The 55,027-nt window shown below is 55.9% G+C and carries 60 protein-coding genes (1 of these 60 cut by a window edge); 29 read left to right on the forward strand and 31 right to left on the reverse strand.

Translation table 11 applies throughout. From position 1 onward, the window contains the following. A partial coding sequence (locus Q1B13_RS15990; RefSeq protein ID WP_299082153.1) for a Gfo/Idh/MocA family oxidoreductase occupies positions 1-907 on the reverse strand: 907 nt, incomplete at its 3' end. Continuing rightward, entirely contained in the window at positions 904-1,992 is a 1,089-nt protein-coding gene (locus Q1B13_RS15995; RefSeq protein WP_299082155.1) for an isocitrate/isopropylmalate family dehydrogenase, read from the reverse strand. The genes Q1B13_RS15995 and Q1B13_RS15990, both read right to left, overlap by 4 nt. Positions 1,993-2,128: 136 nt before the next feature. On the opposite strand from Q1B13_RS15995, the gene Q1B13_RS16000 reads away from it, so the two are divergent. Genes Q1B13_RS16000 through otnC form a run of 7 tightly spaced genes read left to right on the forward strand, consistent with a single transcriptional unit; the run spans position 2,129 to position 8,401 of the window. Then, positions 2,129-3,136 (forward strand): tripartite tricarboxylate transporter substrate binding protein, encoded by a 1,008-nt coding sequence (locus tag Q1B13_RS16000; protein ID WP_299082157.1) that lies wholly within the window; start codon positions 2,129-2,131, stop codon positions 3,134-3,136. A 57-nt stretch (positions 3,137-3,193) separates the two neighbouring features. Further along, positions 3,194-3,943 (forward strand): hypothetical protein, encoded by a 750-nt coding sequence (locus Q1B13_RS16005; protein ID WP_299082159.1) that lies wholly within the window; start codon positions 3,194-3,196, stop codon positions 3,941-3,943. Between the two features lie 4 nt (positions 3,944-3,947). Beyond that, entirely contained in the window at positions 3,948-5,459 is a 1,512-nt protein-coding gene (locus tag Q1B13_RS16010) for a tripartite tricarboxylate transporter permease (RefSeq protein ID WP_299082160.1), read from the forward strand. Continuing rightward, positions 5,459-5,746, forward strand: a complete 288-nt coding sequence (locus tag Q1B13_RS16015) for a putative quinol monooxygenase (protein ID WP_299082162.1) — start codon at positions 5,459-5,461, stop codon at positions 5,744-5,746. Before Q1B13_RS16010 ends, Q1B13_RS16015 begins: the two co-directional genes overlap by 1 nt. Next, entirely contained in the window at positions 5,743-6,540 is a 798-nt protein-coding gene (locus Q1B13_RS16020) for an N-acyl homoserine lactonase family protein (RefSeq protein ID WP_299082165.1), read from the forward strand. The genes Q1B13_RS16015 and Q1B13_RS16020 overlap by 4 nt, the downstream gene beginning before the upstream one ends. Beyond that, on the forward strand, positions 6,537-7,766 hold the full coding sequence (otnK, locus tag Q1B13_RS16025; RefSeq protein WP_299082167.1) for a 3-oxo-tetronate kinase: 1,230 nt from the start codon (positions 6,537-6,539) through the stop codon (positions 7,764-7,766). Before Q1B13_RS16020 ends, otnK begins: the two co-directional genes overlap by 4 nt. Next, entirely contained in the window at positions 7,763-8,401 is a 639-nt protein-coding gene (gene otnC, locus Q1B13_RS16030) for a 3-oxo-tetronate 4-phosphate decarboxylase (protein WP_299082169.1), read from the forward strand. Before otnK ends, otnC begins: the two co-directional genes overlap by 4 nt. A gap of 183 nt (positions 8,402-8,584) precedes the next feature. Here the strand turns inward: otnC and Q1B13_RS16035 are convergent, their stop codons facing one another. From Q1B13_RS16035 to Q1B13_RS16045, 3 genes are all read right to left on the reverse strand, one after another. Beyond that, a complete protein-coding gene (locus tag Q1B13_RS16035) occupies positions 8,585-8,950 on the reverse strand; it encodes a siderophore-interacting protein (RefSeq protein ID WP_299799990.1) in 366 nt (121 codons plus the stop codon). An 88-nt stretch (positions 8,951-9,038) separates the two neighbouring features. Beyond that, positions 9,039-9,335: a siderophore-interacting protein gene (locus tag Q1B13_RS16040; protein WP_299082173.1), complete on the reverse strand. Its 297-nt coding sequence runs from the start codon at positions 9,333-9,335 to the stop codon at positions 9,039-9,041. Positions 9,336-9,946: 611 nt separating this feature from the next. Next, positions 9,947-10,777, reverse strand: a complete 831-nt coding sequence (locus tag Q1B13_RS16045; RefSeq protein WP_299082174.1) for an alpha/beta hydrolase — start codon at positions 10,775-10,777, stop codon at positions 9,947-9,949. A gap of 251 nt (positions 10,778-11,028) precedes the next feature. On the opposite strand from Q1B13_RS16045, the gene Q1B13_RS16050 reads away from it, so the two are divergent. Continuing rightward, positions 11,029-11,997 (forward strand): GlxA family transcriptional regulator, encoded by a 969-nt coding sequence (locus tag Q1B13_RS16050; protein ID WP_299082175.1) that lies wholly within the window; start codon positions 11,029-11,031, stop codon positions 11,995-11,997. A gap of 404 nt (positions 11,998-12,401) precedes the next feature. On the opposite strand, the gene Q1B13_RS16055 is transcribed toward Q1B13_RS16050, so the two are convergent. From Q1B13_RS16055 to Q1B13_RS16065, 3 genes are read right to left on the reverse strand one after another with little or no spacing between them, the layout of a single operon-like run. Next, the gene (locus Q1B13_RS16055) at positions 12,402-12,839 is read right to left on the reverse strand and encodes a VOC family protein (RefSeq protein WP_367180709.1); all 438 of its coding nucleotides are present in this window, start codon (positions 12,837-12,839) and stop codon (positions 12,402-12,404) included. Further along, positions 12,784-13,797: a zinc-binding alcohol dehydrogenase family protein gene (locus Q1B13_RS16060; RefSeq protein WP_299082178.1), complete on the reverse strand. Its 1,014-nt coding sequence runs from the start codon at positions 13,795-13,797 to the stop codon at positions 12,784-12,786. Before Q1B13_RS16060 ends, Q1B13_RS16055 begins: the two co-directional genes overlap by 56 nt. 26 nt (positions 13,798-13,823) lie before the next feature. After that, positions 13,824-14,114: a putative quinol monooxygenase gene (locus Q1B13_RS16065; protein WP_299082179.1), complete on the reverse strand. Its 291-nt coding sequence runs from the start codon at positions 14,112-14,114 to the stop codon at positions 13,824-13,826. Between the two features lie 102 nt (positions 14,115-14,216). On the opposite strand from Q1B13_RS16065, the gene Q1B13_RS16070 reads away from it, so the two are divergent. After that, the gene (locus Q1B13_RS16070) at positions 14,217-15,104 is read left to right on the forward strand and encodes a LysR family transcriptional regulator (RefSeq protein WP_299082180.1); all 888 of its coding nucleotides are present in this window, start codon (positions 14,217-14,219) and stop codon (positions 15,102-15,104) included. Positions 15,105-15,151: 47 nt separating this feature from the next. On the opposite strand, the gene Q1B13_RS16075 is transcribed toward Q1B13_RS16070, so the two are convergent. The 3 genes from Q1B13_RS16075 to Q1B13_RS16085 form a co-directional block, all read right to left on the reverse strand. Beyond that, positions 15,152-15,664, reverse strand: a complete 513-nt coding sequence (locus tag Q1B13_RS16075; protein WP_298936369.1) for a DUF6653 family protein — start codon at positions 15,662-15,664, stop codon at positions 15,152-15,154. 72 nt (positions 15,665-15,736) lie between these two features. Beyond that, positions 15,737-16,375 (reverse strand): bifunctional 2-polyprenyl-6-hydroxyphenol methylase/3-demethylubiquinol 3-O-methyltransferase UbiG, encoded by a 639-nt coding sequence (locus Q1B13_RS16080; RefSeq protein WP_299082181.1) that lies wholly within the window; start codon positions 16,373-16,375, stop codon positions 15,737-15,739. Continuing rightward, positions 16,362-17,798 carry an MFS transporter gene (locus Q1B13_RS16085; RefSeq protein ID WP_299082182.1) on the reverse strand — a complete coding sequence of 479 codons (1,437 nt, stop codon included), beginning with the start codon at positions 17,796-17,798 and terminating at the stop codon, positions 16,362-16,364. Before Q1B13_RS16085 ends, Q1B13_RS16080 begins: the two co-directional genes overlap by 14 nt. Positions 17,799-17,933: 135 nt before the next feature. Here Q1B13_RS16085 and Q1B13_RS16090 point away from each other — a divergent pair, with 135 nt between their 5' ends. Further along, positions 17,934-18,392: an Rrf2 family transcriptional regulator gene (locus Q1B13_RS16090; protein ID WP_299082183.1), complete on the forward strand. Its 459-nt coding sequence runs from the start codon at positions 17,934-17,936 to the stop codon at positions 18,390-18,392. Positions 18,393-18,404: 12 nt separating this feature from the next. Here the strand turns inward: Q1B13_RS16090 and Q1B13_RS16095 are convergent, their stop codons facing one another. Continuing rightward, positions 18,405-19,301, reverse strand: coding sequence for a LysR family transcriptional regulator (locus Q1B13_RS16095; RefSeq protein WP_299082184.1), 897 nt, complete (start codon positions 19,299-19,301; stop codon positions 18,405-18,407). A 93-nt stretch (positions 19,302-19,394) separates the two neighbouring features. Here Q1B13_RS16095 and Q1B13_RS16100 point away from each other — a divergent pair, with 93 nt between their 5' ends. Both Q1B13_RS16100 and Q1B13_RS16105 read left to right on the forward strand, forming a co-directional pair. Further along, on the forward strand, positions 19,395-20,132 hold the full coding sequence (locus Q1B13_RS16100; protein WP_299082186.1) for an SDR family oxidoreductase: 738 nt from the start codon (positions 19,395-19,397) through the stop codon (positions 20,130-20,132). 24 nt (positions 20,133-20,156) lie between these two features. Next, the gene (locus Q1B13_RS16105; RefSeq protein ID WP_299082188.1) at positions 20,157-20,369 is read left to right on the forward strand and encodes a 4-oxalocrotonate tautomerase family protein; all 213 of its coding nucleotides are present in this window, start codon (positions 20,157-20,159) and stop codon (positions 20,367-20,369) included. A gap of 65 nt (positions 20,370-20,434) precedes the next feature. Here the strand turns inward: Q1B13_RS16105 and Q1B13_RS16110 are convergent, their stop codons facing one another. Beyond that, complete coding sequence (locus Q1B13_RS16110) at positions 20,435-21,340, reverse strand: AraC family transcriptional regulator (protein ID WP_299082190.1); 906 nt, start codon at positions 21,338-21,340, stop codon at positions 20,435-20,437. Positions 21,341-21,435: 95 nt separating this feature from the next. Here Q1B13_RS16110 and Q1B13_RS16115 point away from each other — a divergent pair, with 95 nt between their 5' ends. Beyond that, a complete protein-coding gene (locus Q1B13_RS16115) occupies positions 21,436-22,185 on the forward strand; it encodes an SDR family oxidoreductase (RefSeq protein WP_299082192.1) in 750 nt (249 codons plus the stop codon). A gap of 62 nt (positions 22,186-22,247) precedes the next feature. Here the strand turns inward: Q1B13_RS16115 and Q1B13_RS16120 are convergent, their stop codons facing one another. Then, on the reverse strand, positions 22,248-22,637 hold the full coding sequence (locus tag Q1B13_RS16120) for a DUF983 domain-containing protein (protein WP_299082193.1): 390 nt from the start codon (positions 22,635-22,637) through the stop codon (positions 22,248-22,250). Positions 22,638-22,827: 190 nt separating this feature from the next. On the opposite strand from Q1B13_RS16120, the gene Q1B13_RS16125 reads away from it, so the two are divergent. The 4 genes from Q1B13_RS16125 (at position 22,828) to Q1B13_RS16140 (ending at position 25,657) form a co-directional block, all read left to right on the forward strand. Beyond that, a complete protein-coding gene (locus Q1B13_RS16125) occupies positions 22,828-24,177 on the forward strand; it encodes a PLP-dependent aminotransferase family protein (RefSeq protein WP_299082194.1) in 1,350 nt (449 codons plus the stop codon). Between the two features lie 83 nt (positions 24,178-24,260). Continuing rightward, complete coding sequence (locus Q1B13_RS16130) at positions 24,261-24,467, forward strand: ParD-like family protein (protein WP_299082195.1); 207 nt, start codon at positions 24,261-24,263, stop codon at positions 24,465-24,467. Between the two features lies 1 nt (position 24,468). Beyond that, on the forward strand, positions 24,469-25,248 hold the full coding sequence (gene map, locus Q1B13_RS16135) for a type I methionyl aminopeptidase (protein ID WP_299082196.1): 780 nt from the start codon (positions 24,469-24,471) through the stop codon (positions 25,246-25,248). Positions 25,249-25,267: 19 nt separating this feature from the next. Continuing rightward, positions 25,268-25,657 (forward strand): SgcJ/EcaC family oxidoreductase, encoded by a 390-nt coding sequence (locus tag Q1B13_RS16140; protein ID WP_299082197.1) that lies wholly within the window; start codon positions 25,268-25,270, stop codon positions 25,655-25,657. A gap of 16 nt (positions 25,658-25,673) precedes the next feature. On the opposite strand, the gene Q1B13_RS16145 is transcribed toward Q1B13_RS16140, so the two are convergent. Further along, the gene (locus Q1B13_RS16145; RefSeq protein ID WP_298936383.1) at positions 25,674-26,291 is read right to left on the reverse strand and encodes a TetR/AcrR family transcriptional regulator; all 618 of its coding nucleotides are present in this window, start codon (positions 26,289-26,291) and stop codon (positions 25,674-25,676) included. Positions 26,292-26,397: 106 nt separating this feature from the next. Here Q1B13_RS16145 and Q1B13_RS16150 point away from each other — a divergent pair, with 106 nt between their 5' ends. The 4 genes from Q1B13_RS16150 (at position 26,398) to Q1B13_RS16165 (ending at position 28,607) form a co-directional block, all read left to right on the forward strand. Then, positions 26,398-26,859, forward strand: coding sequence for a DMT family transporter (locus Q1B13_RS16150; RefSeq protein WP_298936385.1), 462 nt, complete (start codon positions 26,398-26,400; stop codon positions 26,857-26,859). A gap of 63 nt (positions 26,860-26,922) precedes the next feature. Beyond that, a complete protein-coding gene (locus Q1B13_RS16155) occupies positions 26,923-27,378 on the forward strand; it encodes a nuclear transport factor 2 family protein (protein WP_299082198.1) in 456 nt (151 codons plus the stop codon). Then, on the forward strand, positions 27,371-28,210 hold the full coding sequence (locus Q1B13_RS16160; RefSeq protein ID WP_299082199.1) for an ergot alkaloid biosynthesis protein: 840 nt from the start codon (positions 27,371-27,373) through the stop codon (positions 28,208-28,210). The genes Q1B13_RS16155 and Q1B13_RS16160 overlap by 8 nt, the downstream gene beginning before the upstream one ends. A gap of 94 nt (positions 28,211-28,304) precedes the next feature. Continuing rightward, positions 28,305-28,607, forward strand: a complete 303-nt coding sequence (locus Q1B13_RS16165; protein WP_299800001.1) for a hypothetical protein — start codon at positions 28,305-28,307, stop codon at positions 28,605-28,607. Positions 28,608-28,942: 335 nt separating this feature from the next. On the opposite strand, the gene Q1B13_RS16170 is transcribed toward Q1B13_RS16165, so the two are convergent. From Q1B13_RS16170 to Q1B13_RS16190, 5 genes are all read right to left on the reverse strand, one after another. Next, positions 28,943-30,049 carry an AbrB family transcriptional regulator gene (locus Q1B13_RS16170; RefSeq protein WP_299082200.1) on the reverse strand — a complete coding sequence of 369 codons (1,107 nt, stop codon included), beginning with the start codon at positions 30,047-30,049 and terminating at the stop codon, positions 28,943-28,945. Further along, complete coding sequence (rraA, locus tag Q1B13_RS16175; protein WP_299082201.1) at positions 29,995-30,468, reverse strand: ribonuclease E activity regulator RraA; 474 nt, start codon at positions 30,466-30,468, stop codon at positions 29,995-29,997. The genes Q1B13_RS16170 and rraA overlap by 55 nt, the downstream gene beginning before the upstream one ends. Continuing rightward, entirely contained in the window at positions 30,465-30,746 is a 282-nt protein-coding gene (locus Q1B13_RS16180) for a class II aldolase/adducin family protein (protein ID WP_299082202.1), read from the reverse strand. The genes rraA and Q1B13_RS16180 overlap by 4 nt, the downstream gene beginning before the upstream one ends. A 12-nt stretch (positions 30,747-30,758) precedes the next feature. Then, positions 30,759-33,176: a DNA topoisomerase (ATP-hydrolyzing) subunit B gene (gene gyrB / locus Q1B13_RS16185; RefSeq protein ID WP_299082203.1), complete on the reverse strand. Its 2,418-nt coding sequence runs from the start codon at positions 33,174-33,176 to the stop codon at positions 30,759-30,761. A gap of 125 nt (positions 33,177-33,301) precedes the next feature. Further along, complete coding sequence (locus Q1B13_RS16190; RefSeq protein WP_299082204.1) at positions 33,302-33,874, reverse strand: TetR/AcrR family transcriptional regulator; 573 nt, start codon at positions 33,872-33,874, stop codon at positions 33,302-33,304. Positions 33,875-33,974: 100 nt separating this feature from the next. On the opposite strand from Q1B13_RS16190, the gene Q1B13_RS16195 reads away from it, so the two are divergent. After that, the gene (locus tag Q1B13_RS16195; protein ID WP_299082205.1) at positions 33,975-34,541 is read left to right on the forward strand and encodes a carboxymuconolactone decarboxylase family protein; all 567 of its coding nucleotides are present in this window, start codon (positions 33,975-33,977) and stop codon (positions 34,539-34,541) included. Here Q1B13_RS16195 and recF read toward each other — a convergent pair. The 6 genes from recF to mutM form a co-directional block, all read right to left on the reverse strand. Further along, complete coding sequence (gene recF / locus Q1B13_RS16200) at positions 34,538-35,635, reverse strand: DNA replication/repair protein RecF (RefSeq protein ID WP_299082206.1); 1,098 nt, start codon at positions 35,633-35,635, stop codon at positions 34,538-34,540. The genes Q1B13_RS16195 and recF overlap by 4 nt on opposite strands. A gap of 59 nt (positions 35,636-35,694) precedes the next feature. Continuing rightward, complete coding sequence (gene dnaN / locus Q1B13_RS16205) at positions 35,695-36,816, reverse strand: DNA polymerase III subunit beta (protein ID WP_299082207.1); 1,122 nt, start codon at positions 36,814-36,816, stop codon at positions 35,695-35,697. A gap of 228 nt (positions 36,817-37,044) precedes the next feature. Next, positions 37,045-38,430 (reverse strand): chromosomal replication initiator protein DnaA, encoded by a 1,386-nt coding sequence (gene dnaA / locus Q1B13_RS16210; protein ID WP_299082210.1) that lies wholly within the window; start codon positions 38,428-38,430, stop codon positions 37,045-37,047. 552 nt (positions 38,431-38,982) lie between these two features. Beyond that, positions 38,983-39,246, reverse strand: a complete 264-nt coding sequence (gene rpsT, locus Q1B13_RS16215) for a 30S ribosomal protein S20 (RefSeq protein ID WP_170575014.1) — start codon at positions 39,244-39,246, stop codon at positions 38,983-38,985. A 518-nt stretch (positions 39,247-39,764) separates the two neighbouring features. After that, entirely contained in the window at positions 39,765-40,541 is a 777-nt protein-coding gene (locus tag Q1B13_RS16220) for an enoyl-CoA hydratase (RefSeq protein WP_298936524.1), read from the reverse strand. Positions 40,542-40,607: 66 nt separating this feature from the next. After that, entirely contained in the window at positions 40,608-41,459 is an 852-nt protein-coding gene (mutM, locus tag Q1B13_RS16225; RefSeq protein WP_298936401.1) for a bifunctional DNA-formamidopyrimidine glycosylase/DNA-(apurinic or apyrimidinic site) lyase, read from the reverse strand. Positions 41,460-41,545: 86 nt separating this feature from the next. Between mutM and ubiE the strand changes: the two genes are divergently transcribed. Both ubiE and ubiB read left to right on the forward strand, forming a co-directional pair. Further along, a complete protein-coding gene (ubiE, locus tag Q1B13_RS16230) occupies positions 41,546-42,298 on the forward strand; it encodes a bifunctional demethylmenaquinone methyltransferase/2-methoxy-6-polyprenyl-1,4-benzoquinol methylase UbiE (protein ID WP_299082212.1) in 753 nt (250 codons plus the stop codon). Between the two features lie 3 nt (positions 42,299-42,301). Further along, on the forward strand, positions 42,302-43,831 hold the full coding sequence (ubiB, locus tag Q1B13_RS16235; protein WP_299082214.1) for a 2-polyprenylphenol 6-hydroxylase: 1,530 nt from the start codon (positions 42,302-42,304) through the stop codon (positions 43,829-43,831). Between the two features lie 99 nt (positions 43,832-43,930). On the opposite strand, the gene Q1B13_RS16240 is transcribed toward ubiB, so the two are convergent. Then, complete coding sequence (locus Q1B13_RS16240; protein WP_299082216.1) at positions 43,931-45,106, reverse strand: acetyl-CoA C-acyltransferase family protein; 1,176 nt, start codon at positions 45,104-45,106, stop codon at positions 43,931-43,933. A gap of 117 nt (positions 45,107-45,223) precedes the next feature. Here Q1B13_RS16240 and Q1B13_RS16245 point away from each other — a divergent pair, with 117 nt between their 5' ends. The 5 genes from Q1B13_RS16245 to Q1B13_RS16265 all read left to right on the forward strand — a co-directional run bounded on the left by Q1B13_RS16245 (position 45,224) and on the right by Q1B13_RS16265 (position 49,906). Then, complete coding sequence (locus Q1B13_RS16245) at positions 45,224-45,787, forward strand: XRE family transcriptional regulator (RefSeq protein ID WP_299082218.1); 564 nt, start codon at positions 45,224-45,226, stop codon at positions 45,785-45,787. Positions 45,788-45,896: 109 nt separating this feature from the next. Continuing rightward, positions 45,897-47,081 (forward strand): glycine C-acetyltransferase, encoded by a 1,185-nt coding sequence (locus Q1B13_RS16250; protein ID WP_299082220.1) that lies wholly within the window; start codon positions 45,897-45,899, stop codon positions 47,079-47,081. 14 nt (positions 47,082-47,095) lie between these two features. Continuing rightward, positions 47,096-48,124 (forward strand): L-threonine 3-dehydrogenase, encoded by a 1,029-nt coding sequence (tdh, locus tag Q1B13_RS16255; protein ID WP_299082406.1) that lies wholly within the window; start codon positions 47,096-47,098, stop codon positions 48,122-48,124. A 63-nt stretch (positions 48,125-48,187) separates the two neighbouring features. Further along, complete coding sequence (locus tag Q1B13_RS16260; RefSeq protein WP_299082222.1) at positions 48,188-49,075, forward strand: tryptophan 2,3-dioxygenase family protein; 888 nt, start codon at positions 48,188-48,190, stop codon at positions 49,073-49,075. 3 nt (positions 49,076-49,078) lie between these two features. Next, complete coding sequence (locus Q1B13_RS16265) at positions 49,079-49,906, forward strand: alpha/beta hydrolase (RefSeq protein ID WP_299082224.1); 828 nt, start codon at positions 49,079-49,081, stop codon at positions 49,904-49,906. Between the two features lie 61 nt (positions 49,907-49,967). Here the strand turns inward: Q1B13_RS16265 and infB are convergent, their stop codons facing one another. The 4 genes in view from infB to rimP are tightly spaced (at most 22 nt apart) and all read right to left on the reverse strand, a layout consistent with a single transcriptional unit that may run on beyond the window. After that, the gene (infB, locus tag Q1B13_RS16270) at positions 49,968-52,451 is read right to left on the reverse strand and encodes a translation initiation factor IF-2 (RefSeq protein WP_298936409.1); all 2,484 of its coding nucleotides are present in this window, start codon (positions 52,449-52,451) and stop codon (positions 49,968-49,970) included. A gap of 8 nt (positions 52,452-52,459) precedes the next feature. Further along, complete coding sequence (locus Q1B13_RS16275; RefSeq protein ID WP_299082226.1) at positions 52,460-53,083, reverse strand: RNA-binding protein; 624 nt, start codon at positions 53,081-53,083, stop codon at positions 52,460-52,462. Positions 53,084-53,105: 22 nt separating this feature from the next. Further along, positions 53,106-54,725 (reverse strand): transcription termination factor NusA, encoded by a 1,620-nt coding sequence (nusA, locus tag Q1B13_RS16280; RefSeq protein WP_298936411.1) that lies wholly within the window; start codon positions 54,723-54,725, stop codon positions 53,106-53,108. Then, positions 54,725-55,027, reverse strand: partial view of a ribosome maturation factor RimP gene (gene rimP / locus Q1B13_RS16285; protein WP_299082228.1) — the 3' portion only. 288 nt of this gene lie beyond the right edge of the window; the window shows 303 of its 591 coding nt (coding positions 289-591); its start codon lies off the right edge, out of view; its stop codon occupies positions 54,725-54,727. Before rimP ends, nusA begins: the two co-directional genes overlap by 1 nt.

Consider the following 55,027-nt stretch of genomic DNA (forward strand, 5'->3'; position numbering starts at 1 on the left):
AAATGACATGACTTTGCAAGGCATGGACGCAATCACCACCAAATCCATCATGCGTGCTTGGTGGTAGAATTTGCTGCTTTTCCTGTTTTCCAAAGCCGCGCCGTTCGACCGACCCATCACCGTAAAGGGTCAAGACCCCCTCGGTCCCCTCGATCAGCGCCTCGCCCATGGTTTGGCGCAGATTTTCTGCGCTGTGGTCCAGGCATCTGTTGCCATCGAACATGGCTTTAACCCCATTGGGATGGTCCAGCAGAATGTAGCCAGCGTCTTCACCTGCAAGCACAGGATTAACCTTGCGCAGATCCGCATAGACCGCGCTTGGTGAGCCAAACAAAAACCTGAAAGTGTCGACAAAATGAACGGCGGTTTCGTGCACCAGAAAGCGCGGCAACTCCTGAAAATAGGGTTGCCGGTCCAGATAGGCCCGCGGTCCCTGCCCGTCACCAGGCCGTAGCCGGAATGTGGCCTGCAATGGGGTGCCGATTTGGCCTTGCGCCATGGCGGTCTTGATGGCGCGGTACCAGGGTTGAAAGCGAAAGTTCTCATGAATGACGATGGTTGCGTTAGCAGCATCAGCCTGAGCGATGACGTCTTCTGCCTCATCGAGAGACCGGCAAAAGGGTTTTTGGCATATAATCCATTTGAGGCCACAGCGCAGCGCTGTACGGATCGCGTCGGCCTGGGCTATCGGCGGCAAGATAATGTCCAGCAAATCCGGTCTCTCGGTCTTCAGCATCCGGGCGAGATCCTGATAGGCGGGCAGGCCGGTGGCCCTGGCCTTATCGATGTCGCGGTTGCAAGAGGCCACAGGGACCGCACGGGGCATGCGCGACCAGCCTTCATAATGGAACTGGCTAAAGTAACCAGCACCGACACAGGCAACCTTTATGTCTTGTTTGCTACTCATGTCGGCAGCGTGTCCATGACAGCTTTGGCGGCCTCCTGCGTTCCCGCGGTGCCGCCAAGGTCTCGGGTCAGGTTGTCGCCATCCGCCGTTACCGTCTCAACCGCTTCGCGCAGGCGTTCACCATCGCTGGACAGCGCTGGATTGTCATGGGTCATACCCAGCCACTCCAGCATCATTGCGGCCGATAGAATCATCGCAAAAGGGTTGGCTGTGCCTTGCCCGGCGATGTCCGGAGCGGACCCGTGGCAAGGTTGGAACACAGCGTGATTCAGACCGATATCTGCAGACGGTGCCAGTCCTAATCCGCCCATGAGACCCGCGCCCAGATCAGACAGGATATCGCCAAACATATTCTCGGTCACCAGAACATCGAACTCCCAAGGCTTTTGCACCATCCAAAGAGCGGTCGCATCAACATAAGAGTGGTCCGCGGTAAGGTGGGGGTGGTGCGCCGCCTCGGCGTCAAAGATCGACCGAAAGAAGGCGAAGGCGCGAAAGACATTAGCTTTGTCGACACAGGTGACCCGACCGGGACCACGGCCGGACGCCTTTCGGCTCTGGGCCAGTTGAAACGCAAAGCGGAACAGCTTTTCTGACACGTCGCGGGTGATCAGCAACGTCTCGCGAGCCTCGTTTTCGCAAACCTCGCCGGTGCCTTGCGAATAGAACAGGCCTTCGGTGCTCTCGCGGATCAGAACAAAGTCGATCTCTCTTTTGTCTGGCAAGGCCAAGGGCGTGGCTTGTCCGGGGCTCACTTTCACCGGGCGCACTCCCGCAAACAGACCTAGCCGTTTTCTCAGATCAATTTGGGGCGAAATCTCGGTTCCGTCGGGATAGCGCACATCTGGCAATCCCATTGCCGACAGCAGAATCGCATCGGCGCCGCGTGCAATGTCCAGCGATGTTGTCGGGAAGGAGTCGCCGGTGGCCGCGTAATGGGCAGCCCCGGCGGGCGCATCGGTGAAAGTCAGGCTGTAACCGGCATTTCGCTCTGAAAGCGAGCGCAGGATTTCAAGCGTGGGTGCCATGATTTCCGGGCCAATTCCATCTCCGTGGAAAACCGCAACTTCGTAACCTTTGTTCATCTGAACCCGTTTCCTTCATGTTTCGCATTCATAGCGCGATCGCAGCGTTTACCACAGTCCGTTGACAATGCATTGTTTAACGTATACGCAAATAAATGCAATAATAAACGCACAGTTGTTTTGGGAGGACTTGGAAATGAGATTGAGACTTGGGCGGCTTGCGGCCGCAGCCGTGATGGCGACGGGCATTGCAGCGACTGCCAGCGCGCAGGACTATCCCTATCGTGACATCACTACAGCGGTGGTCTGGGGGGCCGGTGGTGGCACCGACACGATAAACCGCATGATCATGGCAGAGATGGAAAAGCATCTGCCGGTCTCGATCAACGTGATCAACCAAACCGGCGGTGTCGCAGGATCGAATGGGATGGTCTATGTGATGAACCAGCCGGATGACGGTTACACTCTGGTCGGCCTGTCAGAATCCAACGTTACAGCGGCAGTGCAAGGTGGTTGGGACAAGAAATTCGACTTCTGGTACCCGTTCATCGTTGGCGGATCACCCGATCTGATCTCGGTGCCCGCCGACAGCCCCTACAATTCGCTTGAGGAACTTGTTGATGCCGCAAAAGCCGCGCCCGGCACCATTCCCGCAGCCGCGTCTGGGGCCGGATCCATTCACCACCTGAACTTGCTGGCGATAGAAAAAGGCTCGGGCGCTGAATTCAAATTCGTACCTTACAAGGGGTCTGCCCCCGGGCAGGAAGCTGCCATCGCGGGCGAGGTCGCGCTGGTCGTGACATCCCTTGCAGAACAAGCGCCCCTGATTGAGGGTGGGCAGCTAAAACCACTGGCAATGTTGACACCTGAAGATGCGCAGATCGGTGGAGCAACCGTACCGTCGGCATTTGGTGTCTATGACGGTCTGGACCAGTATCTGCCGCTGAAACAGGCGATCGGATTTGCTGTACACAGCTCGGCCGGGGATGATGTGAAGGCCGCTTTGGGTGAGGCGTTCGAACAGGCGATTGCCTCGGACACCGTTGCGGAATGGGCGGCTGCAAACAACTATGATGTTGGCGGTCAGCACGGGGCCGAAGCGCAAGAATTGTTCGCCAATCTTGAGGCCACGTTTGCCTATACCCTGCAGGATCTGGGGGCTGCCACCGTCGATCCCGCCTCTCTGGGTATTGAAAAGCCCTAAGACAGCACTTTTGGAAGGGGCGCGCGCGATCGCGCCCTTTTCTTCAGGAGGCCGGACATGGACAAAATCGACGAAACACAGGTCATGCGGGCGCGCGATTTCTGGGCATCGGTTGTGATAATCGCCGTGTCGCTATTCTTTTTGTGGAAAACCTCAGAAATTCCCCTTTGGGGTGGAAACCGGGCAGGGGTCAGCGGCACGGATTGGTACAATTCAGCCGCGATTGTTCCGCTGTTCATTTTTGGCGGATTGCTGGTTTTGTCGCTGGTGCTGCTGGTCATTTCGATCCGATCCGGCGGTGCGCAAAATGCACTCAGCGGAGTCGGGATCGGCTGGGACAGGGCCGAGGTGTTTCGCAGCTCGACAATAGGGCTTATGCTATTGGCTTATGTAGTTGGGCTGGTGCCCAGAGTGGATTTCATCCTGTCCTCGGGCCTGATGATCACTGCGCTGACCTTTGGATTCTATGGCGGGCACGCTCAGCGCGCCTTGATCGCCTGCCTCGCAGTCGCAGCCGCCGGGCTATTCGCATTTGTCCGCTTTCCGGCTCAGGCAGACTGGAATGCGCATGGCGACGATTGGGTCACTTTGATTTTGTGGATTATCCTGACTTTGTTGGTTCTCATCAAGGCCGGGTCCGAACGTGTTTTAAGGTATGTTCCGTCTATAGCGATTCTGGCGCCGCTTATCCTTGTGTGTGCCATGGCGTTTGGGTTTCGCCAGAACGTTCCCGCGCGTGGTGGTCTGATCTTCAAGCAAATCGAATACCACTATTACGTGACACTTCGTCCGTTGTGGAAAGATTGACTGAATGGATTTCATCTTTTCGCAGCTGGCTGGATTTGGATCCGCTCTTGTGAGTTTGACCGCAGACCCGCTGACCTATCTGTATCTGATTGCGTCAGTGTTTCTGGGCATAACTTTCGGGGCGCTGCCAGGATTGACGGCAACGCTGGCCGTTACGATCCTGACTGGGTTTTTCGGCAACAAAATCCCGTTGGACTATTCGCTGATCGCCTTGCTTGGGGCTTATGTTGGGGCAATCTATGGCGGGTCATACCCATCCATTCTGCTGAACATCCCTGGTACTGCGGCGAGCGCGGCCACTGCCATGGATGGCTACCCATTGGCCAAGGCAGGGCGCGGCGGCGAAGCACTGGGGCTTACGACAACCGCCAGCTTTATTGGCACAGTGATCGGTACGCTTACACTGCTGATATTTGTCTGGGCGTTGCTATTGGTGTCAAAAAACATCGCTAGTCCGGAAAAAGCGCTGTTGGCGCTGTTCGGTATCCTGTTGTCGGGCACGCTGATGAGCGAGGATCTGGTTATCAAGGGCTGGATCGCCGGGTTGATCGGGCTTGCCATGTCCATGGTTGGGCTCGATCCGCTGTTGTCAGAACCCCGCTACACATTTGGCTGGTCTTACCTGCTGAGCGGGTTTCAGGTTGTTCCTGTGTTGATGGGTGCCTTTGCCATTCCGCAAATCATCGATGGGTTGCGCCATGTCGAGGCAGGAAAGATTCTGGCCCTGAAAGGGCGTATCCTGCCAAACCTTCGATCCATCCGGCGCTATCTGCCCACGATTGGCCGATCTGGTGTGATCGGAACCGGCGTTGGCGCACTTCCAGGAGTGGGCGAGGATGTCGCCGGCTGGGTAAGCTATGGCGTAGGAAAAACCGTCTCGGCTGAAGGTGACAAATTCGGCCGTGGATCTTTGGAAGGTCTGCTATGTTCCGAGACGGCAAACAACGCCTGTATCGGCGGCGCGTTGATCCCGCTTTTGGTTCTGGGCATCCCCGGCTCCCCGCCCGCCGCCGCCTTGATGGGGGCGTTCAAGATCAACAACGTCATCCCGGGCCCGGCCATTGACCCCGAGATCATTCTGCGGGTGGTTGCAATCCTTGTGATGGCCTCGCTAACGATGTTCCTGATGGGGCTGTTCACAGCGCGCATCTTCATCAAGATTCTGGCCATTCCGCAAACCGTCTTTCTGCCGGTCGTAATGGTTTTGACGACGATTGGATCTTTTAGTGTCGGGGGAGGCATAAATGACCTGTACCTGATGCTGGGTGTCGGGGCCGTGGCCTATTTCATGAACATGATGAAATACCCCATCGCGCCGCTGGTGATCGGCGTCATTCTGGGGGGGCTGTTTGATGAAACTTTCCGCCGCTCACTGTTCCTGTCGGACGGGGATTTGTCCGTCTTCTTTTCACGCCCCGGGGCTGCCATTCTGCTGGTGCTGAACCTTGGCCTGATCCTCAGCCAGCTGCCTGCCGCCAAGCGCGTTTTTCTACGCTTGAAAGGACGGTCTGCGTGATGTTTGCTGTTACGGTCACTTTCACTTTGAAGCCCGGTTTGCGAGGCACCTTCTTACCCTTGATGGTGGAAAACGCGGCATTGTCCCTGCACGACGAGCCGGGGTGTCATCAATTCGATGTCTGCCTTGGGCAAGACCCGGATACGGTGTTCTTGTATGAGATTTATGATGACAGCGCGGCATTCGGTGCGCACCTTGAAAGTACGCATTTCAAATCCTTCGATACGGCCGTGGCGGGGATGATCGCTGCCAAGGTTGTTCATCAATACGCCGAGGTCATCCGATGAACGATTGGGAAATCCACGCGGTCAAATACGCCGATCGCAATGCCCGAACCCGCGCGGACAGCTTCATCATCGACGACAACCACAACGCCCCCCATGCGATGGACTATTACATCTGGGTGCTGAGGCGCGGGGATCAGGTGCTGTTGGTCGACACGGGCTATGACGCGGATGAAGGTACTGCGCGCGGCCGCCCCATTGCACTGGATCCGCGCGAAGCGCTGCGCCCCCTGGGCATCACGCCCGAGGCGGTCAGCCAGGTGATCGTTACACATCTTCACTATGATCATGCCGGGGGGCTGCATCTGTTCCCGAATGCCACGCTGCATATGCAAGCGGCCGAGATGACCTTTGCCACTGGCCCCTGTATGTGTGACGACCACCTACGCGCGCCATTTACGGCCAATCATGTCTGTGAAGCCGTGCAGCGGCTTTATTCTGGCAAGGTGGTTTTCCACGAAGGGGACGCAGAGATCGCCGACGGTGTGACGGTGCATTGCATCGGCGGCCACTCGCGTGGGCTTCAATGTGTTCGGGTGCGCACCGGTGTTGGATGGATGGTTTTGGCCTCGGATGCCTCGCACTATTACGAGAACTTCATGGCGCGCAAAGCCTTTCCCATAGTTGTCGATATGCAGGACATGCTGGACGGTTTCGAAACGTTGGAGCGTCTCGCATCTCATCCCAAACTCATTATCCCCGGTCACGACCCCCTTGTACGAGAGGTGTTTCCGGTTGGTGCGGCCCCACATATCCACCGGCTGGACCCGGGGCCGCTAAAAGAGGTCGAGATATGAAAATTGGTGTCATTGCCGATGATTTTACTGGGGCCTCCGACATCGCCCTGACCTTGGCCGAGGCCGGGATGCGGGTGTGCCAGTTCATCGGCGTCCCCGAAAACGCCGCAGCCAAAGAGCTGGACGCCGGAGTCGTGGCGCTGAAGTCTCGTACTGCACCGAGGGATGAGGCCATTCGCGACAGTCTTGCGGCGTGTGACTGGCTACTGGCGCAAGGGGTTGAGCAGATCGTGTTCAAGGTCTGCTCAACCTTCGACAGCACACCCAAAGGCAATATCGGTCCGGTGCTGGATGCCTTGTCCGATCGGCTTGGTGCCAAGGGCGTGATTGTCTGCCCGGCTTTCCCCGAAAACGGACGCAGTGTCTATCAAGGGCATTTGTTTGTGCAAGACAAGCTGTTGAACGAAAGTGGTATGCAGAACCACCCGTTGACCCCGATGCGAGACGCGGATTTGAAGCGTGTTCTGGCCGCACAGTCCAGCAAAACTGTCAATCACATCGAAGCTTTGACAGTCATGCGCGGTGCCTCGGCCATTCGCGCCACTCTGCCGACGGATGGGTACGTCATCGCAGATGCTATCCGCGATGAAGATCTGTTTGAGATCGGCGAGGCAGCCAAAGGCGTGCGTTTGCTGTGTGGTGGATCGGGTATCGCTTTGGGATTACCAGCAAACTTCGATATCGCCCCGGCCAAACCCTCCTGGAACGCGATAAAAGGCCCGGGAGTTGTTCTATCCGGTTCGTGCAGCCAAGCCACGCGGCAACAGGTTGAGGTCTACAAAGGACAGGCGCCACATCGCGAAATCACCGCGTCAGAAGTCGTGAACGGCACCGTCAATGCGCAGGAGCTTGCTGCGTGGGCAATGGCGCAGCCCGTTCCCCCCTTGATCTATTCTTCCGCCGAACCGGGCGTGGTGAAGGCAGCCCAAGACACTTTCGGGGCGGATCGCGCGGCGCTGGCGATTGAAAAACTCTTTGCAGATCTTTCTGCCGAACTGGTCGCGATGGGCGCGCGCAGAATTGTTGTGGCAGGAGGGGAAACATCGGGCACTGTGGTCAAGGGGCTCGCGGCACAGACACTGGAGGTTGGACCGCGCCTTACCGCCGGGGTGCCTGTGCTGCGCCTGATACAGGCCCGACCGATTGCGCTTGCGTTGAAGTCCGGCAACTTTGGCGACCAGAACTTCTTTGCTGACGCGTTGGACAAAATGGAACAACCCACATGAGCGAAGAAGCCAAACTGCGCGAAGAGATTTGTATTCTGGCGAAATCCATGTTTGACCGAGGGCTTACCTACGGCACCTCCGGCAATATCTCAGCCAGGCTGTCCGATGGCACATTGCTGATAACACCAACAGGCAGTTCAATAGGGTTTCTGGACCCTGCTCGCATCAGTCATCTGGATGCAAACCTTCAATTGTTGGGCGGTGATCGACCGACCAAAGAAATCCCCTTACACACAGCATTTTATGAGACCCGCAACGGGACCGGCGCGGTTGTACACCTACACTCAACCCATTCGGTCGCGCTGTCGATGCTGCCTGAACCCGATCCAGACAACGTGCTGCCACCACTCACGCCGTATTCAATCATGAGATTAGGCAAGGTTAAGTTGCTGCCATTCTTTGTGCCCGGAGATGCTGCGATGGGTGACGCAGTAAGAGGCCTTGCAGGTCACCGCACGGCAGTGTTGTTGGCCAACCACGGACCGGTTGTTGCTGGAAAAGATATATGGGCCGCGGCGTTCGCAATGGAAGAACTAGAGGAAACGGCAAAACTAACTCTGCTTACGCGGGGATTAAACCCTGGCGCCCTCACGACAGAGGAAGTGCGCGCCGTAGAAAAGCTGAGTCAGCCCTAGTCCACAAACACCGGTCAATAGCCCAGCGAATCCCTGGTTCGATGAGCCGCGCCGCGGCACTAAGGATAGGTATCAGACGTCCGTTATAGGCCGATCTCACTTGTCCGCCCTTTTGTTGCAACCTCAGTGAGCGCATCCTAAGCAAGACACCTTAGCCACGAAGTAGGACCCGAGGCCAAGGGATTAAAGCGTGTCAGCCTGGGCATCCTTGTTTTTGTCGGCTTTGTGCTGGTCTTCGGTTCGCCCGGCTCGCCAATAGCTGGACAGGTAGAGCATTTGCCTTTTTACCCTTCGTTCGGTTCGGAAGTAGGTCCTGAGCGCTCTCATCGTGTCGAACTCGCGCGCCGTCCAGACAAACGGGTCGCCATCAAGCCATTCGAAGCTTTTGATCTTATCGAGCAGTCTGTTTTTCAGTTCTTGTGGTATTGGGTTAACAACCCAATGCAGGCTCATGCCCGCTGGCAAGTTCACGTGCTGCCGATCCGCGTCAGAGGTGATCTCAAGAACCGCATACCCTTTTGCGTCGTAGGCAGAATCTCTAGATTGCACATGGCGGCAGGCTGAGCAGTCATGTCTCCGGCGATCAGATACCATTCTGCGTTCGGAGGGGCCATCTTCTCTATGTCAGGCCCGTTGATCAGCATTGTGTCTCCGGGTTCGACTGAGACGCCCAGTCGATGGCAATTCCACCGATATCAGCATGCATAGCAGAATCGACGGTGATCTTCCCGTTCGCGGCTTCGTGCGACCGGATCGTATAAGTGCGCATGACCGGTCGGTCTGGTGTTGTCCGCGGAAGATCGGTAAAGACGAGCTTGATGTACCCGCCCTCTTTCCCCACAGGAAAGTCGGCCAATTCTGGACCTCCGAACACAATCCGCCTCATGTTCGGCGAGACGTCGTATACCGATTGCACCACTGCTGTTCTGCTCATTCTGAATTCCCGCGTTTTCGTGAAGATCTCGCTTTCGGACGAAGACCTTCTGAAGCTGCTGCGCTATTTGAGAGCTGCGCAGGTGATCATAGCCTCTAAACCAGCGTCATTTCGAAGGTGTTGTGGATCAGAAGCGCTACAAGACTGGCTGAGAAAGGTAAGGATTGTAGGGCGCCCATAACACTGCATTCAATACATTGATTTTATTCATAAAATACATGCGTCTTCGCCAACAGTCTTGTGCGATACTTACGCATAAGTCGGCCCAAATCGCCTGAGATTTTGCGCGGTCGTAGAGACGCGTTCAATTGATCTTAGTCGTGGTTTTGTTCCGTCAACCTTATAGCACTAACACTCAATCAAAGGTGCATTCTGATTGGTGGATTCCAGCCCTCATTTAAAGAACTGGCTTAATTCGCGGGCATGCTGTGGATCGCTGAACTGGAACCAGTGGCAGCAACTCAGATTCTTGGCGGGTTTTTTTGATGCAATATGATTGCTCGGCCGAACAGGTTCAAAGCAATCATCGACTTGATTGTAGACGATTTGGCATGCACCAATGAGAGCAAGTTGGAACTGCGAAGGAAGTGGACCCACGCAGTTCCCAGAAATCATGCTTTTATGAACGCCAGCAGATCGTCGTTTACTTGCTCCGGATGGGTGGCAAAAAACCCGTGAGACAGGCCTTTGTAAACCTTCAGTGTCCCGTTCTTCAGGAGCTTGACCGCTTTCTCTGCCGAGTTTGCAATCGGAACGACCTGATCGTCATCTCCATGCATCACCAAAACAGGGAGGTCGATGGCCTTCAGATCTTCCGTCTGATCGGTTTCCGAGAAGACAGCAATGCATTGATAATGTGCTGATGCACTTCCCATCATGCCTTGACGCCACCAGTTCTGGATTTGACCCTGGCTGACCTCCGCGCCTTCACGATTGAACCCAAAGAAGGGGCCGGCAGGCACGTCCATATAGAACTGCGCGCGATTGGCGATCAAAGCACTGCGGAAGCCGTCAAAGACCTCCAACGGAATGCCATCCGGGTTGGTGTCTGTCTTCAACATCAAGGGCGGGATCGCTCCCAGCAATGCGGCTTTGGCGACACGGCCGGGTTTAGCGCGCGCAACGTAGCGCGCCACCTCACCGCCGCCTGTCGAATGCCCGATGTGAACCGCGTTCTTCAGGTCCAGTGTTTCGACAAGATCAGCGACATCAGCCGCATAGGTATCCATGTCGTGCCCTTGATCGGTTTGGCTGGACCGACCATGGCCGCGACGATCATGGGCGATCACCCGATAGCCCTGGGAGGCGAAGAACAGCATCTGAGTGTCCCAGTCGTCGCTGCTCAATGGCCAGCCATGGTGAAAAACGATGGGTTGCGCATCATTTGGCCCCCAGTCTTTGTAGAAGATTTCAGTTCCGTCGGATGTTGTGAATGTAGACATTTGTTCGATTCCTTGCAGGTCAGTTTTGGGTTGTGAGAGCGCTATTGAAGGCAACGCGATGGCTGCGGACGTAGCTACCGCCGTCATCAAAACGTCGCGCCGGTTCAGTGAGATGTTTGGTTTCGTCGTATGGGGCATTTGTGCCTCTGAAGTTGTGGGTGTCGTTGTGACAAGCCAGAACCTAGGCGTTGGGGTACCGGCACAGGATTGGCGATATTGACAAATGACGGGGCAAAATTGACAAATGCGATATGAAATGCGTCGCGGAAATTGGGCTTCTGATCTATCCCGATTGTCAGCTGTCTGCCGTCTACGGAATGACCGACCTGTTTCGGATCGCGACCGAGTGGACGCCTGAGGCAGAACGGTCTTACATTCGGGTCACCCATTGGAGACGTGATCCGACCGAACCAAAAGCGCCGCCTGTGTGCAGTTGGGATAGTCACCCCAACAAGGATCACAAGCTCGACTTTGTCATCGTGCCCCCCAGCATTGTGATGCCGGAAAAAATGGCAAATTTGCCAGATGAAGCGGCATGGTTGAGTGACCGGCATGGCACTGGCACCCGGGTCTGCTCTGTCTGTGCGGGCGCGTTTGTGCTGGCGGAAAGCGGGTTGCTGCAAGGACGGAAAATTACGACACACTGGGCGTTTGCCGACCAATTGGCACGTCGCTTTCCAGATATTGCAGTGGCGGATCAACACATGGTCCTGGATGACGGGGACATCATCACGGCAGGAGGCATATTGGCGTGGACCGACCTAGGGCTGACCCTGGTCGAGCGCCTGATGGGACCAAGCGTCATGCTTGCGACGGCAAGGTTCCTGCTCATTGATCCGCCTCGAAACTCACAGCGACCATTCGCGGAGTTTCTACCGCGCTTTGACCACGGAGACAGCTCAATTCTGAGGGCACAACAAAGCGTGCACGCCGATCCAGCCGGGGCAAATGGATTGACCGAGCTATCGGCGCTTGCTGGATTGGGAGAGCGCACGTTTCTGCGCCGATTTTCGGCAGCGACCGGATTGAAACCGACGGAGTATGTGCAGAACGCGCGGATTGCGAAAGCGCGCGAGAGTCTTGAGCTGACTCAGGATACTGTAGACCAAATTTCCTGGGATGCTGGGTATGAAGACACTTCAGCCTTCCGAAAGGTGTTCAAAAGGCTCATCGGTATGACGCCAAACGCATATCGGCTGCGTTTTGGTGTGACAGCTTAGCTTTGAGAGGAGAAGGTAAGCTGCCACTGACTGAACGGCATCTCAGTGACTGATCCCGTCAGCAAGGGCCAGGAGCCGACAGCATTATCACGTTAACTGGCGGCAGTCAGCGTTCGACGAGACAGACCCACCATGGATGAACGCCTCCAGGCTCTCGAAATTCAAGCAAGCATGCTTATCTCGAGCCTGAATGACCCCAATGCACAGCGGGCATTGTCAGATAGACCAAATGGCATCGACGTGTCTGGTATCTGGGGAAGCCGCACACAGAAGTTCCTTTGGCGGACGCTTACACGGCCCTTTTACCCGCACGAATGCCTAGGTGAAACGCGAGTTCGACATTTTATCCATATGACGACTGATGAAACGTCCGATTGAGGCGGCGCGGCAAATAGTTTTTCCAACTATTCACCTTCGTCAAAATCGATGTGGATATGATTGCCATCGGGGTCGGCCAGATGGAACTGGACGACGCTGGCGCCAGGCAAATCTGTCTTTCTGAACGGAAGACTGTGTTCAACAAGCTTCTTTTCGAATGACCTCATCCCCTTGGCCGAGAATGCGAAGTGTTCGAGTTTCAGCTTCACTTCTGAACCAACACTGGGTTGTCCTTCGCGACCCACCAAGTGAACCAAAGCGTGTTCTCCCGCATACATCCATGCCCCGGGGAACCGAAAGTCGGGGCGTGGTCCTGGCTTCAAACCGAGTATCTCTTCGTACCACGCCACCAGTTCGGTCAGTCTGTTGGTCACTATATTTACGTGATCGAGCCGTTCAATTTCCATTTCAAAATCCCTCGAGGACGAGCTTGCCCTTTGCCTTACCGCTTTCGAGGATAGCATGGGCTTTGATCAGGTTGTCAGCACAGATAGTACCAAGCGTCTCAGTCGCGGTAGACCTGATCTTCCCTTCGTCTATCATACTGGCAACGTGATTCAGAATATCACTCTGTCGACGCATATCACCAGTCGCAAACAGCGACCGGGTGTACATAAACTCCCAGTGTATTGAGATCGACTTGGGTTTAAACGGCGCGATATCGAAAGTCTCAGGGTCGTCGATCAAACCAAAACGACCTTGGGGTGTCATCACCTCAGTAGCTTGAGATGCATAAAGCTCGGAATGGTTTGTCGAGTAAATGAAATCCGCGCTTTCGATACCTAGCGCCTTGAGTTGCGAGCCAAAAGGTTCGGCATGGTTGATGACATTTTGTGCGCCCAACTCTCGAACCCAATCTTGTGTCTCGGGCCGAGAGGCAGTGGCCACCACCGTCAAATCAGTGAGAGCGCGAGCCAATTGGATGGCGATTGACCCGACACCACCTGCACCGCCTATGACCAGCAACGTATTAGTCCCAGCGGGAACGGCATCTTGGACTCGCAACCGGTCGAACAGCATTTCATACGCAGTCAGTGTCGTAAGTGGCATCGCCGCAGCCGCTGACGCTGCTATGGATTTTGGCGCGGTTCCGACGATACGTTCATCCACCAGATGGAACTCAGCATTGGTTCCGGGCCGATTGATCGCCCCGGCGTACCAAACGGTGTCTCCCGGTTTGAAAGTCTCGACCGCCTCGCCAACGGCTTCGACGATCCCTACGGCGTCCCACCCCAGAACATCAGGTGCTGGACCTTCAGGAGCTTGTTTTTGCCGAATTTTTGTATCGACCGGGTTCACTGATACGGCTTTAACCTTCACGAGCAAGTCGTGCCCGTTCGGCGTTGGTTTATCTGCCTCGAAATCAATCAAGGCGTCCGCCCGATCAATCGGTCCTGTCTCACGGTATCCCACAGCTTTCATAACGTGCTCCTCTCTCCGACTTTTGATCAACCGACGATGGTCATCTCATTCAACGTGAATTCAGCGACGGCGCCCTCTGTCGCTTCCAAGTATGCGGTCAGGTGCTGAGCACTCATGTGGGTCTGCCATAGCTCTCGACTTTCCCAATTTTCGTAAAACAGGAAGTGTGCTGGGTTGTCGTTGTCTTGGTGCAGGTCGTAGTTGACGCAGCCCTTTTCAGACCGGGTGACGTCGATGAGCTTGATAAGCTCGGCTTTGACAAGATCGATCTTGTCGGCGTTGGCTTTGACGTTGGCGACAATGGTCAGCTTGGCCATATGGTGGTTCCTTTTCTGTTTGATTGGTTTCGTAGATTTACGTCACCGTAAAAACGGGATAAATACTCATCTATCAAAGATATAATCCGGAAAACCCGGCCAATGTTTCTCGACAACCTTCGCGTCTTCCTGACCATCGCCGAGAAAGGCAGCCTTGTTGCAGCCGCCCGAGAGACAGGTTTATCGAGCACAACCGTCTCCGAACGGCTCGCCGCTCTGGAAACACACTATGGTGTGGTTTTGTTCAACCGAACAACCCGCTCCATCAGCTTGACCGAAGAAGGACGCGTCCTGCTCGATGGTGCCAAAAGCGTTCTCGGCGAAGTTACTGACCTCGACACCCGCATTCGTCACGGCGCCGAAACCCTGTCTGGCCCGATCCGCGTCAGTGCGCCCATCGATTTAGGTCGGGGTGTTGTGTCGGATGTGATCACCGAATTCACCGAAGAAAACCCGGCCGTTTCGATAGAACTGTCACTATCCGATGGCTATGTCGATCTCGTGGGCCAGGGTTTTGACCTGGCTGTTCGATTTGGGGATATCACCGACAGCGCGCTCCGAATACGCAACCTCGGAAGCTACCAGCGTGTTGTCTGCGCGGCGCCCAGCTACTTGGCGAGACATGGAGCTCCAGAACGGCCCGAAGATCTCGCAAAACACAACTGCCTGATCATGCGGTTCGGCGGCTCGCTCGACAACGTTTGGGAGTTTGGCGCAGGCACTGAGCGTCAGCTTATACCGGTCAGGGGAAACCGAATTGTGAATGATGGCTCGCTTATCCGCAGTTGGGCGCTGGAAGGCCAAGGTATTGTGTTGAAGTCGGAACTTGATGTCGGCGATGATGTCAGAACCGGAAAGCTGGTGGCCCTTTTAGGCGACTTCCTCCCGCCACCCAAGCCGCTACAAATGATGTTTCCGCCCAGTCGAGCCCAACCTCGCCGAGTGGCAGCACTCGCACAATATCTCCACCAGAAAATGGGTGCGGGCTGATCCAATCGGGAACGGGTAGCCGTGACTTGTTCCAAGGGGGCAATTCTTCAGTTCTCAGTTTCAAGATCACTCAACGACCCGCCGCCCCGTTGGAAGTCGCGCCAGACCCATACCATTCGATCCACAAACCACATTTTGCCGCCTGAGATCATAACGATGCCAAGGCATGTGAACCCGATGTCGAATTTCCACAGCCCATATGCGAAGGGTACGAGACCCAAACCGCTTCCTACTGCCAGTGCCTTGGCGACTCTCCTGTGATGCGCTGCGACCTTGTCGAGGTGCCGCAGCCACACGCGCTCACCCAACACGCCTTGCGCTGACCAGCTTTCGAAGCTTTTGGGTTGCGGAAACACGCGTGGATTCAACCAGATCCAAACAATAACGATAGCTATGGCCACCCACGCCCAGCCGCCTACCCAAGCGCGGCTCCAGATTGCCACAGCCAAAAGCGGAAGTGGCGTCAACACACGGGTCCAGACTGACCATGGATTGGCATGTCGAAGCCAGACCTCATCTTTCATCCCCATGAAACGCTCGGAAAACCGAACTACATCCATGCGCTCAACTCCGAAAACCGACACGCGTGTCGGTGTGTTCACATACTCGAAACTTATCTCGAACTATTCTCGCTACGCCAGCTTCTTCAGAGCGATAACGGCATCTTTGACCTGGGCGGTTTGACCCTCTGGCCCTCGCGCTTCCCGCTCAACGGATCCCACAAAGACTTCGCGCCAGTTTTTATCATCAATGTCTAGTTCAGTAAGTCTTGCGGGGCCATCCGGTCGCTCAACGCTGGGATCGCCCCATGCCCAAGGTGCGAGGATCTGATGGGTTGCGATCAGCAGGAGCCCGGATCGGCGCAGAGCTTTTGCGGCGCGATGGAACAACTCTGCCCTTGGGAGTTCCAAAGGCGTTTCCAGGAACATTGCTGAGATCAGATCAAACTGCCCATCCGGGAACGTCTCGGCCAGGTCGTGTTTCTCGAAACAGACTTGATTGGAAACACCATATCTCTCAGCATTTTCAGCGGCGATACGCAAGACCGAAGGCGCCACATCAACACCAACGACAGTCCATCCGTTTTTTGCAAGCCAGACAGCGTCGTCACCCTTGGCGCATCCGAGATCAAGCGCGTTCCCTGGCTCCCTTTCTGCGGCGAACTTCTCTAGAATGACCGATGGAATGCCAGACGTCTTTGAGCTCGCGTTGTGGTAGATGCCTTCCCAGAATTCAGTCGCGGTTTGTGAGCCTGGATCAAGGTCTTGCATACGATTTCTCCTTGTGGTGAAGTGCGCCGATGAGAACGCTCAATGCGGCGTAGATTGCGACTGGAAGCCAGAGTGCAGCCCTCAAAGCTTCGATGTATTTTGCCGGGGTGGGATCGTCGCCAAGCACGGTGAAGAACACCTGAGACACAAGCGCAATCCCAAGCGCGATCCCGATCTGCTGGAAGGCTTGCAACGCACCGGAACCCGCGCCCGCGTCTGCCACTGGCACCTCGTTGAGAACGAGTTGATACATGGCCACGGCCGCAGACCCCATACCTGCGCCGACGAATACAAGTGGTAACCAAACAACATGAACAGGTACGTCATCATTGATGAGAAGCTTGAGACCAAGCATTCCGATCAGCAGTGAGACCATGCCCAGCGATGCCCGCAGTGCGACGTGCCTGCCCCCCACCCGGCTGGTCAGGATAGAAGCCAACATGATGCTCAACGGATGCGCCGCCAGTGCGATCCCTGCTTGTGCGGGTGACAGTCCAAGCCCGGATTGCAGAACCATGGCCAACACAACAATCGGGCCAGCGATCCCGGCAAACATGAGTGTCACCAAACCAATGCGGGACAAGAAACGCGCATTCTCAAGCAGACTCAGAGGCAGCAGCTGAGGCCTTCCCTTTTTGGCGAGGCGTTGCTGATGATGCCAGAACTTGGCCATCAAAAGAAAAGAAAGAAGGAAGACCACTGCTAGCCAGCTTGGCCATCCCAATGCATGACCCTCAATCATCGGGTAAAGAAGTGCAACTGACGCGCCGGCAAACAGGAACGCTCCCGACCAATCGACGGTCTGAGTTTTCGCTGCACGAGCACCCGGCAAGAAGGCCGCCACCCCCGCAAGAGCAGCGACACCAATGGGTTTGTTAATCAGAAAGATCATGCGCCATCCAAGGTCGAAAAGGTTTGCCGAAATCAGGAAGCCTCCCACTAGCGGTCCAGCCATTGCCCCAAGCGCCGTGATCATCCCGAAGAGACCAATCGCCTTCGCCTTCTCGTTTTCGGGGAAGCTTTCGTGAAGAATGGCCAAGACTTGGGGCATCATCATCGAGGCAGCCAGACCCTGGGCCATCCTGGATATAACGAGTGCCTCGATTGTCGGTGCCACACCGCATGCAATCGAGGCGAGCGTAAACCCGCCCAAGCCAGCAAGAAACAAATGCCGTCTGCCAAGTGCATCACCGAAGCGCCCAAATGGTAGCAGCCCCGCTGCGAATGTGAGCGCATAGATCACCAGCACCCATTGCAACGCACTGTGTGAGGCGGACAGATCATCCTGGATCGACGGAAGGGCCAGGTTCACAATGGTGGTATCCAGCATGTTGATGAACGCAGCCGTGAATAGGAATGCAGCGCCAAGCCAATGCTTCTTACCAGGCAAAGCTTGCGACGGTTGGGTCTGCGCAATTGACATGAAAGCCTCCACCTCCGGTGCTGAATCAAAGTAACGGTACTTAAAAAGTAACATGACTTCCGTTGTCAATATCACGTTACTTGTAATGTCACAATATTTGCTTTAGTGTTTCAATTCATAGAGTTGGAGAGCAAGATGCGGACTGACAACAGGCTATCAAGGATACTGCACGTCCTGATGCACCTTGGAGAAAGTGATGAGCCGATCACGTCTGACATGATCGGCCAAATGCTCGGAACCAATCCGTCCCTCGTTCGGCGCACAATGGGAGGATTGCGCGAAGCGGGCATTGTCGGATCGACCAAAGGGCATCGCGGGGGCTGGCTTCTGGAAAAGCCGCTTACAGAGGTTTCTTTGGCGGAGGTCTACGCGGCTCTTGGCGAGCCTAAACTCTTCGCAATGGGAACCTCTGATGACACGCCCACCTGCTTGCTGGAACAAGCTGCAAACGCCGCTACTCAAAACGCGCTTGAAGCGGCACGAATGACTTTTCTAAAATCGCTCTCCAGCCAGAAAGTCTCCGACCTGATTGACGAAAAACGTGAGGAAATCGCTACCTTTCAAAAGAGGCGAGAGAAAGCCCAATCCGACTAGCAGACCTGGTGCTCAGAGCGCCGCTTTCTCGAATATTCCGACCACCCAATCCAGAAAGACTCGTACACGAGGTGAAAGCTGTCTGTTCTGAGGATAATATGCGGCCAGAGCAATTGGCGGTGGCGGCGCCTTTGGCAAGACTTCGACGAGTCGCCCGGCTTCAAGGTCTGTGAGAAACCGGTACTTCGGCGCCTGGGCGATACCAAACCCTTCCATGGCCAAATGGTGCACAGTGTCGGCGTCATTTGCGGTGACCAATGCCGATAACGTCACTTCCTTAAACTTGTCTCCGATTTTGAACTCCAATGGCATCGCGGTGCCGGTGCGCGAGGATAGAAAGCCAACCATTCGGTGATCTTTCAGATCGTCAACGGTCTTTGGAGTGCCAAACCTGGCCAGATACTCCGGACTTGCGCAGGTGACTTCTTGGAGATCTGTCAGGTGTCGCGTGATCATAACGCTGTCGTCTGGACTCCCAGCACGGATGACGCAGTCGACACCTTCGCGTACGAGATCTACCAGTCGCTCTGTTTGTCCAATTTGCAGTGTGATCTTGGGGTACTTGCTTAAAAACGCAGAGAGGTGCGGTAGTATATATGTTCGCGTTAAGGTGCCGGGCGCATCAATACGCAAAAGGCCCGAAGGCTCGCGCCCACTTAAAGCACTCTCTGCTTCTTCCAGATCAGCCAGGATTGACACGCATCTATGATAGTAGGCCTGTCCATCGGGTGTGGGCGCAATATGGCGCGTTGTGCGTTCCAGCAACCGGCTGCCCAAATCGCGCTCCAGCCTTTGAATGGCTTCGCTCGCGGTTGATCGGGGAATGCTCAGATCGGCCGCGGCCTTTGTAAAGCTGCCGCGTTCGAAAACACGAACAAACAAGCGCATCGTTTCAAGTCGGTCAATCATTGTTCGTATTTATCGAATTATCACTCCAACTTCTACAGCATTATCTGGCGAAAACTCCCGTCTATCTCTTGTGGCAACACAAAGGAGATCAACATGACTGAACCTCAGAAAGCCGCAATTGTTACAGGCGCCAGCAAAGGAATTGGCGCTGCTATCGCTCTTCGCCTCGCTCAGGACGGGCATGCAGTCCTTGCCAACTACGCGAGCGATGAAGCTAGCGCAAATCAGGTCATCAACACGATCAGAAGTACCGGTGGTCACGCCATCGCAGTCAAGGGCGACATTGCAGAACCGTCCTGTATGGCACGACTGTTCGACGTCGCAGAGGAAGAATTCGGCCGGATCGATACTCTCGTGAACAATGCTGGTGTCATGCATTGCACATCCGTCAGCGAGGCGACCGATGAAGACTTCGAAACCCAATGCGCCGTCAATATTGGCGGTGTCTTTCGTGCTATGCGCGAGGCAGCAAACCGACTGACCGAGGGCGGCGCAGTTATCAGTATGTCTTCCAGCGTCGTCGGCCTCTATCAGCCAACCTACGGAATTTACGCTGCGACCAAAGCCGCGGTGGAAGCAATGACCCACGTTCTGGCCAAGGAGCTCGGCCCGCGAGGGATCACCGTAAATGCTGTCGCACCGGGACCAGTTGGAACTGACCTGTTCATGGTCGGCAAGCCAGACGCGATGATCGAAAGCATCACAAAGGCCAACCCATTTGGGCGCCTTGGAACACCGGAAGACATTGCCGCCGCTGTATCCTTCCTGGCCGGACCCGATGGTCGTTGGATCAGCGGCCAAACCCTTCGCGCCAATGGCGGTGTGATCTGACCTCCCATTGAAAGGAAAACAACAATGCCATTCGCAAACTACAAACTTCCGCAGGGCTCACTGACTACGGCACAGAAGGAGGATCTGGTTCATAAAACGACCGACCTGATGGTTGGCTTCTTTGGAGAAGTCGTCCGCCCGACGACAATGGTTCTTATCGATGAGGTCAAGGATGGTGGATACGGACGCGCAGACGAGGTGTTTGTGATACCAGAAGAATATCGCGCCAAGGAATAGGCTATTTTGGATCGTGGGCGGTGGCATATACCACCGCCCATTCACGTTGCCGATATAGGCGAGTGTCATTCTGCCGCCAGTGTTTGCGTGTAACGCGCCGGCGGCGTCCCAACAAAGCGGGCAAATGCGGTGCTGAATGCGCTGGGGGACCCATAGCCGATCTTGTCAGAGATTTCTGTGATGCTGTGTTGGCCAGAACGGAGCATGTGTTTTGCAAGCGTCATGCGCCAGTTCATCAAATACGCCATTGGGGCTATTCCTACGATCCGGTTGAACCGGGAAAAGAATGCAGATCGCGATAGCCCGGCCTCGCTAGCCAGGCGCAAAACTGTCCATGAATGATCGGGCGCCGCGTGCATTGCCCGCAATGTTGGAGCAATACGTGGATCTGCCAATCCGCGCAAAAGCCCGGCTGAGGCGCCTGGAGCCGCAGCAGACCGAAACGCTTCAATAAGAAGAACCTGCAACAAGTGCTCCACCACTACGTCCCGTGCCGGACGATCCGAACGCGTCTCATCCCGCAAAAGACCGCTCAGGGCAGCCAACCTTCCTTCGCCGCGAACCACGACGAGGTCTGGCAAGAGCGAAACCAAAAGCTCCGTGTCCGGGCTCTCAAATGTGCAATGACCGACTAGTTGCTGGACCTCTGCTTCCCACTCTGGAGACCCCAACCTGAAGACGCCGTCTTCCCCCTCAACCGGTTGACTTAACATCTCCTTTGGTGGGTCAGGATCTAAACTGGAAAACGTGAAGGATTTGACCACCGGAATTAGGACGAAATCCCCGGCTTCCAGCTCCAGCATCTCCTTCCCCTCAACCTCGAGGCAGGCGCGCCCCTTAAGGAGTGAGCAATAGAATGCCTCGTTCAGACCTTCCCGGCGCACGCGAAACGGCCCGGAGGCGTGCACGAGCTTTGAATAGGACGCGCAAGGCTTCAGCAGAGAGATGATTTCTGAGTAAGGGTCGCTCATTTCAGGACTTTTGATAAAACAATAGAGACTTCGAATTATATATAGTCCCTTCTCTCCTGTCTATCTTTGGAACATGACAATGAGGAGAACTTAATATGAAAACCGTTATGATCACTGGATGTTCCTCAGGCTTTGGGCTGGAGACAGCGCGACACTTCCTGGACAAGGGATGGTCTGTCGTTGCGACAATGCGCAATCTGGACGAAACCTTGCTCCATGCATCGGAGCACCTGCGCGTCTTGCCGCTGGATATCTCTGACCGCAACAGTATCGTCACTGCGGTTGAAGCAGCTGGCCCCATCGATGCTCTGGTAAACAATGCAGGTATAGGCTGGCTCTCGCCCTTCGAAGGCACGACCACAGAGAATTTGCGCAGGATTTTCGAGACCAATACGTTCGGCACATTTGAGATGACTCGTGCCGTGTTGCCGCAAATGCGCTCTGAAGGTGAAGGCGTGATCGTGAACGTGTCTTCCAGCGTCACGCTCAAGCCGCTACCACTCGCATCTGTTTACACCGCCAGCAAAGCCGCCGTGAATGCGTTTACCGAATGTCTTGCCCTTGAGTTGGCGCCCTTGGGAATCCGCACTCACATTGTCTTGCCGGGTCAGGCGCCGACGACGAGTTTCGGCAAGAACGCGATGGCGCTGATGTCAAAGGCGAACGACACACCCGAGGATTATCACGCCTTCGTCGACGAGGTCATGAGTGCATTCCGGGATCCAGCAGGCCGAGAATTCACTGAAACCCAAGATGTCGTTGAAGCGATCTGGAGGGCTGTAACGGACACTAGCTGCCCACTACACCTTCCGGCAGGCAATGACTCAGTTGCGCTGGCTGCCTGAAACAGAATGGCCGACCATTCACGGTCGGCCAAACAAACCCGTCGGTCTGAGCAAACAGACCTCTAGAACCCATGCATACGTTTCGCCCATTGATAAGCGACAATCAGGCCTTTCATGCGCGGAAGAAGGAGCAAAGCACTTACAGCAGCGATCAGGGACATGCTTGTAGCAAGCACCCATGGTTCAGGCCGCCACGTGACCCAAGCGATATGCAGGGCAAATCCCATGATGTGCCCGACGATCAGGATGGTCAGATATGCGGGTCCATCGTCGGCGCGCTGGTGGCTCAGATCTAGGCCACAACTCGCACATTCATCGTTTACCTTCAGGTAGCTGTGCAAAAGCTTACCTTTGCCGCATTTGGGACATTTCAAACGCAATCCATTCACGATCGCAGGCTTGATGGCGCGCGGCGCGGCATCTTCGGAGGTAAAGAAACTTGCATCTGACATCTGTGAGCTCCTTCTTTTGAGTCGCAGATAGCCTAAGTGCAGTCAAATTGCAATCTAAATGCAATCAATCTACAATCAATTTATTGATCACCCTGTAACCTCCTTGAAAAGTTCTTTTTTTATTGGATAGATGCCTGCGACAATCTCACATCAATGATTGGGTCAAATTGTGAAGCCATGGAAGCCAACCTTGAGTGACAGCGGGAAGCCGCTCTATGTCGAAATCGCGGAGGCGATCAAACGCGATATCGAGTCCGGGGTTCTTTCCGCAGGAGACCGCCTTCCACCTCAACGCAGCGTTGCCAAGGATATCGGTCTGGACTTCACCACCATATCGCGGGGCTATTCCGAAGCCGTCAAGCAAGGGTACATTGAAACCTTCGTTGGACGGGGTTCCTTTGTTCGGGCACGGGAAAACACAGCGGAAAAAGCTGATCCTCGGCGTGCGCTTGAAGAAGATCCAAAAATGAACATGCCGCCAGAGCCGGACGACCCGGATCTTGTTGCGCGCATGGAAGAAGGCCTTAAGCATGTCGCAGCAAACCTGGTGCCGTTGCTGCGCTATCAGTCCGTCATTGGCAGCGCGCAAGACCGCGAAGTCGCTGCGGGTTGGATGCGTGCCAATGGCATCAACGTATCCGCTGATCGACTTGCTATCACACCCGGCGCACATGCCAGCCTGCTGTCTATCCTGACTTTGCTTTGCAAGCCCGGCGCGACGGTGCTTTGCGAAAGTGTGACTTATCCCGGGGTTCGCGCAATCGCCTCGCAGCTTGGGTTAGAGCTAATCGGAGTGATCTCTGACGACAGTGGAATTCTGCCTGATGCGTTGGAGGCAGCGATCCGGCAGCATGAGCCTTCTGCCGTTTATCTAAATCCAACGCTGCAAAACCCCACGACACTGACACTTCCCAAGAGCCGGAGGGAGGAGATTGCCGCGGTCCTGTCGAAGCATGCGACACCTTTGGTCGAGGACGATGCGTGTCGCTTTGTCTCGTCGGACGCGCCACAGCCGATTTCGCATCTCATACCGGATTTGGGATGGTACATCGCCGGTCTTTCGAAATGCCTTGGTGCCGGTTTGAGGCTGGCGCTGACAGTGGTTCCGGCAGGATTGGCCAAAAACCACTTCACACGGGCGCTGCACGCGTCAAATGTCATGGCATCGCCTGTTACGACAGCATTGATGAGCCGCTGGATCGAGGACGGAACGGCCACAGTGATCCAGTCTTTCGTCCGCAAGGAAGCGGCGCGTCGGCAGGCGTTGGCAGTAGAAACACTGCGAGATCAGGATTTCCGGGCCAGCGCTGAAGCCTTCAACATATGGTTAACTTTGCCTGAAGGAAGCAGTCAAGCAGACGTAATGGGGCACATGGCCAACCGCCAAATCGGGATCATGCCGAGCAATGCCTTTACCGTGAGTGGCCCGCCGTCCGAAACGGTAAGGGTCTGCCTTGGCGGGCCTATCTCCTTCAGCCAATTGGGCGAAGATCTCGAAGCGCTCAATTACGCAATTACCCAACAGGATTGGGTTTCCTGAGACAGCAACGCCTCTGGCTTTCCAATATTGAACCTATATGCGAATCGTTTATGGTTCATATAAGGATCAACCAAAGGGCGACTATGGGTATCGTAAAGATCGGCGAAGAGCTGCACGAAGACATTCGCAAGGCAAGCAGCGTGATGTGCAGATCTATAAATGCGCAGGCGGAGTTTTGGATGAAAGTCGGAATGTTAGCCGAAGCCAATCCCACCTTGTCATTCAACGAGATCATCAAGATGGAACTTGAGGCCGCTGATGTGAACATCCCGACCTCGACGGTCGCCTGAGATGGTAAAAACTCCTGACGAGCTAAAGCTGATGCGGATATCTGGCACATTGCTAGCGTCCGTTTTTGAGATGCTGGATGAGCAAGACTTCCTTGGTATGTCAACCTTGCAGGTGAATGATCTGGTCGAGAGGTTCATCACGACCGATCTCGCGTCTAGGCCGGCGAGCAAGGGTCAATACGGGTTTGAATATGTCTTGAATTCCTCAATCAATGAAGTCGTCTGTCACGGGGTGCCTTCAGCTGACGATGTTATTCGAGATGGTGATATCGTGAACTTTGACATCACGCTGGAAAAGAACGGGTTCATTGCTGATTCAAGCAAGACGTATCTGGTCGGTAATGCAGCCCCCGCCACCAGAAGACTGGTTCAAGTTGCGCAGCAAGCCATGTGGCAAGGCATCAAAGCTGTGAAGCCAGGCGCCCACATTGGAGATATCGGGTTCGCCATCGAAAAATACGCGAAGAAAAACAGGTGTTCAATTGTCCGCGAGTATTGCGGACATGGCATCGGTCGGAAGATGCACGAAGAGCCTCAAGTCACGAACTATGGAAAGCCAGGAACGGGTGTGAAACTTCGAGAAGGAATGGTCTTCACGATTGAGCCCATGATCAACAAAGGCACCGGCAAGACTGTGACGAAAGATGATGGATGGACCGTCATCACAAAGGACCAAAAGCTGTCTGCTCAGTTTGAACACACAGTTGCTGTGACTAAGTCGGGTGTAGAGGTGCTGACCCTGCGCGGAAATGAGAGCGCAGCTGCGAGAGCCATCGGTTAAGATGCCGTAGCATGCAATCATGAGCGATCACGACGTCCTTAATCTGATCAAGCAAGCTGATAAGGCCATAAGTGCTGAAGACTTTGAAGCACTTATGGACTTCTACGCCGACGATGCCGTCCTCGTCGTCAAGCCTGGCCAAATCGCAAAAGGGAAGCCTCAGATCAGGAAAGCCTTTGAAGCAATCGCGAAACACTTCAAGAACGCGCTGACTATCTCGCAAGGGGAAGCCCAGGTGATTGAGAGCGCTGACACGACACTGGTTATCATGGAAACGCACCTTCACATTGGTGACGAGATCAAGCCAGTCACTCGTCGTGCAACCTATGTTTTCAGAAGAGATCCGATTTACGGATGGCTTTGCACAGTCGACAATTCCTATGGCACCGACCTGCTCGATGACAGGTAGCGATATGCTGCCGCTGTCAATTCGATACGCTTAGCACCAGCTTCGTAAATCTTCTGATGTCGGCTGACCGGACTGTCCTGTGTTGAACGACGACATGCCAGTAGAGCGGTGCGATAAACATGTCCAGCACCATGCTTCGATCAGTATCTTCTGACAGCTCACCACGCTCAACTGCCCTGTCCAGCATGACCATGGCTTGCGCCCTTCGATCACACGTCACACACTCCAGCAATTCAGAAAGCTCATCTGAACGGGCGTGCTCCGCATGAAGATCTGGCAGTATGCGACGCACAAGCGAGTGCCGCAGGGTTGCGGCCATCCGGCGCAGCAGCATGGCAACGTCACTCTCAAAGGATCCAGTGTCCGGAATTGGAGTAATGCTCGTCGCCGTTGATTTCACCGCTTCGGTCACCAGTTCAAACTTGGATTTGCTTCGCCGATAGAGCGCCGCCTTTCCAACCCCTGCGCGGGATGCAATGCGCTCCATACGAAGAGCAGAATACCCCGTTTCCGCCCATTCCTCGAACAGAGCGCGATGAATGGCGTTGGTCACCGTGTCTTGCAAAACGGCTGCCCCAGCAGGCTTCCGACGCTGTTGATCTTTTTTTTTATCGTCGGAACTCTTGCGTTCCATCGTGGCCTCCCCCTATATAGAACGATACAGTATCGTTCCGTTGTAATTTGAAGCAAACAGGTCGACACTGCAACTCGTTTGTTGCATTTGTTGAGAGGACGTAAAGATGGACTCGAAAATCGCTCTTCTGTGGTTTGCTCCTCTGCTTTGCGGCGCCTTGATCCCGATCCATGCCGGAATGAACGCAGAGCTCAGCCGCGCGGCCGGCCACCCCCTTTGGGCGACCCTGTTGTCGTTTGGAATATCCTTCGTTTGCCTGGTTGTCGGGATTGCATGGCTTCGCCCAACATTACCGAATCTATCGTCTTTACATGCGGCACCTCCCTGGGCGTGGGTAGGAGGTGTGGTCGGCGTCATTTACGTGATGGCGACCATGGTTCTGATCCCACGCTTTGGGGCTGCCGCCTTTATTGCCGCTGTTGTTGCCGGGCAAATGACGATGGCGCTTGTCCTGGACCAGAACGGGCTTCTTGGGAACGCTCCGCAACCAGCAGATTTCCATCGCATCACCGGTGCTGTTCTATCGATTGCGGGCGTCGTCATCATGCAATTTGGGAAAGCATCATAACCCAAGCCGCCTCTCATATCAAAACCCTCCCAACAAGGGAGTAACACGAAGTTAGGAGAGATCATGTCTGACACAAACACGATACCAAGCTTTGGCGCGATGCTACGCGGCGCCCTCGGGGATGCGATCATCGCAAATGCTGGTGAGAACTTCCTGGATATGTGTGACGAGGAGATTGTATTCGAGTTTCCATTTAAGCCGGAAGGTTCTGTGCGAGAGTTACGCGGTCGCGCCGCGATGGAAGCCTATCTACCGAAAGTGGGAGCACTCATTACCTTTGAATCGATGAGCCCCGCAATCACACACCCGTCCAAAGACGGCGAGACCTTTGTTTTGGAATTCTCCTGTAAGGGCAAAGGCGAAGCCGGGCGCTATGACCAAAACTACATCTCGGTTGTCCAGGTCAGGAACGGACGCATCGTGCGATACCGCGACTACTGGAACCCTCTGGTTCTGCTGAATGCGGTCGGAGGCGTCGAAGTTCTGAAATCCAAACTGGGAGACTCTATCGATGACTGATACCATTCTTGTCACTGGCGGCACCGGGAAAACCGGCAGCCGCGTCGTCGAACAGCTGAAACGAAAGGGGGTCTCTCCGCGCGTCGGCACACGTAGCCCAAAGGGGGAGAACGAAGCGCGCTTCGACTGGAAAGACCCATCGACATTCGCGGGTGCCTTCGAGGGCGTCGCGGCTGTTTATCTCGTAGCACCCACAGACACCGTGGATTCACTGGGAGCAATGCAGCCCGGCCTTGAGGCAGCACTTGCTTCGGGTGTCACGCGCTTTGTGTTACTGAGTGCTTCGTCTCTCGAAGAGGGAGGCCCCATGATGGGCGCAGTGCACGCATGGCTTCGCGCCAACGCACCAGAATGGGCCGTGCTGCGGCCAACCTGGTTCATGCAGAACTTTTCGGAGCAACAGCATCGTGATCCTATCCGTGATGAATCTGCGATCTACACAGCGACAGACGACGGTCGTATCGGCTTTATCGATGCAAATGACATCGCCGCCAGCGCAACAGCGATCCTGACTGCGCCATCGGTCGACAATACGGACTATATCCTCACAGGTCCCGAGGCGACCTCCTATGATGTGGTTGCCGAGACGCTGAGTAATCAATTAGGACGGCAGGTTATTCACCATCGCATGACCGTGGATGAACTGGCAGAGCGTCATCAAAAACTCGGGCTGCCGCAAGAATATGCAAAGACACTGGCCGCTATGGACGGTGCGATTGCAGGCGGTTCCGAAGATCGGGTCACAGATCATGTACTTCACTTGACTGGGCGGGCTCCGACTTCCCTCGCGGAATTTGTTCGGCAAAACCTTGGGGCATGGTCAAACGGCTAGAGCGAAGCGAGCAACCCTTGCCCCGGCATAGAGCCTCTCAATAGCATCCAGTATTGATCATTGCGAAAAATATCGCATTGAAATCAAAAGGAAAATGAGAGCCGTACTCATTCTGTGCATTCGGGCAACCTATTACGAATGGCAGGGCATAGCTTCCGTCGTTGCGGTGCGCTTCACGCCCGTTGAGCGGTGGAGTGGCGCCTCAAACAAACCGCAGATCGGCGTCTGTGGCTTGCGCCACGTGCCGGTCGTGTTGATCCAATGCTTAGAGGGTGAACGGCGCAACGGAGTGCCAGGCTTCCTCACCGGATGCTCTGATCTGTCCCATCCCTTCGGTACAGTAGCGCGCCTCCAACAAGCTGTAGGTGTGCTCATAACGCTGCATTGTCATCTTTGATTTTGTTCAGAAAATCTGGGTGTATTCGCCCACAATTTTGCACAGTATTTGCCCAATAGTTTCCACGGTTCAATATGCGCGCTCAGTTGTCGATTGTCGTAGCGCGGCTCGATCAACTTGAACGCACCAAAACTCAATCAAAAGTGCATTCTGATTGGAGTAGTTCAACCCAAAATCGAACAACACAACACAATTGCGAGGTTATGATAGATCCCTTTCAATGTAGCGCGGCTCGGTCGGCCTTCTCGTAGCCAGCCAACTAGTACTTTGGCGACATACAAGCTTTGCTGCAAAGGCGGCATCGATTGCTGACCAGGTGAACTCCATCGGATTCTTCAATGCTTAATTTCCCGATTTGATAGAGCCGCTACGAGGACAGGTGCCAAAACAAGGGCTGCCAAAACTCTGAAAACATGATGTACGCCGACGAACGCAACATCGCGACCAACGCTCACCGCTATGATTGACATCTCCGCCAAGCCTCCGGGTGAATAGGCTAAGACAAGTGCGACCGGGTCTGTCTCCAGCGCGTTCGCAACCGCCAACGCGCCTGAGAAAGCCACAGAAATCTGGAGAGCGACAACCATGGCAGCTGCACCTAGAGCTGCGATCAGTGCTTTGATGGGCACTCCGGAAAAGCGTGCACCAACATTAATGCCTATGAAGACCTGCACCAACGCAGTCACAGAAACCGGGATCTCGAATTCTGTCCATCCCAGCAAGTGAACGGCCGCGCTGAATATCATCGGCACTACCACAATAGGTGCCGGCAGCTTCACCCTACCCCGTGCTAGCATTCCCACAACAATACATCCGAAAATCCAAATCCAATCGGTGAACGTGATCGAAGCCAGCTGTGTTTGCGCTTCGGGTGGAATGACTTCGAAGTCTGCAATCAGGTTGATTAGTAGTGGAATCAACAAAATTGCTAATGCAATGCGCAACGCATGAACGATAGCGACACGAGCCTGATCCGCACCCTTTTGCTCGGACAGCAACACCATTTCGGCAATGCCACCCGGCATTGCGCAAAGAGAAGCTGTCAATGCATCAAAGCGCGAAATACGTCGTAAAAGGTAGAAACCCAGGACGTACATTATTCCAAGGGCTAACAGTAAGAAGGCCAGCGACACCCACCAGGCACCAAAAGAGGAAAGCAACTCGTGCGTAAAGGATGCGCCCAACAACACACCTACAGTTGCTCTTACCAGGTCCAATATAGGGCCCGGTAGTTTGACAGGAAACTGCTTCAACGACCCGGCGATGGTCACCAACATTGACCCGATCATCCACCCCAGTGGAATGCCTGTGAGCGATACAAGCCAGCCAGCAACAGCTGCCGTGACTATGATAGCGCCATGTTGTGAGAATTTGGCAAAACTCGAAATCAGACCAATCGCTTCTTGCTGTGCAACACGCCGTCCGCATCGCCGTAAACCCAATCACCAGGATGGGATTTAACCCTCCCGAAGGTCACCGGCTCCCCGATTACGCCCCATCCACGTTTCTCGCTTTTGACGGGGCTGGTCGCTAAGGCGAATACCAGAGTGTCCATTTGATTGATTTCGGCGCTGTCTCGAATTGCGGCATTCAGGGTAAGACCAGCCCATCCATTTTGGATTGCAAGATCAGCCAACATATCGCCAAGAATTGCAATTCGCGTTGGTGCTCCGCCGTCGACAACCAAAACGCGCCCCTCACCGGGTGTTTCCAGCTGCGCCCTAAGCTCCGTGTTATCTTCGAAGCACTTCAGTGTCTGTATTTGCGCCGCAAAGAATGGTTTTGTCCCGAACTGCCGAAACGGTAGGTGAACAAGTGTAGGCTCTGATGCATGGTGATCGATAAGGTCAGCGGTTTTCATGATGGATTAAATCCTTCCGAAAGTCTCTTTGAGTTCTGCGACTTTTCAGCATCCAGTAAGCGGGTTGGCAGGCCGCGCAGTGTCACAAGAAGCTTGGCCGTTTCTTCCAACTCTTCTGCCGTGCAAACCGCTGAAAAGAGGTCCTTTCCCGAGACGACGGGACCGTGATTGGCCAATAGAATAGCATTATATTTGCCTCCCAGTTCGCGGATCAAATCACCGGACTTCGGGTCGCCCGGCGTTACGTATGGAACCAGTTCGACCGTGCCAACGCGCATCACCACACAAGCTTAGAAGTCCAGGTTCTCGACACTCAATGCGTTTTGCTGAATGAACTCACGACGGGGTTCGACCACGTCGCCCATCAGCTTGGTGAACAAGTCATCCGCTTCAACCATATCGTTCACCCGCACTTGCAACAGCGTCCGCGCGTCAGGATCCAGCGTGGTTTCCCAGAGTTGATCGGGGTTCATCTCGCCCAGGCCCTTGTAGCGTTGTAAGGACAGGCCCTTTTCGCCCTCTTCCAGAATGGCGCGCAGCAGGTCCAGCGGGCCGTGGATTGCTTGCAAGCGGTCGCGGCGGATCAGGCTGGCCGGCGTGTTGTAGATCTCTTGCAGGCTTTGGGTGAAGCTGCCGGTTTTGCGGGCCTCGCCCGACCGCAGCATCGGGCCGTCTAGTGTGCGCACTTCTTCGACGCCGCGCAGAATGCGAGCCAGACGGATGCCGTGATCTTGCGTGATGCGACCTTGCCAGCCGCGTTCATATTCCAACGCGATCAGGTCCAGACGCGCGGCGACCTTATCGGCGACACCTTGAAGATCGGCATCCACCGCGCCGGGCACAAAGGCGCCCGCAACGGCCGCCTGTTCCAGAATATGGCGCGGATAGTGGGTCGGGAACGCGTCCAGTACGCGCTTTAGCTGCCGGGCCTCATCCACAACCCTGGTCAGATCCTGACCGATGATTTCCTCACCCGAACCAAGCTTCAGCACGGCGCCTTCGACGCCTTGGTTGATGAGGTAGTCGTCCAGCGCTGCCTGATCTTTGAGATAAACCTCGGATTTGCCACGCGAGACCTTATAAAGCGGCGGCTGGGCAATATAGAGATATCCACCTTCAATCAGCTCCGGCATCTGGCGGTAGAAGAAGGTCAACAAAAGTGTCCGGATGTGCGCGCCGTCCACATCCGCATCGGTCATGATGACGATCTTGTGGTAGCGCAGCTTTTCGATGTTGAACTCATCGCGGCCAATGCCTGTGCCCAGCGCCATCACGAGGTTGCCAATCTCCTGTGACGACAGCATCCGGTCAAACCGTGCGCGTTCAACGTTCAAGATCTTACCGCGCAGTGGCAAAACGGCTTGTGTCAGCCGATCACGGCCCGTCTGTGCAGATCCCCCGGCCGAGTCACCCTCGACCAGGAAGACTTCGGTCTTGGACGGATCTTTTTCCGAACAGTCTTTCAGTTTTCCGGCCAGGTAATTCACATCCATGGCCGTCTTGCGACGTGTCAATTCACGGGCCTTACGTGCGGCCTCGCGCGCCAAGGCGGCTTCGATGATCTTGCCGACAATAATCTTGGCTTCGTTCGGGTTCTCCTCAAACCACTCGGCCAGTTTCTCATTCAGCATACTTTCCACCGCCGGACGAACTTCGGAGCTGACGAGCTTGTCTTTGGTCTGAGACGAGAATTTCGGATCCGGAACCTTTACCGACAGCACGCAAGTCAGACCTTCGCGGGCATCGTCACCGGTGAAGTTGATTTTCTCTTTTTTCGCGATCCCGCTGGATTGCGCATAGTTGTTTATAGTTCGGGTCAAAGCACCGCGGAAACCGGCAATATGGGTGCCGCCATCGCGCTGCGGAATGTTGTTGGTAAAGGGCAGAACCGTCTCATGGTAGCTGTCATTCCACCACATCGCGATTTCAACACCGATGTCGTCACGCTCGCCCTTGATATAGATCGGCTCTGGCATTGCAGAAGATTTTGACCGGTCCAGGTACTTTACGAATTCTTTGACGCCACCTTCGTAAAACAGCTCCGTCTCCAGCCGCTCAGCGGGGCGCTCATCGATCAGGATAATACGCACGCCTGAATTCAGGAATGCCAATTCGCGCAGGCGTTTTTCCAGTGTTTCGAAGGAGTATTCGAGGTTCGAGAACGTATCGGTCGACGCAAGGAACCGTACCTCGGTTCCTGTCCGGTCTCCGCAATCACCGACCACTTTCAAATGTTCCGTGGTTTCACCGCCTTCAAAGCGTGCCACATGTTCTTTGCCTTTGCGCCAGACGCGCAGTTCCAACCAATTGGACAGGGCGTTTACGACGGATACGCCCACACCGTGCAAACCTCCGGACACTTTGTACGAATTGCTGTCAAACTTACCGCCGGCATGCAGTTGGGTCATGATGACTTCGGCAGCAGAAACGCCCTCTTCGGGATGGATATCCACCGGAATTCCGCGGCCGTTGTCGCTGACAGATACGCTGGAATCAGCGTGAATTTTCACCGTCACATGGTCGGCGTGACCGGCCAGCGCCTCGTCAATTCCGTTGTCGACTACCTCGTACACCATGTGGTGCAGACCCGAGCCGTCATCGGTATCCCCGATATACATGCCGGGGCGCTTACGAACCGCCTCTAAGCCTTTGAGAACTTTGATGGAATCAGCGCCGTATTCCTGAGGTGCCTGTGCGTCTTCGGACATGCCGTTAGTACCTATATTATTTTAGGAACTTATACGTTCTCTGGTAGGGATTGTCACGCGATCCCCCAATATTTTGTGTTGGCATTGAATGTTTATATCCAACATGACCACCCAAGCCTGTTGCGTCAAAGCCGGTCGATATCTGCTGCAATATCCGCAGCTATTGCCCGCGCGTCCACGTCACTGCGCTCCGCCGACAATCGCAGACCCAAAAGGTCGGATTGATACCGCGCCGCCAGCCGATCAGGATCGTGTCCGGGTCTTATCTCACCCGCAGCTTGGGCTCGGCGAAACAGGTTCGCGAAACAGGCTTTCATCTGATCCAGATAAGCCGCCGCCCTTTGCGCCAGATCATGATCCTTGGCCTGCAATTCGGCATAGGTCTTTGCCAGCATGCAGGCTTTTGTGGGCGCCAGGGCATCTTCGATCACGCGCTTCGGCTGCGCCATGAGCGCGGCCTTGGGTCCTAAATTGTCAGCCAGCGCTGTCAGTCGGGCAATCCCATCCTGTGTGTAGCGCTCCAGTGCCAAAGCATAAAGCGCGTCTTTGGAGCCGAAGGCGGCATAGAAACTGCCCGGGTTCAGCTTCAACTCACGCTCCAGATCCTTCAGCGATGTTCCTGCCCAGCCCTGACGCCAGAAGACGTCACGGGCCTGCGCGATCAAGGCCTCTCGATCATATTCGGGTTTACGGGGCATCAGTTTCACCAATTCTTGAACGTTCGCTCAAATATATACTTGAACGATCACTCAAGAAAGCCTATTTCCACCCCATCGCGCCAAAAAAAGGAGTTCCGATATGGCTGACTTCCCCTCTCATGACCTCGAAACCGCCCCGGACGGGTCCAAACCACTGCTTGAGAAATCGCAGGCTGCATTCGGGCGTCTGCCAGGGTTGCACAAAGTCATGTCTGAAAGCCCCCAGCACCTGGAAGGCTATCAGGTTCTGCACCACCTGTTCCTGCAAACCGATTTCGATAATGACGAGAAAACCGTCGTCTGGCAGACCATTAACGTTGAAAACGAATGCCACTATTGCGTGCCCGCCCACACCGGCATCGCCAAGATGATGAAGGTCTCGGACGACATCACCAACGCATTGCGTGACGAGAAACCTCTGCCCACCGCCAAACTGAACGCGCTGCGCACGTTTACCTTACAGGTGATGCAGCAACGTGGAAACGTCACCGACGCAGAATTGCAGGCGTTCTTTGACGCAGGCTATTCGCACCGCGCAGTACTCGATGTGATCCTGGGCCTCGCGCAGAAAACCATGTCGAACTACGTCAACCACATGGCGCAAACGCCAGTAGACGAAGTCATGCAAGGTTTTCTGTGGGAACGTAAAGTTAGCGAACCCGCCTAGGTCGTCACGACCGAGCCGTCTTCGTCTTCGGTTACAACCAACGATTGGGCTCGGTCGCCCAGTTCGGCAAACAGCTCAGGCCCGGTGCCCGTCATCCAGGCCTGAGCGCCCAACGCGCAAATCTCGTCATACAATGCAGCCCTGCGCGTCGCGTCCAAATGCGCGGCCACCTCATCCAGCAAGACGATCGGCGGTGCGCCGACCATCCCTGCCAAGGCCCGCGCGTTCGACAGAATCAGCGAGACGAGCAGCGCCTTTTGCTCGCCTGTCGAGCAATCTTTGGCTGGCACCCCCTTGGCAGCAAAGACAGCATACAGGTCCGACCGGTGCGGCCCGACCAAAGTCCGTCCCGCCGCCAGATCGCGAAACCGGCTTTCTGCCAAGGCGTCCCGCAGATCGTCTTCGGTCGTCGGCATTGTGCCTTCAGTCTGAACAAGCTCCAACTTAGCGGATGGAAAGGCAGTTTCAGCCTGATCCTGCGCAGTCCTTAAATGATCCAATGCAGCCTCGCGTGCCACATGTATGCGAGAGCCCGTTTCGGCCATCTGCCCTTCCAGCGCAGCATACCAATGGCCATCCCGCACCTGGTCCTTCAGCAGCCGATTGCGCTCGCGCATAGCCTTTTCATATGTCAGCGACGCTTCGGCATGAGCGGGATCGAAACTCAGGGCAATCCGGTCCAAAAACCGGCGCCGCCCTTCGGCGCCTTCGATCCACAGCCTGTCCATTGACGGGATCAGCCAGACAACGCGCGCCAACTTGCCGAGTTCAATCTGGTTGGAGGCTTTGTCATCAATCCGAACCTGCCGCGCCGCGCCAGATTCGGACCAGGTTTCAATTTCCGACCGATGTCCAAGAGAAACCAGTACTCCGGACAGCTTCCAGCCTAGCGCCTCTGGCCTGCGAGTCATTTCGGCAGCGCTGGCCCGGCGCAATCCACGCCCGGGTGAAAACAGAGAGACGGCTTCTAGAATATTGGTCTTGCCTGCGCCATTCGGCCCATGAATAATCACAGGCCGCCCGTCCAGTGACAGCCGCGACAGTTTGTGCGACCGAAAATGCGAGACTGTCAGCTCGGTCAGGGCCAAAGCCATGACCCCTCCCTTCATCTTTTCAAAAATACTCGCGCCGGAGGCATCGCGCGTCAGCGCGATCAGACGCGCATAGGCATGACGACATAAACCGCACTCTGATCATTGCCTTCGCGCATCAATGTCGGGTCACCTGCGGAATTGAACATGAAAACCGCGTTTTCCCGATCCACCTGAGATGCGATTTCCAGCAGGTACTTGGCGTTGAAACCAATTTCCAGCCGTTCATCACCGTAGGCCACAGCAAGCTCTTCTTCAGCAGCACCGCTGTCGGGTGCGTTCACTGAAAGCACAAGCCTATCCGCATCAAGCTGCAGTTTGACGGCGCGGGACCGTTCTGACGACACAGTCGCAACTCGGTCTACCGCCTGCGCGAATTCGGCTGCGTCAACTTCCAGCTTCCGGTTGTTCCCCTGTGGAATGACACGCGTGTAATCCGGGAAGGTTCCGTCGATCACCTTTGAGGTCAAGGTAATATCAGGCGTTGCAAAGCGAATCTTGGTTTCACTGACCGAGACGGCAATGTCCATCTCGTCATCTTCCAGCAGCTTACGCAGCTCTCCCACCGTCTTGCGCGGCACAATCACACCCGGCATATCCGCCGCACCGTCCGGCAGGTCGGCATCAATGCGCGCCAGTCGATGCCCATCTGTTGCCACGCACCGCAGAACCTTTCCGCCGTCAGATCCATCTGAAATATGCATGTAAACCCCGTTCAGATAGTAGCGGGTTTCTTCGGTTGAGATGGCAAACTTCGATTTGTCGAACAATCGGCGCAACAGCGCAGCGGATGCGGTAAAGTTCGATGCATATTCCGAAGATGCCATCACCGGAAAATCTTCTTTCGGCAAAGTTGCCAGCGAGAAATTCGATCGCCCGGCCTCGACCGTCAATCGACCCGCGGCGCTGTCGGCCGTCAGCGTCACCAGGGCGCCATCCGGCAGCTTTCGTACGATCTCGTGCAACGTGGTTGCGGCAACCGTGGTGGCCCCGGCTTTTTCTACCTGCGCCGGGGCTTTGTCGACAACTTCGATGTCCAGATCTGTTGCACGAAACTGCGCTGTATCGCCTTCGGCCTCGATCAGCACATTGGCCAGGATCGGAATTGTGTTGCGGCGTTCCACAACGGACTGAGCCTGCGAAACGGCCTTGAGAAGGGTGCCGCGTTCGATGCTGATCTTCATACCCTCAATTCCTCTGACTTAAGTGCCGAAATAGGCGGGACTGGCAAGTTAGCGGTTCAGCCCTGAGGCACAAGGATTTTTTATGGATTTCTGGGTCGGAATACCCATTGCGTCAAGAGGCACGTGGTGCGCCGGTCACAGTTCAGCATCGACCGTGGACAATTGCGCACAAGAAAACGCCCCGGACATCAAATCCAGGGCGTTCCTGACTGGTTTTGGCGATTTACCTCAGGCTTCGAGCGACCGGCGCAGCATTTCCACATCTTCGGCGATCTGGCCGTCTGTCACTTTCAACTCTTCAATACGTCTGACGCCGTGCATGACCGTGGTGTGATCACGCCCGCCAAACCGGCGGCCAATCTCGGGCAGCGAACGGCTTGTCAATTGTTTGCACAGATACATCGCGACCTGACGCGGGCGGGCGTAAGACCGCAAACGTTTGGGCCCGATGATATCTGACAGGCGGATATTGTAGTAGTCTGACACCTTGCGCTGAATCTCTTCGACAGAGATCTTGCGCTCAGACGCCCGCAGCACGTCGGCCAGGCAATCCTGCGTCAGCTCCATATCGATTTCGCGACCCACGAGCGATGCAAATGCAAACAGACGTGTCAGCGCGCCTTCAAGCACGCGGACATTGGTCGAGATACGATGCGCGAGGAACTCCAGCACGCCGTCGGTTATGGTCAGATCAGGGTAGGTGCTGCGGTATTGCTGCACCTTGTTCTGCAGGATACCCAGGCGCAGTTCATAGTCGGTTGGGTGCAAGTCAACAACCAAGCCACATTGCAGACGCGACTTTACACGATCTTCAAGGTCCTTGATCTCGCCCGGCGCACGGTCGGCCGAAATGATGATCTGCTTGTTCTGATCCACCAGTGCATTGAACGTATGGAAGAATTCTTCCTGCGTCGAATCTTTGCCCGCGATGAATTGGACGTCATCAACCATCAGCACGTCAACCGAGCGGAACAGGTGCTTGAAATCCATCATCCGACGCTCGCGCAGGGCCTGCACAAAGCGGTACATGAATTGTTCGGCGGATAGGTACAGCACGTTCAGCTCGGGATGCTTGGTTTTGAGTTCCCACGCAATGGCATGCATCAGATGTGTCTTACCCAGCCCAACACCGCCATAAAGAACCAGTGGGTTGAAGGTGACGGGCCCGCCTTCCGAGACGCGGCGTGCGGCGGCATGGGCCAGTTCGTTGGGCTTGCCAACAACAAAGCTGTCGAAAGTAAAACGGGAATCCAGAGGCGCAGCTTGCAATGAATCCAACGGGGATTGTGGGTTATCCATTTGCGGCACAACAGCTACCTCCGGCGTCGCCTTGGGTGAAGAATCGGTCACTTGCGTTGGCCGAACCGGTGAGTTGGCGGCGACGCGAAAGGCAAGGCGCTGCACCGTTTCACCCGAGGTGTTGAGCTCGTATAAAATGAGGTCCGCAAAATTCTGGCTGACATAGTTGCCCATGAAATTGGTCGGCACCGAAAAGACGGCCACACCATCCTGCAACTCCTGAAACTCCAGAGGTTCAATCCAGGTGGTGAAGTTGTTCCGACCAATAGCCTTCAGCAACTTGTTTCGAAGTAGTCCCCATTTCTCTTGTGTCATTCAGCGCCTCACGCATCCCATTCTTATTGGCCTGCCGGCCTTATCAATATGATCCGGTTCCCCGGTTTATGTACCCACACGCACAAAGGTCTACCGTCGCCAAACCAGGGGTTCAGCGGGTCAATCCTTGAAAGCTCGGTTCTTCCGTTTTCTGAACACTCCACAAAACAGGAGTGCCCCGAAAACCGGGTTGCACGTCGCAATCTCATTTTTCGACAGGGCCAAGATCAGCGGTTGTCCCGTGATCCTTAGCAGATCGGCAGCCCGGCCTAGGCCGGTCGACGACTAACGTTCCACAAACTTCCTGATGCCCGTCAGTCCGAAAGTGGAAACAGCCTGTCCCCCCAAGCGAGTGAATCGCTGGAACAGTGGTAGCAAGAGCAGCCCGGTCGCGGCAACGAAACTCTGATATTGACTCGGGTCTTTGGCCGAAAGAATCTCTTGGTTTTGGGAAGGCGCGGTATTCTGGCAACACGAAAAAAAGCGTCGCAAGCCGCGACGCTTTTAAAATAGTTCAGCCTTGCTTACGTGACCCTAGGTCACCTTCTGGGCTTAACCCAGAGCTTTAACGCGCGACGACAGACGCGACATTTTGCGGGCTGCGGTATTCTTGTGGAAGACGCCTTTGGTGACGCCGCGCATCAGCTCGGGCTGAGCTGCACGCAGAGCTGCGGTTGCAGCGTCTTTGTCGCCGGATGCGATCGCTTCTTCAACTTTACGCAGGTAGGTGCGGATGCGCGAACGACGCGCTTTGTTTACTGCGAAACGCTTTTCGTTCTGACGAGCGCGCTTCTTTGCCTGGGGCGAGTTTGCCATGTGTGTCTCTGACCTTTGTTCGGTACGGTTATCTGGGTTGCGCGCCACGGGTTTGTCCGCACCGGATCAGGAATCACGAGTGTGAGTCGGGCCAAGCGGGCCGCACGCGCATGTATAGCGGCGCTAGTTATCCAAGTTTGTTGGGTTTGCCAAGCCGATTCTTAAAAACTGGCAAAAGCTGAGGAATCGACCCCGCCAGCTTCATCATTTACCCTTTAACTTGAAGTAGTAGAAGTAAGCTAAGACAAGAAAGATCGCTGATACCGTCAAATCGACGGAAAGGTATGATTGACCAGTCTTCCATCTATAGAAAACTAAGATGGCGACTGCTCCGCAGCACCCCAAGAATTCAACCACATTACCCTTCATTTCAACTTACGCTAACCGGTATTCAATTTCATTTTAAGGCCCACAACTGATTGCTAACTAAAAGTTGCATGCCCGAAATAGTGTAAGCACACCTCCCCGCTAAGCCAGAGCTTTAGCCTGACGCTCTTCGCCCAGTTCACACTAAGGTACTATTTGTCGCGGAACTGAGCTGCGCGCTTTTCAAGGAATGCGGCCATGCCTTCTTTCTGATCTTCGGTCGCGAACATGGAGTGGAATACGCGACGCTCGAACAGCATGCCTTCACTCAGCGGCAATTCATAGCTGCGGTTAACCGCCTCTTTCGCGGCCATTGCAGACAGCTGGGATTTCTCAGCAATTTTCTGAGCAGCCCCGATTGCTTCTTCCATCAACTTCTTAGCGGGCACAACCCGGCTGACCAAACCTGAGCGGTCAGCCTCTTCCGCGTCCATAAAACGGCCGGTCAGGTTCATGTCCATCGACTTGGATTTACCAACAAACCGGGTCAGTCGCTGGCTGCCACCCAAACCGGCAATGACGCCCAGATTGATTTCAGGCTGGCCAAACTTGGCCGTATCGGCGGCGATAATGAAATCGCACAACATCGCCAGTTCACATCCTCCGCCCAGCGCGTAACCTGCCACGGCTGCGATGATCGGTTTGCGGATAGCGCAAATACGATCATTGACGTCGCCAAACAGGTTTTGGCCGTAAACGTCAACAAAGCTCATTTCGGACATCTCTTTGATGTCTGCCCCCGCAGCAAAAGCCTTGTCCGACCCGGTGATGACGATGCAGCGCACCTTATCGTTATCGTCAGCCTCTTCCAACGCGGTGCACAATTCACCCATCAACTGGGTGTTCAGTGCATTCAACGCATCGGGTCTGTCGAGCTTGATAAGGGCAACGTGGTCTTCGATTTCGACGATGATCGTCTCAAAAGCCATGAGATGCGAGCTTTCAGTTGTTCCGTTCAGATACGATTCCTTATCACGCAAAAACGCTGGATCAAGCTATCTTTGGCATTGCGCACAATAGAATGATGAGCGACCCGACTGGGTGATTCTCTTGATTGGTCGTCCACAGCCATCGGTTCGGCAGGCCTCACCTTCACGTCCATATACATCAAAGCTGTGCTGAAAATATCCAAGTTCTCCATCGGCTTGTCTGAAATCTCGCAGGGACGACCCGCCCGCCTCGATCGCGTCCCGCAACACTTTCCGGATGATCGGAACCAAGGCCGCGACGCGTTGCGAAGAAATTTGACCAGCTTTACGACGTGGCGACACACCAGCACGAAAAAGCGCTTCGCAAACATAGATGTTGCCCAGACCCGCAACGATTCCCTGATCCAGAAGCGCGGATTTGACTGGCGTGTTCTTATCGCGAAACCCATCAATCAAATGCTGTTCGTGGAAATCATTGCCCAACGGCTCGGGCCCAAGCACAGATAGCAGTTTGTGACTTTCCGCAGTCGCGGTCTGTAACAAGTCCATCGCTCCGAACCGGCGCGGATCATTAAAAGTGATGCGCGCGCCATTTTCCATGTGAAACACCACGTGGTCATGTTTTTCGGGCATCGGATGCGTGTGCGCAAACTGCCCGAGCGGATCGCCCGAAACCGTCAAGCGCCCAGACATCCCAAGATGAACCAGCAAGGTTTCCCCGCTGCTGAGATCCGCGAGAATGTATTTTGACCTTCGGCGCAGACGATCGACTCGCTGCCCTGTCAGCCGGTCGGCCATCCGCTCGGGAAACGGCCAGCGCAAATCGGGGCGATTCACATCCGCCTTGTCAATCACCACACCCTCCATTGCAGGGGTCAGGCCGCGTCTTACTGTCTCGACCTCGGGCAATTCGGGCATCTGAGAGCTCCTAATTCAATGGGCCGCATTGTGCCCGGTCCTTATCGCCCTATAACAGAGGCGAAATTCGACAAACGGCAAGGCTTATGTCCGACAATAGCGACAAGACCACTCATTTCGGGTTCGAAACCGTGCGCGAGGCTGAAAAGGCCGGCCGCGTGCAGGGCGTGTTCAACTCGGTCGCCTCGAAGTACGATGTGATGAACGACGTTATGTCGATGGGCATCCACCGCATCTGGAAGGACGCGATGATGGATTGGCTTGCGCCCCGCCCCGGCCAGCGACTGTTGGATGTGGCGGGCGGCACCGGAGATATTTCGTTCCGGTTCCTCAAGCGTGCGGGGCACGGTCACGCCACCGTTCTTGACTTGACCGAGCCGATGTTGACCGAAGGCCGTCAGCGCGCCGAAGCCGACCAGATGTCGGACAGTCTGAACTGGGTGGTGGGCGACGCGATGTCCCTCCCCTTCGAAGACAACACCTTTGACGTCTACACAATCTCGTTTGGTATTCGCAACGTGACCCGTCCTCAGGAAGCGCTGAACGAAGCCTATCGTGTGCTGAAGCCCGGCGGCCGTCTCATGGTGCTGGAGTTCAGCCAATTGCCGAATGACGGTCTGCAAAAGCTCTATGACCTCTATAGCTTCAATGTCATCCCGCGCATGGGCAAGTTAATCGCCAACGATTACGACAGCTATCAGTATCTTGTGGAATCGATCCGCAACTTCCCGGATCAGGACACGTTTCTGGGCATGGTCCGCTCCGCCGGGTTCGAAAACGCCAAGTATCGCAACCTCAGCATGGGCATCGCCGCGCTGCATTCCGGCTGGAAGATCTGACGCATGCGCGGACCACACAACATCATTCGCCTGATCCGCACAGGCGCCACGCTAGAGCGCACGGGCGCAATGAATGTCGTTCTTGACGCGTTCGAGGCACCGCGCTCATTGCGCTTCGTGGCCCATGCGCTGGGCAAACCCTTCCAATGGCTTGGCTACAAAGGCGACCTCGCGATGCCGCCCGCCACGCGCGCCCTGACGGCGCTGGGTCCTGCCTACATCAAGTTCGGTCAGGTGCTCTCAACGCGCCCGGATGTGGTTGGAAACGAGCTGGCCGAACAATTGCGTGTGCTGCAGGATAAGCTGCCCCCTTTTTCAAGAGCCGAGGCGATGGCCGAAGTGGAAAGAGAACTTGGCCAACCCGTGGCCGAGATTTTCAGCGAGTTCAGTGAACCCATCGCCGCCGCATCAATTGCACAGGTTCACAAGGCAAAGCTCGTCAGCACCCGTGAAGACGTCGCCGTCAAGGTCCTGCGCCCAGGTATCGAGCGGGCGTTCCGCAAAGACGTCGACGCGTTCTATTTCGCCGCCCGGATCGTGCAGCTGTTTGCGCCCAGCGCCCGACGCCTGCGACCCATGGAGGTGATCGAGCATTTCGATGGGGTAGTCCGGGGCGAACTTGACCTGCGCCTGGAAAGCTCTGCCGCGTCAGAATACGCCGCCAACACAAAAAACGATTCCGGATTCTGGCTGCCACCGGTTGTCTGGTCCCTATCCGCCCGTCGCGTTATGACGCTCAGTTGGGCGGATGGTGTGCCGCTGGGTGAAAACGATGCGCTGGACGCCGCAGGTCACAATCGTAACGATCTGGCAGAGCGGGTCTTGCGCCTGTTTCTTCTGCACGCGCTACGCGACGGGTTTTTCCATGCTGATATGCATCAGGGCAACCTGAAAGTCGCCGCCAACGGGGACATCATTGCCTATGACTACGGCATCATGGGCCATATCGACGAATACACTCGCCGCGTCTATGCCGAAATTCTCTTCGGCTTCATCCGCCGCGATTACAAACGCGTGGCCGAAGTGCATTTCGAAGCGGGCTACGTGCCTGCCAATCAAGATGTGGACGAATTCGCCCGCGCCCTGCGCGCGGTGGGCGAGCCGATCTTTGGCATGGATGCAACGCATATCTCGATGGGCCGCCTGCTGAGCTATCTGTTCGAAGTGACCGAACGGTTCGGCATGGAAACCCGAACCGAGCTGATCCTGCTACAGCGCACAATGGTTGTGGTCGAGGGTGTGGCCCGTTCTCTGGACCCACATATGAACATCTGGGAGGTGGCGCGCCCGGTGGTCGAGGATTACATCAAGCAATCCATCGGCCCACGTGCAGCCCTGAGGGATCTTGGCAAAACCGCGATGGTTCTGGCTCGTTTTGGCCCACGGTTGCCTGCCTTGGTGGAAAGCGCCCTGATCGCCCAGACCCAAAAAGACGAACCGCAAAATTCGCGCCTTCGTTCGAAAATCCTGCCTGCAATTCTTGGTGCCGTAACCGGTGCCGCGGTTGTTTTGGTAATCCTGGCACTCGGTTAACTCCGACCCAACGACTTCATCTGGCCAAAAATGTCCTCGGGGGGAATCGCGCCTCGGCGCGATTGGGGGGGCAGACAGCCCCCCACGCCCGATCACCGATCAGAGCCGTTCAATGGCAATGGCGATCCCCTGACCACCACCAATGCACATTGTGATCAACCCTTTGGATCCACCGGTGCGCTCCAGCTCATATAGGGTCTTCAGCGTAATGATCGCTCCGGTGGCCCCGACAGGGTGCCCCAGTGCGATAGCCCCTCCATTGGGGTTAACCTTGGCAGCGTCCAGCCCCAGTTCCTGATTGACGGCCAGAGCCTGCGCCGCAAAGGCCTCGTTGCTTTCAACGACGTCGAAATCGCCTGCGGACAAACCGGTCTTCTTCAGCAGGTTCTGCACCGCCGGGACCGGGCCAATCCCCATCACCTCGGGGCGGACACCCGCATGGGCATACCCCAGAATGCGTGCCTTGGGTTTCAAACCCGCCTTCTCGGCCGCGTCTGCGGTGGCCAGGACCATCGCCGCGGCACCGTCATTGATGCCGGATGCATTACCGGCCGTAACCCGACCGTCTTTCTTGAAGACTGCCCGTAACCCTGCCAGCGCCTCAGCCGTGGTCGCTTTGGGGTGTTCGTCGACATTGAAATCAACCATGTCCCGCTTAACCTTGACCTGCACAGGCGTGATCTGGTTTTCGAAGTGCCCCGCCTCAATCGCAGCGGCGGCACGGGCCTGGCTCGTCAATGCGAACTCATCCATCTGCTCACGGCTGATCTGATGCTCATCCGCGACGTTCTCTGCCGTAACGCCCATGTGACCGGTGCCAAATGGACAGTTTAGTGCGCCCAGCATCATATCCATCGAGGTTACATCGCCCATCTTCGCACCCCACCGGGCCTGAGGCACAATGTAGGGGCTGCGCGACATGCTCTCGGCACCACCAGCCACTGCAAATTCGGCATCACCCAGCATCAGAGATTGGACGGCTGAGACAATCGCCTGCGCACCCGATCCACACAGACGGTTGACATTCATCGCTGGCGTTCCATTGGGAATACCCGCCTGCATCGCCGCCACCCGCGAAAGATACATGTCGCGGGGTTCGGTATTGATCACATGACCAAAGACTACATGTCCGATCTGTGCGCCTTCTACCCCCGAACGCTCAAGCGCTGCTTCGGTTGCGACGGTTGCCAGATCAATGGGGGCGGTTGATGCCAAGGCGCCGCCAAATGTTCCGATTGCGGTGCGGGCACCGTCCAGCAATACGATATCGGTCATATTTTTCTCCTCCAGGGTTTGGCGGCAGTATGCACTCGCAGCATAGGCCTGTCCCATAGGACGTCCCGTCACGACCAAGATTGACATTGCATCAGCCTGCGCGCATGAATTTCCGTCATGACGGAAGACACAGACGATATCCTGACACGCCTGCCCGCCCGCCTGAAAGAGGCCCGTCGTGCCAAAGGGCTTTCGCTCGAAGCCGTGGCAAACCTAAGCGGTGTGTCTCGGTCCATGGTCAGCCAGATCGAACGAGGTGAAAGCAGCCCGACAATCTCGACCCTGTGGAACCTGACCCGCGCATTGCAGGTGGATTTTGCAGGGCTTCTGGAAGAGGGCAGCGTCGCAGACCAGATTGAGGTTCTCAGAAGGGCTGAAGTGCCCAGCATCGACAATATGGGCCAGAACTGCCGCATCCGCATCTTATCGCCGCCCGAAGAGGCTGGCGGTCATGAGGTTTACGACATCCAGTTTGACCAAGATGGGGGGCTGAACAGCCAGCCACATGCGCGGGGTGCGCAGGAGCAATTGACCGTTCTGGAAGGCGCTGTTCGCGTGACATCAGGCTCCGCCGTGTCCGAATTACAGCAGGGTGATACTGCGCGGTACGCAGCAGACGTTGTGCACGCCATTTCCGCGAAGGGACCGGCCCGCGTCTTTCTGATCGTCAAAAACGCCTGACCTCGGCGGCATTCCGCCTTCACGGAAATTTTTCCGTAATCTTGTACTTCTCCTATTTGGGAAATTTGTCCGCTATGTTAGATGTGCGACTCAAAGCAAGGAGATCGCCATGGCAGATGCATTCCTGTCCCACATCACGGACACCCTGACGCAGATCGAATCTGAGGGGCTGTATAAGCGCGAGCGAATGATCACCTCGCCCCAGGGTGGTGAGATTACTGTGGGCGGCAAGCAGGTGATCAACCTGTGCGCCAACAACTATCTGGGCCTTGCGGATCATCCTGCCCTGATTGACGCCGCCAAAGACGCGATGGAGCCGAAGGGGTTCGGCATGGCCTCGGTTCGGTTCATCTGTGGCACGCAAGACATCCACCGCGAGTTGGAGCAGCGCCTGGCGAAGTTTCTGAATAAGGACGATTCGATCCTATTTGCCGCCTGTTTCGACGCCAATGGCGGGTTGTTCGAGCCTTTACTAGGGCCAGAAGACGCCATCATTTCGGACAGCCTGAACCACGCCTCGATCATCGACGGAGTGCGCCTGTGCAAGGCCAAACGCTATCGCTATCTGAACAACGACATGAACGACCTCGAAGCCTGGCTAAAACAGGCACGCGAGGACGGTTCGCGCCATATCATGATCGCGACCGATGGTGTGTTTTCAATGGATGGCTACCTGGCCAACCTGCCGAAAATTCGCGAACTGGCCGACAAATACGACGCGATTGTCATGGTGGACGACTGCCACGCCACCGGCTTTATGGGGCCGCAGGGTGCAGGCACACCAGATCACTTCGGTGTTGATGTAGACATCCTGACGGGAACACTGGGCAAGGCACTTGGGGGGGCAATCGGCGGTTACATCGCCGGGCCGCAGCCAGTGATCGACCTGCTGCGGCAGCGGGCGCGGCCCTATCTGTTTTCCAATTCGCTGCCGCCATCAATTGTCGCCGCCGGACTGGAAGCCATCCGTTTGGTCGAAGAGGGCGACATGCTGCGCGCCCAGTTGTTTGGTAACGCGAAATACTGGCGCGCGGGGCTGGAAAAGCTGGGCTTTGACCTACTGCCCGGCGAACACCCAATCATCCCGGTGATGCTGGGCGAGGCGCAACTGGCACAGGACATGGCATCAAGGCTGTTTGACGAAGGCGTCTATGTCTCGGGTTTTTTCTTCCCCGTGGTCCCTCGCGGGCAGGCGCGGATCAGAACGCAGATGAATGCAGCCCTTACCAAAGACGAACTAGACAGGGCACTGGCCGCATTTGGTAAGGTCGGTAAAGAGTTGGGGGTAATCTGATGCGACCCAACACGATGAAAGCGCTGGAAAAATCCAATCCCAAAGAAGGCCTGTGGATGGTTCAGGCCCCAGTTCCTGAAATTGGGCCGGATGAGGTTCTGATCCGGATCAACAAAACGGGGATATGCGGCACCGACATTCACATCTGGAACTGGGATGATTGGGCCGCCGCCACAGTGCCGGTTCCTATGATCACCGGCCATGAATTCGCTGGTGAAATCGTCGAGCTTGGGCGCAATGTGACGGGCCTGGAGATCGGCCAAAGATGCTCGGGCGAGGGGCATCTGATCGGAACCGACAGTCGCCAAAGCCGGGCGGGTAAATTCCATCTCGATCCCGGTACTCAGGGGATCGGAGTGAACGAACAGGGCGCGTTTGCCGAATACCTGAAGCTACCCGCCTTCAATGTCGTCCCATTGCCAGACGACATCCCAGATGAAATTGGCGCGATCCTGGACCCTTTGGGCAATGCGGTGCACACGGCGCTGAGTTTTGATTTGCTGGGTGAAGACGTGCTGATCACCGGGGCTGGCCCCATCGGCATCATGGCCGCAGCGGTTGCCCGCCATGCCGGCGCACGCAATGTGGTGATCACCGACATCAACGCGGATCGCCTGAAGCTGGCACATCACGTTATCCCGACGGTCCGCACCGTGGACGTCACCGCTGAAGACCTGCAAGACGTCATCACCGAGTTGGATTTGAAAGAGGGCTTTGACGTTGGCCTGGAAATGTCAGGCTCGCAAGCAGCATTGGATCAGATGATCGAAGCGTTGGTCATGGGCGGCAAGATTGCTCTGCTAGGCATCCCCCCGGGCAAATCGCCTGTAGACTGGAGCCGTATCGTCTTCAAAGCGATCACCATCAAGGGCGTCTACGGGCGCGAGATGTTCGAGACCTGGTACAAGATGATCGCCATGTTGCAAAACGGTCTGGATGTCAGCCGCGTCATTACCCATCGCTATTCCGTCGACGAATTCGTCCAAGGATTCGCAGCGATGAAATCTGGCCTCTCTGGCAAAGTGGTTCTGGACTGGACGTAACCCGCTGGAAAGTTACAAACTCAACCCCTAAACAGGTGCAAAACAACACTGCGGAGGGGTGAAATGGGCGACGAGAATACCGAAGATCGCTTTGTGGAACGTGGCATCGAGGAATCGCTGGTCACCGATTTCGCCGAGACTCATCGCAAAAGCTATGGTGACTTCCTTCAACTCAAGACCCTGCTAAACCTGCAAAAAACCTTTCAGGACCCTGCCCAACCGGATGAGATGCTGTTCATCATCATTCATCAGGTCAGCGAGCTGTGGTTAAAGCTGATGCATCACCAGTTGGTCGAGGTCCGCCGCTTTCTGCAGCACGATGAGTTTGGTCCGGCGATGAAAAATCTGGACCGGATCAAAGCGATCCAGCGCCAGCTGATCACCGCATGGGAAACCCTGCTGACCATGACGCCCGCTGACTACATGACGTTCCGCGCGGCATTGGGCAGTTCATCGGGATTTCAAAGCTACGGCTATCGGCAGATTGAATTCATTCTGGGCAACAAAGATGCCTCGACCCTGAAAGTACATCAGCATGATCCTGAAGTTATGGAGATGCTGAACGCCGCCCTAACCAAGCCATCGCTGTATGACGAGATATTGCACATGTTGGCACGTCAGGGTTTTGACGTCCCTAACGACTTGATCGAACGGGACTACGCCGTACCCTATTCCGGGGACCCGCGCGTCGTGCAAATTTGGGTTCAGGTGTTTCAAGACACGCAAAAATACTGGGATCTTTATGCCTTGGCCGAAAAGCTGATGGATGTAGAAAGCCTGTTTCAACGCTGGCGTTTTGATCACGCAACTGCGGTCGAAAGGGTCATTGGTATGCAGCCTGGTACCGGCGGATCCAGCGGTGTCGCCTTCTTGCGCAAGGCGCTGGACCTGCGTTTCTTCCACGACCTGTATGATATGCGGTCCGAACTGATGTATCGCGGGCAGGACTAAGACATGCTGTATCGTGGGTTCTCGCATGAGGAATTGGAGCGGGAATACTCTCCAAGTTCAATGATCGGTGGCGACCTGTCTCCCTATCTGGCCAGCTATGACGCGTTGAGCGCGCAGGCGCGGGCGCGTCTGCAGGTGAAAGAAAACCTGCCTTATGGCCAAAGCCCAACGCAAGTTCTGGACTTCTTCCCGGCGAAAGGGGCAGGCGCACCGCTGCATGTCTTTTTTCACGGCGGCTATTGGCAGGCACTTAGCCAGCGCGAGTCGTCCATGATGGCCCCGGCGCTGATCGACGCCGAACAGTCCTTCGCCTCGCTGAACTACACGCTCGCCCCAGATGCTAAGTTGGACCAAATGATCTCCGAATGCCGCGATGCTCTGCTGTGGCTGGCCTCGAATGCTTTTTCGTTGGGTTTCGACCCATCGCGGGTGACGCTATCGGGGCACAGTGCCGGTGCGCATCTGGTCGCCATGGTCATGGCAACGTCTGCCGATGCGCTGGCGCGGGCTGGATTGCGCGTGCGCGACGTGGTTCTGGTCAGTGGCATTTATGATCTGGAGCCAATCAGCCTGACGTCTGTGAACGATCCGCTACAGCTGACCCCGCTTGAGATACATGACCTGTCGCCCATCCTGCACTTGCCCGCCCCCGGCCCGCGCTACCATGTGACTGTGGCCGAGAGGGACACGCGCGAGTTTATCCGCCAAAGCCGGGAGTATGCGGAACTGCTGCGCAAAGGTGGGCATTCGGTCGGCTTCGATCTGAAGAAAGGGATGCAGCATTTCGACATCATCATGCATCCCGGTACTTTCCTACCCTTCGGGCAGTAGCCACAAAGAAAAACAGCGGCCCTATCGGGCCGCTGTTTTTTTGTCTCGATGACGCTCAGGATCACTCCAAAGTACGGGTGACTTCTTCGCGTTCGAAAATCTCGATCACATCACCTGCGCGAATATCGTCGTAGTTTTCAAACGCCATACCGCATTCCTGACCCGACTGAACCTCGGCCACTTCGTCCTTGAAGCGCTTCAGCGTCTTCAGCGTGCCTTCGTGGATCACCACGTTGTCGCGCAGCAGGCGGACACCGGCAGAACGACGTGCGACACCTTCAGTGACCAGACAGCCGGCGACCTTGCCGACACCGGTGACCTTGAAGACTTCGCGGATCTCGGCGTAACCGATGAACTTTTCGCGGATCTCGGCGCTCAGCAGGCCGGATGCGGCCGCTTTCACGTCGTCGACCAGATCGTAGATCACCGAATAGTACCGGATCTCCACACCCTTCTGGTTCGCAGTGTTCCGCGCGGAGGCATTGGCACGCACGTTAAAGCCCAGGATCGGTGCACCAGAGGCTTCGGCCAGGCCAACATCCGTCTCGGTGATGGCACCCACGCCCGAATGCAGCACGCGCACGCGCACCTCATCATTGCCGATCTTCTCCATCGCCTGAACAATGGCTTCGGCAGACCCTTGAACGTCCGCCTTCATCAGGATCGGCAGTTCGGCCATGTTTTCGTCTTCCTTGGCCTTCTGCATCAACTGCTCAAGGGTTGTCGCGGCGCCAGCGGCAGCGCGTTTGTCCTTGGCGGCTTTCTCACGATACTCAGCGATTTCGCGGGCCTGAGCCTCGGTCTCGGTCACGTTCAGAACGTCCCCAGCTTCGGGTGTACCGTTCAAGCCCAGAACCTCGACAGGCACAGAAGGTCCTGCCTCTTGCACGCGCTCGCCCTTGTCGTTGATCAGGGCACGGACTTTACCGTACTGCTCACCCACAACAAATATATCGCCCTGACGCAGTGTGCCGTTCTGAACCAGAACGGTGGCCACAGGACCACGTCCTACATCCAACTGCGCTTCGATCACTGCACCCTGGGCCGCACGATTCGGGTTGGCCTTGAGTTCAAGAATTTCGGATTGCAGCGCAATGGCTTCCAGCAGTTCACCAAGACCCTGACCGGTGATGGCCGAGACCTCAACATCCTGCACTTCACCCGACATCTTCTCGACGATCACTTCGTGCTGCAGCAAGTCTGTGCGCACCTTGTCCGGGTTGGCATCTGGCTTATCGATCTTGTTGATCGCCACGATCATTGGAACTTCGGCAGCCTTCGCGTGGTTGATCGCCTCAATCGTCTGCGGCATGACCGCATCGTCAGCGGCAACAACCAACACAACGATATCCGTCACCTGTGCGCCGCGTGAGCGCATCGAGGTAAAGGCCGCGTGGCCCGGCGTATCCAGGAAAGACAGCGTGGTGCCGCCCTCGGTTTTCACCTGATAAGCACCGATATGCTGTGTGATGCCGCCTGCTTCGCCAGCGACGACACGCGCATCACGGATTGCATCCAGAAGCGATGTCTTGCCGTGGTCGACGTGACCCATGATCGTAATGACCGGCGGTCGTGACTGCAGGTCTTTATCGTCATCTTCGACTTCTTTGATGACGTCTTCCACATCCGAATCAGAGACACGGGTCACCTTGTGACCAAATTCTTCGATGATCAGCTCGGCTGTATCGGCGTCGATGGTTTGGTTTTGCGTCACCATCATGCCCATGTTCATCAGCGATTTGACAACATCTGCCACACGCTCGGCCATACGGTTGGCCAGCTCTGAAACCGTGATGGCCTCGGGCAGCTGTACGTCGCGGATCACCTTTTCCCGCTCGACAGTTCCGCCCATCGCCTTTTGACGTGCACGTTCCTGCTTGCGCTTCATCGCCGCCATAGAGCGCTGGCGTCCACCTTCGCCACCAGTAGCCTGGCCCAGAGTCAGTTTGCCGGAGCGACGGTTGTCATCACGACCTTTGCCTCGGTTGCCGCGTTGCTCACGCTCGCGATCGTTTTTCCTCGGCGTTGCAGCTGGTGCAGGTTTGTTGGCCGGACTACGCGGAGCCGCCGCCTTAGGTTCCACCGGTTCTGCCGGAGCAGCGGCGCGTTGTGCCGCTATTTCGGCCTCTTTGCGCTTGCGATCTTCCTCTTCGGCCTTAGCGCGCGCGCGTTCTTCGGCTTCGCGCTGTTCGCGTTCCTTGGCCTCTTGTTCGGCACGGCGACGGGCACGCTCTTCTTCGCGCGCCTTTTCCTGTGCTTCACGCTGTGCGGCCTCTTCGGACTCGCGCGCTTTGGCCGCCTGCAATGCCTTCATACGGCGGGCCATCTCGGCATCAGAAATGCCTGCAGGACGACGCGAAGGATCACCCGACGGTGCAGCACCGCCACCGGACTTGGTTGCGCCCGGCTTGGGGACCACCACGCGTTTGCGTTTGGTTTCCACCACGACATTCTTGGTGCGTCCGTGGCTGAAACTCTGTTTCACATTTCCGGGGCGTGCCCCGCCACGTAGACCCAATGTCTTTTTGCCGTCACTATCGCTCATAAAGCTTCTTACCCTTCCGCGCGGCCCTTGCCGCCGTCATCCTTTTCGCGCAAGCCACGCAGGCGCTGCGCTTCCTCTACAACACGTTTGGCGAGTCCGCCAGAGGCCAGCGCCGCATGAATCACGGTTTGGCGCCCAAATGCCTGTCCTAACTCGTCCGCAGTCAGCCAACCGATGTATTTACCAAAGTGCGGTGTGCTCAGTTTGGACTTGCCGCGCCCAGATCCGTCAGCGGCCTGTAGCAGGACCTGGGCCTCTTCCCGGTCCAGCCACGTCTTGACCTTTTCATAGCCCGCGACAGCGTCGCCTGACTTGCGCGCCAGGCTGAGCAACTCAACCACACGGCGCGCGACCTGCTTTTCTACCTCGTCCGCCAGATCCTTTGAAGCAGTCACCTGCGCCTTGAACCCGCGTGCGAACAGTTTCTTGCCGATGGCCTTATCCAGCGCAGCACGGTCCGATGCCACATAAACCCCGCGCCCCGGCAGTTTTGCCGCAACATCGGGAAAGACCTGACCATCCGGCCCCGTCACAAAGCGGATCAGCCCATACTTAGGCTGAACCTCGCCCGTGGCGATGCACTTGCGCTCAGGCCCTTCGGACCGATCTTTATGGACGCCACCGCGACCCATTTACGCCACCCGAGACCTGAGATCAGGCCTCCGCCTCCTCTTCAGCTGTTTCGCCTTCGATCTCTTCTTCGGCCTGCTCCAGCTCGGCCGGATCAACCCAACCCAGCATGATGCGTGCCGTCATAACCAGATCCTGAGCTTCTTCCAAAGTCACACCGAAAGGTTCCAGAACCCCATCATCTTTGATGCGTTCACCATCGACTGTGGTCCAGCCACCGGCCAGCTCCCAATCGGCGCAGGTTGCGAAGTCTTCCAGAGTCTTCACGTCATCCTTGGCCAGTGCCTCAACCATCTGGGGTGTCAGGCCTTCAAATTCAATAAGGCTGTCCTCAACACCCAGGGCACGGGCCGCGTCAAGCGCGGCTTTGGCCTGTGCTTCAAGGTATTCGCGGGCACGCGCCTGCAGTTCATTTGCGGTGCCTTCGTCAACACCGTCGATGACCAGCAGTTCGTCCACTTCGACATATGCAACCTCTTCGAGGTTGGTAAAGCCTTCGGAGACCAGCAACTGGGCAAAGAACTCGTCCAGATCAAGGCTCTCCATGAACAGCTGGGTGCGGGCTTCGAACTCTTTCTGACGGCGGGCCGACTCTTCGGCTTCAGTCATGATGTCGATGTCCAGATTGGTCAGCTGGCTTGCCAATCGCACGTTCTGACCACGGCGACCAATCGCAAGGCTCAGCTGTTCTTCGGGAACAACAACTTCGATTTTGCCGGCTTCTTCGTCCAGAACAACCTTGGAGACCTCAGCGGGCTGAAGCGCGTTCACCAGGAAGGTGGGCTGATCTTCGTTCCACGGAATGATGTCGATCTTTTCGCCCTGCAGTTCGTTCACAACGGCCTGCACACGGCTGCCGCGCATACCAACGCAGGCGCCGACGGGATCGATCGAGCCATCATAGGAAATAACGGCGATCTTGGCGCGCGAACCGGGGTCACGGGCCACGGCCTTGACCTCGATGATGCCATCGTAGATTTCCGGCACTTCCATCTTGAACAACTCGGCCATGAACTCCGGCGCAGTGCGCGACAGGAAAATCTGGTGACCACGCACTTCGCGGCGGACTTCCTTGATATACGCACGCACCCGGTCATTCGGGCGATAGCTTTCGCGACCGATCTTGTCATTGCGGCGCAGAACGGCCTCGGCCCCACCCAGATCAATGATGACGTTGCCGAATTCCTCGCGCTTAACCGCACCGTTGATGATGGTACCGGCGCGATCCTTGAAGTCTTCGTACTGGCGGTCACGTTCAGCTTCGCGCACTTTTTGCAGAATCACTTGCTTGGCTGACTGCGCCGCGATCCGACCCATTTCAACCGGAGGAACCTCTTCGACAAAAGTGTTGCCGACTTCGGGCGCTTCCATGTACTGCCGCGCCTGTTCGACGGTCATCTCGGCCTGATAATTCTCGAGTTCTTCATCTTCGACGACGGTGCGGACGCGGGTAAAGGTCGCTTTACCGGTCTTGCGATCGATGGACACGCGAATGTCCATCTCGGCACCATACCGGCTTTTGGCGGCACGGGCGAGCGACTCCTCCATCGCTTCGACAACCAGACCGGGGTCGATCATCTTTTCGCGGGCCACGGCCTCGGCGGTCTGCAGCAGCTCCAGCTGGTTGGCTGAGGTAATTGCCATCAGTTCGTCTCCTCTTCGGACCCTTCGGTCTCAATCTCGTCGAAAGCGTTTTCGTTCAGGGCGCCGGCGTCTTTGCGCTGGCGCAGCATTTCCTTAATCAGATCATCGGTCAGAATCAGCTTGGCGTCGCTCAGCCAGTCAAATTTCAGACCAATGGTGATCGTCTCATCCCCTTCGGGAATATTGATCAGAACCTCATCCCCTTCGATCCCCGCAAGTTCACCTTTAAAGCGGCGGCGACCATCAATAAGGTCCGCGGTTTCGATCTTGGCCTCATACCCTTCGAACATCTCGAAATCCTT

The organism is uncultured Ruegeria sp. (assembly GCF_947489545.1).
In the GTDB taxonomy this organism is placed as follows: Bacteria; Pseudomonadota; Alphaproteobacteria; order Rhodobacterales; family Rhodobacteraceae; genus Ruegeria.

Bases quoted from the DNA above. Each gene is read 5' to 3' on its own strand.
- otnC (WP_299082169.1), top strand. From the start codon at position 7,763: ATGAGCGAAGAAGCCAAACTGCGCGAAGAGATTTGTATTCTGGCGAAA.
- Q1B13_RS16070 (WP_299082180.1), top strand. From the start codon at position 14,217: ATGTTTCTCGACAACCTTCGCGTCTTCCTGACCATCGCCGAGAAAGGC.
- Q1B13_RS16020 (WP_299082165.1), top strand. From the start codon at position 5,743: ATGAACGATTGGGAAATCCACGCGGTCAAATACGCCGATCGCAATGCC.
- Q1B13_RS16190 (WP_299082204.1), bottom strand. From the start codon at position 33,874: ATGCCCCGTAAACCCGAATATGATCGAGAGGCCTTGATCGCGCAGGCC.
- Q1B13_RS16165 (WP_299800001.1), top strand. From the start codon at position 28,305: ATGAGAGCCGTACTCATTCTGTGCATTCGGGCAACCTATTACGAATGG.
- Q1B13_RS15995 (WP_299082155.1), bottom strand. From the start codon at position 1,992: ATGAACAAAGGTTACGAAGTTGCGGTTTTCCACGGAGATGGAATTGGC.
- Q1B13_RS16095 (WP_299082184.1), bottom strand. From the start codon at position 19,301: ATGATTGACCGACTTGAAACGATGCGCTTGTTTGTTCGTGTTTTCGAA.
- Q1B13_RS16055 (WP_367180709.1), bottom strand. From the start codon at position 12,839: ATGCTATCCTCGAAAGCGGTAAGGCAAAGGGCAAGCTCGTCCTCGAGG.
- Q1B13_RS16050 (WP_299082175.1), top strand. From the start codon at position 11,029: ATGAAATGCGTCGCGGAAATTGGGCTTCTGATCTATCCCGATTGTCAG.
- Q1B13_RS16115 (WP_299082192.1), top strand. From the start codon at position 21,436: ATGAAAACCGTTATGATCACTGGATGTTCCTCAGGCTTTGGGCTGGAG.
- Q1B13_RS16250 (WP_299082220.1), top strand. From the start codon at position 45,897: ATGGCAGATGCATTCCTGTCCCACATCACGGACACCCTGACGCAGATC.
- Q1B13_RS16075 (WP_298936369.1), bottom strand. From the start codon at position 15,664: ATGGATGTAGTTCGGTTTTCCGAGCGTTTCATGGGGATGAAAGATGAG.
- rpsT (WP_170575014.1), bottom strand. From the start codon at position 39,246: ATGGCAAACTCGCCCCAGGCAAAGAAGCGCGCTCGTCAGAACGAAAAG.
- Q1B13_RS16240 (WP_299082216.1), bottom strand. From the start codon at position 45,106: ATGACCGATATCGTATTGCTGGACGGTGCCCGCACCGCAATCGGAACA.
- Q1B13_RS16180 (WP_299082202.1), bottom strand. From the start codon at position 30,746: ATGCGCGTTGGCACGGTCGAACTGGTTCCATACGTAACGCCGGGCGAC.
- ubiE (WP_299082212.1), top strand. From the start codon at position 41,546: ATGTCCGACAATAGCGACAAGACCACTCATTTCGGGTTCGAAACCGTG.
- Q1B13_RS16065 (WP_299082179.1), bottom strand. From the start codon at position 14,114: ATGGCCAAGCTGACCATTGTCGCCAACGTCAAAGCCAACGCCGACAAG.
- Q1B13_RS16045 (WP_299082174.1), bottom strand. From the start codon at position 10,777: ATGTCTACATTCACAACATCCGACGGAACTGAAATCTTCTACAAAGAC.
- Q1B13_RS16010 (WP_299082160.1), top strand. From the start codon at position 3,948: ATGGATTTCATCTTTTCGCAGCTGGCTGGATTTGGATCCGCTCTTGTG.
- tdh (WP_299082406.1), top strand. From the start codon at position 47,096: ATGAAAGCGCTGGAAAAATCCAATCCCAAAGAAGGCCTGTGGATGGTT.
- Q1B13_RS16000 (WP_299082157.1), top strand. From the start codon at position 2,129: ATGAGATTGAGACTTGGGCGGCTTGCGGCCGCAGCCGTGATGGCGACG.
- otnK (WP_299082167.1), top strand. From the start codon at position 6,537: ATGAAAATTGGTGTCATTGCCGATGATTTTACTGGGGCCTCCGACATC.
- Q1B13_RS16080 (WP_299082181.1), bottom strand. From the start codon at position 16,375: ATGCAAGACCTTGATCCAGGCTCACAAACCGCGACTGAATTCTGGGAA.
- Q1B13_RS16275 (WP_299082226.1), bottom strand. From the start codon at position 53,083: ATGGGTCGCGGTGGCGTCCATAAAGATCGGTCCGAAGGGCCTGAGCGC.
- Q1B13_RS16130 (WP_299082195.1), top strand. From the start codon at position 24,261: ATGGGTATCGTAAAGATCGGCGAAGAGCTGCACGAAGACATTCGCAAG.
- dnaN (WP_299082207.1), bottom strand. From the start codon at position 36,816: ATGAAGATCAGCATCGAACGCGGCACCCTTCTCAAGGCCGTTTCGCAG.
- Q1B13_RS16260 (WP_299082222.1), top strand. From the start codon at position 48,188: ATGGGCGACGAGAATACCGAAGATCGCTTTGTGGAACGTGGCATCGAG.
- mutM (WP_298936401.1), bottom strand. From the start codon at position 41,459: ATGCCCGAATTGCCCGAGGTCGAGACAGTAAGACGCGGCCTGACCCCT.
- rraA (WP_299082201.1), bottom strand. From the start codon at position 30,468: ATGAAAACCGCTGACCTTATCGATCACCATGCATCAGAGCCTACACTT.
- recF (WP_299082206.1), bottom strand. From the start codon at position 35,635: ATGGCTTTGGCCCTGACCGAGCTGACAGTCTCGCATTTTCGGTCGCAC.
- Q1B13_RS16090 (WP_299082183.1), top strand. From the start codon at position 17,934: ATGCGGACTGACAACAGGCTATCAAGGATACTGCACGTCCTGATGCAC.
- Q1B13_RS16145 (WP_298936383.1), bottom strand. From the start codon at position 26,291: ATGGAACGCAAGAGTTCCGACGATAAAAAAAAAGATCAACAGCGTCGG.
- Q1B13_RS16150 (WP_298936385.1), top strand. From the start codon at position 26,398: ATGGACTCGAAAATCGCTCTTCTGTGGTTTGCTCCTCTGCTTTGCGGC.
- nusA (WP_298936411.1), bottom strand. From the start codon at position 54,725: ATGGCAATTACCTCAGCCAACCAGCTGGAGCTGCTGCAGACCGCCGAG.
- Q1B13_RS16120 (WP_299082193.1), bottom strand. From the start codon at position 22,637: ATGTCAGATGCAAGTTTCTTTACCTCCGAAGATGCCGCGCCGCGCGCC.
- dnaA (WP_299082210.1), bottom strand. From the start codon at position 38,430: ATGACACAAGAGAAATGGGGACTACTTCGAAACAAGTTGCTGAAGGCT.
- gyrB (WP_299082203.1), bottom strand. From the start codon at position 33,176: ATGTCCGAAGACGCACAGGCACCTCAGGAATACGGCGCTGATTCCATC.
- map (WP_299082196.1), top strand. From the start codon at position 24,469: ATGGTAAAAACTCCTGACGAGCTAAAGCTGATGCGGATATCTGGCACA.
- Q1B13_RS16015 (WP_299082162.1), top strand. From the start codon at position 5,459: ATGTTTGCTGTTACGGTCACTTTCACTTTGAAGCCCGGTTTGCGAGGC.
- Q1B13_RS16220 (WP_298936524.1), bottom strand. From the start codon at position 40,541: ATGGCTTTTGAGACGATCATCGTCGAAATCGAAGACCACGTTGCCCTT.
- Q1B13_RS16060 (WP_299082178.1), bottom strand. From the start codon at position 13,797: ATGAAAGCTGTGGGATACCGTGAGACAGGACCGATTGATCGGGCGGAC.
- Q1B13_RS16110 (WP_299082190.1), bottom strand. From the start codon at position 21,340: ATGAGCGACCCTTACTCAGAAATCATCTCTCTGCTGAAGCCTTGCGCG.
- Q1B13_RS16245 (WP_299082218.1), top strand. From the start codon at position 45,224: ATGACGGAAGACACAGACGATATCCTGACACGCCTGCCCGCCCGCCTG.
- Q1B13_RS16140 (WP_299082197.1), top strand. From the start codon at position 25,268: ATGAGCGATCACGACGTCCTTAATCTGATCAAGCAAGCTGATAAGGCC.
- ubiB (WP_299082214.1), top strand. From the start codon at position 42,302: ATGCGCGGACCACACAACATCATTCGCCTGATCCGCACAGGCGCCACG.
- Q1B13_RS16155 (WP_299082198.1), top strand. From the start codon at position 26,923: ATGTCTGACACAAACACGATACCAAGCTTTGGCGCGATGCTACGCGGC.
- Q1B13_RS16085 (WP_299082182.1), bottom strand. From the start codon at position 17,798: ATGTCAATTGCGCAGACCCAACCGTCGCAAGCTTTGCCTGGTAAGAAG.
- infB (WP_298936409.1), bottom strand. From the start codon at position 52,451: ATGAGCGATAGTGACGGCAAAAAGACATTGGGTCTACGTGGCGGGGCA.
- Q1B13_RS16105 (WP_299082188.1), top strand. From the start codon at position 20,157: ATGCCATTCGCAAACTACAAACTTCCGCAGGGCTCACTGACTACGGCA.
- Q1B13_RS16005 (WP_299082159.1), top strand. From the start codon at position 3,194: ATGGACAAAATCGACGAAACACAGGTCATGCGGGCGCGCGATTTCTGG.
- Q1B13_RS16195 (WP_299082205.1), top strand. From the start codon at position 33,975: ATGGCTGACTTCCCCTCTCATGACCTCGAAACCGCCCCGGACGGGTCC.
- Q1B13_RS16160 (WP_299082199.1), top strand. From the start codon at position 27,371: ATGACTGATACCATTCTTGTCACTGGCGGCACCGGGAAAACCGGCAGC.
- Q1B13_RS16265 (WP_299082224.1), top strand. From the start codon at position 49,079: ATGCTGTATCGTGGGTTCTCGCATGAGGAATTGGAGCGGGAATACTCT.
- Q1B13_RS16100 (WP_299082186.1), top strand. From the start codon at position 19,395: ATGACTGAACCTCAGAAAGCCGCAATTGTTACAGGCGCCAGCAAAGGA.
- Q1B13_RS16040 (WP_299082173.1), bottom strand. From the start codon at position 9,335: ATGAGCAGAACAGCAGTGGTGCAATCGGTATACGACGTCTCGCCGAAC.